Below are 55737 nucleotides of genomic sequence, written 5' to 3'. Positions count from 1 at the left end.
GCCGACGGGCTGGACGCTACCGGTCAGGGAGGTTCGCGCCTCGGTCGGCGCCGGGTTCGTCTACCCCATCTGCGGCGACATGCGCACCATGCCCGGCCTCGGCACCAACCCCGCCGCGTTCCGCGTCGACCTCGACGACGACGGCGCCATCACGGGCCTGTCCTAAGGCGGACGTCGTCGAGCTGGTCATGGGCGTGACGGGGCGACTCATAAGCCCTCGCAGTGTTAACCATGAGCAAACATTGTTTCTTCTAAGGGTTTACGCCAGCACGTCCCAGCCGTCATGATCTGAGTCACAGCCATCACCACATCACCTATTCGTCCCCGACTCCGAGCCGTCCCCACCGGCCCGTCGAAACGAAAGGAAGTGAGATGAGGAAGTTGGCAACGACCGCGTCCCGAGTCGTGGCGGTGACAGCCGCGGCTGGGGGCTTCATGATCGCGGGCACCGCGGTCGCGAGCGCGGAGCCGGTGGCACGGAGCATCGATCCGACGTGCTTGGAAGAGGGCACGGCGGCGTTCCTCGCCGATCCCCTCGGGACACTGACCGCGTCCGTGGCTGACCCCGCCGGCACGATCGAAGCCGAGATCGCCTGCGTCAAGGAGGTCATCGGCAGCTGAGACCAGGAGTCCGGGGTGCGACGGACCCCCTGGATCGCACCCCGGACTCCCCGCCACGGACCGATGGCGGCGACATCGCGACTCGCGGAAGGACTACTCGATGACAGCGACGGCACCAAGCCCGGTAGCACCGAGACTCCTGCTCCCTGGCCTCCTTCCGCCGGAGCCGGGCCTGGAGACCTACTGGGTACGCCCTGGCGGAGTGACCGCGCTCCGCCTCGACCCGGGGGACGAACTGACCGTGATCGATCGCGCGGGCAGGCAGATCGCCGAGGTCACCGCGCTCGCGCCGAGCGGCACCACCGGCGCCGCGCTCGGCATCACCGCCGACGCGCCCGCCACGACGTTGCGTTCCCTCGCGTCGAACGGCGCTGGCGGCGAGATCCTCAAGGTGCTGGCGGATGCCGGCGTCAACCCGGAGCGGACGGTCGCGGCTCGGCTGTTCGGCGAGTGGTCCCCCGCGGGTGCCCGCGAGACGTTCACCGCCACGGAACCCGCCGACGTCTTCGTCGCGGCGCCCACGCGCGTCATGACGGTCACCGACACCGAGGCCAATCCCCCGTCCGACCTGCTGCTGGAGCTCCGGCGCGCGAACCCGCGCCGCCGGTTCGAGCCCCGGCTGCCGGAGCCGCTGGCCGAGCCGATCCTCGACATGCGGGTCGACGCGGCCACCGCGCGCGGCTATGAGGTCAAGGCGGGCCAGTACATCCAGATCATCGACGTCGAGGGCAGGCAATGCTCGGACTTTCTCGCCTTCGGCGCCCGCCAGCTCGACGCGGGCGTTGAGCGGGGCCTGGACGCGACGACGACCCGGTACTTCATGGGAAACGCGTATCCGCAACCGGGCCTGTTCGGGAAGTTCTACGACCAGGACATGCAGCCGCTGGTCGAGGTCGTTCGCGACACCGTCGGCCGCCACGACACGTTTGGCCTGGCGTGCAACCCAAAGTACTACGAGGACCTCGGCTATCCCGGACACGTCAACTGCACCGAAAACTTCAACGGCCAGCTCGACCCCTACGGCATCGCGCCGCGCAAGGGCTGGCCCGCGCTGAACCTCTTCTACAACACCGCGTTCGACGACTCCAACCTGCTGGTGTTCGACGAACCGTGGTCCCGGCCGGGCGATTACGTGCTCATGCGGGCGCAGACCGACCTGGTCTGCGCGTCGTCGGCCTGTCCGGATGACATCGACCCGTCGAACGCCTGGGTGCCCACCGACATCCACGTCCGTGTCTACGATGCGAAACGGAAGTTCTCCATGGCCATCTCCCACCGCGTCACGCCAGAGTCCGAAGCCAAGCTGACCAAGGAGACCGCGTTCGGCGAGCGGACATCGAAGCTGACGCGGCAGTTCACCGAGTACCGCGGCTACTGGCTACCCACCAGCTTCGATGGGCACGGGCCGCAGGCCGAGTACTGGGCCTGCCGCGAGCGCGCCGCGGTGATGGACCTGTCACCGCTGCGCAAGTTCGAAGTCCTCGGAAATGACGCCGAAGCGCTGTTGCAGGCCTGCGTGACCCGCAACATCCGCAAGCTCTCGCACGGCCAGGTCGTGTACTCGGCCATGTGCAACGAGACCGGCGGCATGATCGACGACTGCACCGTGTTCCGGCTCGGCGACACCAACTTCCGGTTCGTCGGCGGCGACGAGTACGACGGCATCTGGCTCCGCAAGCAGGCCGAACGGCTCGGGCTGGACCAGGTGTGGGTGAAGGACTCCACCGACCAGTTGCACAACATCGCGGTGCAGGGTCCGGCAAGCCGCGACATCCTCCGCGAGCTGATCTGGACCCCGCCGACCCAGCCCGCGTTCACCGACCTCACGTGGTTCCGCTTCGCCATCGGCCGGATCGGCGACCACAACGGCATCCCGCTCGTCGTCTCCCGCACCGGCTACTCCGGTGAGCTCGGCTACGAGCTGTGGGTGCACCCCAAGGACGCCCCGGCGCTGTGGGACATCGTCTGGGAGGCGGGCCAACCGCACGGCATGCTTCCCCTCGGCCTCGACGCGCTGGACATGCTCCGCATCGAGTCGGGGCTCGTGTTCGCCGGCTACGACTTCTGCGACCAGACCGACCCGTACGAGGCGGGCATCGGGTTCACCGTGCCGCTCAAGACCAAAGAGGACGACTTCGTCGGCCGCGACGCCCTGCTGGAACGCAAGGCGCACCCGCAACGCAAACCGGTCGGGCTGGAACTGGCGGGCAACGAACCCGCTGCCCACGGCGACTGTGTCCACGTCGGACGCTCCCAGGTCGGTGTGATCACCAGCGCGACCCGCTCACCGATCCTGCGCAAGAACGTCGCGCTGTGTCGCATCGCGGTGCAGCACGCCGAGATCGGCACCGAGGTCGAGGTCGGCAAGCTCGACGGTCACCGCAAGCGCATCCCAGCCCAGGTCGTCCGCTTCCCGTTCTACGACCCGGAGAAGCTCCGCCCCCGCGCCTAACCCACGCCGTGTCCGACGTTCACGACACTGTGTCCGACGTTCACGACACTGTGTCCGACGTTCAGGACGCTGTACTAGGCACTCACGACGCCGTGTTCCGCATCCGGTCCAGCAACGGCAGCAGCGCCGCCGGGTCCTCGACGTGCGCGTTGTGACCGAGCCCGGACAACGTGACGGCGTCCGCCCGCAGCTCGTGCAGGTGATCCGGCGGCCCCATCGGGTCGTGTTCGCCCGCCGCAAGGATCACCGGCGCACGGGCGGCCGCGAGCAACCCGGGCATGTCGGGGGCGCCGACGGCGAACGCCGCCGGGTCGAGCGCGAGCGTCCACCCACCATCGGTCTGGACGACCCCGGCGTCGGCAACCCCACTGTCGACAGGCACCAGCCCCGCGAGACCCGCCACCTTCAACCCGCGCTCGACGGCGTCCTCCCGTGCGTCGTACACGCGGTTCGGCCGGGCCGCCACCTCGGCGGCCTTGGCCAGCTCGGCGTCGCTCCACCGCACCTTGATGCCCAACCCGCACGCCGCGGACACCGAGACGCCGAACCAGCCACTGGCCAGCGCGACCGCGACCGCACCACCCAACGAATGCCCCACCGCCACGACCGGACGATCCCGGTCCAGCGCGACCGCGACGGCCGCCGCGAGGCCGCCGATGGAGTACCGCGCCAACGGCGTCGACGCCCCGTGCCCAGGCAGGTCGGGCACGAACCACCGCCACCCGTCGAGCCGGTCGAGCAGGCCGTCCCAAACCCGGCCGGTCGCGCCGAGCCCGTGTAGCAACAACAGGGGTGGTCCGGCGGGGTCGCCACCGGTGCGCATCGAGATCGTCATGGGCCTGATCTTGCCCGAGTCGGTACAACAGATCCATGGCTTCTGACGCGGCGACCGTCATGGATCCCGACACCTATGTGCGCGGCGTGCCATACGAGGCGCTCGCACGCCTGCGGACGCGCGGCCCCGTGGTCTGGATGGACGAACCGGCGAGCGACGCCTGGCCCGCGGGCCCGGGGTTCTGGGCGGTGTTGCGTCACGCCGAGGTCCGCCAAGTGCTGCGCACGCCCCAGGTTTTCTCTTCGCAACTCGGCGCCACCCAGATCCGGGACCCGTCGACGCCGGACGCACTGCGCTACGTCCGACGCATGATGCTCAACATGGACCCGCCGGAGCACTCCCGCCTGCGTGGGTTGCTGACCAAGGCATTCACACCACGCGCGGTCGCGGCCATCGAGCAGCGCATCACCGGGTGGGCGCGCGACCTCGTGGCGCGGGTCGCCGACCGCGACGAGTTCGACTTCGCCGTCGACGTCGCCGCCGACCTGCCGCTGCTGACGTTGGCGGAGGTGTTCGGCGTGCCCGCCGAGGACCGCTGGCTGATGTACGACTGGAGCAACCGGGTCATCGGCTACCAGGACCCCGACTACGCGGTCAGCGCGACCGCCGACACCACCGGGTCCAGCGCCATGGCCCGAGAAGCCCTCGCACTCCGACCGACACCCGATGCGCACGGCCGGATGCCCGACCCGCGCACCCGCGAGGGCATGCCCGACCTGTACGCCTACGCCAACGCGCTGGGCGAGGCCAAACGACGCGCCCCAGGCGACGACGTGATGAGCAACCTGATGCGCCACGTCGACGACGAGCACGGCCGCGTCAGCCTGGCCGAGTTCGAGAACCTGTTCTGGCTGTTCTCCGTCGCGGGCAACGAAACGCTCCGCAATGGCATTCCGGGCGGCATGATCGCTCTCCTCACCCACCCAGACGTCTACCAGCGCCTGCGCGCCGACCGCTCCCCGCTGCCCGGCGCGGTCGAGGAGATGTTGCGCTGGTGGACGCCGGTGATGCACTTCCGGCGCACCGCGACCGAAGACGTCGACCTAGGCGGCGTCCGGATCGCGGCGGGCCAGAAGGTCGTCGTGTGGTTCTCGTCGGCCAACCGCGACGAGCGGGTGTTCGCCGACCCCGATCGGTTCGACGTCGACCGCAAACCGGGCGAGCACCTCGCGTTCGGCCACGGACCGCACTTCTGCCTCGGCGCCCACCTCGCCCGCGTCCAGATGCGCGCCATGTTCGATGCCGTTCTGGACACCTTCGAGGCGTTGGAACTCGCGGGCGAGCCCGACCGGCTGCGCTCGACGTTCCAGAACGGCGTCAAGCACCTGCCGGTCCGAGCGGCGTGACGTCTACAGCACCGAGCCGATCACCGCGGCCCGTTCCCACAGCAGGTCGACGGCGGCGCGCATGGCGTCGTCGGTGAACCGGGTCGCGGGACCCTGGACGCCGAGGATCGCGGCGAGCGCGCCCGAGCCGTCCAGCACCGGCACGCCGACACCGCTGAGCTCCGGCTCCCGCTCCCGGACGGCCGTGGCCCAGCCTTGCTCCTTGACCCGGGCGACCTCCGCGTCAAGCGCGGCCCGGTCCGTGATGGTGTGGTCGGTGTAGGCGGTCAGCTCGCCGGACGTCGTGCCGCCGTGGGCCAGGAACACCTTCCCGACGGCGGTGGCGTGCGGGACGCTGTTGCGTCCGATCGAGGCGACACTGCGCACGGAGGAGTCGCTGGCGACGAAGTCCACGGTGAACACGTCGCGCTCACCGGGTAGCGACAGCGTCGCCGTCTCACCGGTGATCGCGGTGATCTCCTCGAGATGCGGCCGGACGACGTCGCGTAGCTGGAGGTTCTCCCGCGCCACACTCGCCAGCTGCAGGATGCGGATACCCAAGCGGTACTTGCCGGTGGACGGGACGTACTGCAGCAGACCGCCGTCGACCAGCGTGGCGAGCAGCCGGGAGACGGTGCTGATGTTCACGCCTGTCTGGCGGGCGATCTCGTTGGTGCCCAAATCCGCGCCCGCCTCGGCGAGGACGTTGAGCACCGAGATCGCGCGCTGCACCGATTCGATCTGCCGGACAGCTGGTTTCCCGGTTCTCGCCACGGTAAACTCCTTGTTGGAAATACTATAGCCGTCACGGCAATACTACGGAGCGATGATGACGGACGGGCACCACCCACCCCAGACCAAGGCCGAGTGGCGCAGCGTACTGCGCGCGCAGCGCTCCAGCGTCTCCCGGTCGACGTGGGAGCAGGAAGCTCGCGCCCTCACCGAGGCTATCGGCGCGCTGCCGATGGTGCGCCCCGGGACGTCGGTCGGCTGCTACGTGCCATTCGGACCCGAGCCAGGCTCGCTCGACATGCTCGACGTCCTTCTCGATGTGGGCGCCCGGGTGCTCCTGCCGATCGTGCCGACCGAACGGGGCCCGCTGGACTGGGCACAGTACGACGGCCCCGACTCGCTCGCGTCAGGCCCGCTGCCCGGACTGCTGGAGCCGGCGGGCGATCGCCTCGGCCCTGAGGCGATCGCGGACGCGCAAGTGGTGCTGACACCCGCGGTCGGCGTCGACGAGAACGCCGTCCGGCTCGGCCGTGGCGCCGGATACTACGACCGGTCGCTGCCCTTCACAAAGCCCGGCACCGACCTGATCGCCGTCGTCAGGGACGACGAGGTCGTACAGCGGCTACCGGCCGAATCGCACGACGTGCGCATGACCGCCGCGCTCACGCCTGGCGGCGGCCTCATCCCCCTGCCGCGCTGAACCCGCACGCACGAGCACGGCCGTCCCCGGTGGCGGCCGCGGTGGCGCCTGCGCACGCTCGTGGCACACAGTTGATCAACTATGCAAGCCAGCCCAGCGCTTAGCGACCACAGCGAGACAGCCGACGCCAGGCCTAGCCTTCGCCCTCTCGCCCCGGTAGAATTTTCCGTAGTGGAGATAGTATTTCCACTACGGCAATTATCCCACCGCGTGAGGTGACGACAGATGACTCCCCAACAAGCTCGGTTCGTGATCATCGGAGCCGGGATCCACGGCCTCTCCACGGCGTGGCACCTGGCCCGGCGGCTCAAGGCCAGCGGTCAAGGCAGCGGCCAAGACGTCCTGGTCATCGACAAGAAGGGCATCGCGGCAGGCGCCTCCGGCGTGGCCTGCGGTGTCATCAGGAACAACTACTTCCAGCCCGCGATGCGTGAGCTGATGGCGCACTCGGTCGACGTCTGGGAGTCCGACCCGGAGGCCTTCTCCTACCACCCCGTCGGCTACCTGCAAATCGCTCCCGAGGTCATGCGCGCCGACGTCGGCCAGATCTACACCGAGCAGGAGGCCATCGGCTACACCTCCGAGCTGATCGACGGCCCCGAGGCGTCGAAGTCGTACCTGACCAGCTACTTCTCCGACTGGCAAGCGCCAGGAATCTCGGTGGTGCTGCACGAGAAACGCGGCGGCTACGCCAACAACGTCGCCTCCATGCGCGGACTCGCCGCCAAGGCCGCCGCCGAGGGCGTCACGATCCAGAGCGGCGTCACCGTGACCGGGCTGACGCTCGACGGCGGCGCCGTCACGGCGGTGGAGACCGACGCGGGCACCATCGCCTGCGAGCAGCTCGTCGTCGCGGCGGGCCCGTGGGTCCGCGACTTCTGGTCGATGCTCGACCTGCCCAGCCACATCTCGGTCACGACCCCGGATGGCACCACGCGCCCCGACGTTCCGATGTGGACGTACTGGGCGCTGCAGGAGGGCACCCTCGACGTCGACCCGCGCACGTTCACCGACAACCAGGGCAACCTGCCACCGGTCGTCCACGTCGACTCCGACCAGCCGCTCTACGACGACGTCGACGGCGCCCTGATCACCGACAAGATGTGGGGCATCTACTACAAGCCGGACTTCAGTTTTGGTGGCGTCCAGGGTGGCGCGTCCCCGGTCCCGATCGACCGGCCCGCCGCCGACGTCGCGGTGGATCCGTACGGACCGGACAGCCCCGAGTTCGCCGTCGGTGACGACTTCGTCCGGATGTGGACGTCCGCGCTGGCTCATTGCCAGAAGCGCTTCGAGGGCAAACGGGACGTCTACAAGCGCGAGCCGTCCGGTGGCATCGGCGCGTTCACCCCGGACAGTTTCCCGGTGTTCGACACCTTCCGGCAGAACGCCTACGTCATCGCCGACGCCAACCACGGCTACAAGATGCTCGGCATCGGTGAACTGGTCGCCGACGAACTGCTCGGCACAACGCGGTCACTGCTGGAACCGTTCCGCTTCGACCGCTACCGCACCGGAAAGCTGCACCCGACAAGCAACTCACCGTTCCCCTGGAGCTGAGATGGGAGACAACGGCACCGCTCGCGTTCTGTTCGTCCAGCATCAGGACGACTGCCCGCCGGGGCACGTCGGGGACCGGGTCAGGCAGCGCGGCGCCGAGGTCGAAGTCGTCCGGGTGCGGGCGGCTCGCCTGCCAGACCCGACGAACTTCGACCTGATCGTCCCGCTCGGCTGCTATGACTCCGCCTACGACGAGTCCCTCCCCTACCTCGGGCGGGAGTGGGATTTGCTCGCCGTCGCGGTGGCATCCGACGTGCCGGTGTTCGGGATCTGCTTCGGAGCGCAGCTGTTGTCGCGGGTGCTGGGCGGCGAGGTCCGCCCAGCACCCGACGGCCCGGAGATCGGCTGGATCGAGATAGACACCGCGGACACCGCATCGGGCGACACGACGTCGAGAACGGGGGACACGGTGGGCCCCGGCCCGTGGCTGGTGTGGCACCTCGACGTCATGACGCCGCCGCCGGACGGGCGGGAGCTGGCGTGGTCGAGCGTGGGCACCCAGGCCTTCAGCCACGGCAAACACCTCGGCGTGCAGTTCCACCCTGAGGCGACGGTGGAGTCGGCGTTGTCCTGGGCGGAGCACCACCGGGACCTGCTACCCGCGGCGGGCACGAGCTACGACGAGATCACCGCGGCCACGCGACGTCTAGCCGCCGACGCGCCACGACGCGCGTACGAGCTGACCGACCGCGTGCTCGACCGGGCGCTGCGTCGCGGCGGAGTCCCGTGACGATCAGCCCGCCGTGCCCGCCTGGCTGTCGGCGAGTCCGACCGCCGCTCGCTCCTTGTTGATCAGCCTTTGCTCCTTGAGTGACCAAGTTTCGTTCTTTTATCCGATTCGGATCGTCACCCAGGGAGCAAGGCTGATCAACTTCGGCGACTGGACCTATTTGTTGCCGAGGAACGTCGCCATCGAGTCGTCCAGCTCCTGCCACCACGGCGTGTGGTGCGCCGGTGCGACCGTTCCAGTGCAAGGCGACGAGAACGACCGGTCCCGGTAGCCGATGATCGACTCCTCCTTGTGGTGCTCCCACGTCTTGAAGTGCTCGCGGGTGAGGTCGAGGTCGAACTCCGGGTAGTCGACGTCTCGGCACAGGTCGGCGATGTAGTCGGCCTGGAAGTCGATCTCCTGGATCGGCGTCTCGCAGGCGTCGAGCTTGGCGCGCCACTCGGCGATGTCGACGGCCATCTCGTCCCGCGACGGCAAGGTGACGCGGCCGAGGATGTAGTCGCGGGCGTACCAGGCTTGGCCGTCGAACATGGTGAACGTGTAGTACTGATCCTGCATCCCCAGGTAGATCATCTTGGGGTTGTCGAGCCAGAAAACACCCTTGTACAGGTTGTCCGGGTAGAGCACGTTATTGGTGCGCAGCCTGAGGTCTTCCGCGACGAAACCGAGCGAGTGCTGGTATCCGGTGCACAGCACGATCGCGTCCACGCGGCGGGTCGTGCCGTCGATGAAGTGCGCGACGTCGCCGTCGAGGTGGGACAGCTTCGGCACCTCGTCGATACCGTCCGGCCACGGGAATCCCATGGGGTTGGTGCGGTAGGAGATGGTGACCGACTTGGCCCCGTACTTCCTGGTCTGCAGCGCGATGTCCTCCGCGGAGTAGCTGCTGCCGAGCACGAGCAGGTCCTTGCCGTCGAACTCGCGGGAGTCCCTGAAGTCGTGCGAGTGCATGATCCTGCCGGGGAACTGCTCGAAGCCGGGATACGACGGCATGTGCGGCACCGAGAAGTGACCGGTGGCGACGATGACGTAGTCGAACTCCTCGGTCCTGGTGCTGCGATCCGCCAGGTTCTCGACCGTCACCGAGAACGTCTCATCGGAGTAGGAGATCCACCGCACGGCGGTGTTGAACTCGATGAACTCCCGGACGTTGCTCTTCTTGGCCCTTCCGGTGATGTAGTCGTAGAGCACCTCCCGAGGCGGGAACGACGGGATCGGCTGGCCGAAGTGCTCGTCGAACGCGTAGTCCGCGAACTCGAGGCACTCCTTCGGACCGTTCGACCAGAGGAAGCGATACATGCTGCCGTGTACCGGCTCGCCCCACTCGTCCAAGCCGGTGCGCCAGGTGTAGTTCCACAGCCCGCCCCAGTCACTCTGCTTCTCGAAGCACACGATGTCCGGAACGTCCGCTCCTTCGGCGCGCGCCTGCTCGAATGCGTGCATCTGCGCGAGGCCGCACGGGCCCGCTCCGACGATCGCGACACGTGACGCCATCTCAGCCTCCATCCAGCGAAGTCATCGACATTGTTTTCCTACTGTGAGACATTGTTCACTACAGGTGGACAGAGTATCCCGTGGTTCTGTAGCTGTCCATACCGTGAACAGAGACGAGGGAACATGACTGCGACGATCATTGACGGCAAAGCGGTCGCGCGCCTGGTACGCGAGCGAACCGCACGGGAGGTCACGGAACTGCCGGACGCGCCGGGACTCGCGACCGTGCTCGTCGGCGACGACCCGGCATCGGCGGTCTACGTGAGCAGTAAGCGAAAGCATTGTGTCCAGGCCGGAATGCGGGACCTGCACCAGCATCTTCCCGGTGACATCAGCCAGCGCGCGCTCGCCACGACCCTGGAGGAACTCAACGCCGACCCCCGCGTCACCGGCATCCTGCTTCAGCTGCCGCTGCCGGAGCACCTCGATGCGCCGTCACTGATCGCCAGAATCGACCCGGACAAGGACGTCGACGGTCTCACCACACTCAGCGCGGGCAGGCTCGCCCAAGGCGCGCCCGGTTTGCGCCCCTGCACCCCATCCGGGGTGATCGAGCTGCTCGACGCCTACCAGATCCCGATCGAAGGCGCGCACGCCGTCGTCGTCGGCCGTTCAGAGCTCGTCGGCAAACCGTTGACACACCTGCTGTTGCGGCGCAACGCCACCGTCACCGTGTGCCACTCCCGCACCCGTGACCTCGCGTCGGTCACGAGGCAGGCGGACATCCTCATCGCGGCGGCGGGCGTACCCGGCCTGGTCGGGCCCGACGCGGTCAAACCGGGCGCCACGGTCATCGACGTCGGAATCCACCGCACCGACGACGGACTGCGTGGCGACGTCGACTTCGCGACCGTCGCCGACGTCGCCGGTGCGATCACCCCCGTGCCCGGCGGGGTCGGGCCGATGACGATCGCGATGCTGCTGCAGAACACGGTGACCGCCGCGGCGGCGCGCTGTGCCGCCGGACGGTTCGCCAGCGGCGTCGCGTCGTAAGTCCCTCGCCCGCGATGGAGAGCACGACGCCATCGACACGGCCTTCGGCTTGGCGCCGCGGGGGCACCGTCTCCCGCGACGCGTTCGCGCACCGTTCCGGACCACGAGTGACTGAAGTAGGTACGCCGGTGGGGATTCCTCCCCTGCCGACGCCGGGAACAGAGGGGAACACTTGCCGACGTGGACGAGTACTTCATGGTCGACTGGGTCCTGCCCCCGACCCAGCTGGTGGACTTACAGACGGCACAACACGCGATCGACGCGGCCAGTCGCAGGCTGACCGAGGAAGGTCATCGGGTGCGCTGCCTGCACAGCACCTACGTACCGGCACAGCGCCGGTGGGTCTGCGTCTTCATGGCCACGAGCGCCGAGGCGATACGCAAGATCCACGAGATCGCGCAGCTCCCGGTGCCGCGCGTCGAGAGCGCGCTCGATCTCACCCTGGTCGACCGTCTCGCCAGCTGACACGCCTGCTTGCCTGGTCATGGGCCCGGCCGTAGGATCTGGGGATCATGTCCGCCTCGAAGTCCGCTGGCCGAGCGGGCAATCTACCGGCCGAGCTGACGAGCTTCATCGGACGTCGCCACGAGATCGCCGAGATCAAGCGGCTCCTTTCGGCGTCGCGTCTGGTGACCCTCACCGGCGTCGGTGGTGCGGGCAAGACCCGGTTGTCCCTCCGCGCGGCCGCTGACCTGCAACGGGCGTTCAGCGACGGCGTGTGGTTGGTCGAGCTGGCCGCCCTCGAGGACCAGGCGCTGCTCAGCCAAACCATCGCCAGCACACTCGGGCTGCACGACCGCACCGCGCGGTGGCCGGTCCCCGCGCTCGCGGAGTACCTGTCGGACAAGCGCCTGCTGCTGGTGCTGGACAACTGCGAGCACCTGCGTGACGCCTGTGCCGTGCTGGTCGACACGGTGCTGCACGCCGCACCCGACGTCCACATCCTCGCCACGAGCAGACAAGCGCTGGGCCTCACCGGCGAGCACATCTTCCAGGTGCCGACGATGTCCATGCCGGAACCGGACCGGCCAACCCCGCACGACGCGCTTGGCCAGTACGAGGCGGTCAACCTGTTCGTGGACCGCGCGGTCGCGGTGCGACCCGACTTCGAGGTAACGACCGAGAACGCCGACACCATCGTGCGCGTCTGCCAGCGACTCGACGGCATCCCGCTGGCGATCGAGCTCACCGCCGTTCGGCTGCGCGCGCTCGATCTCGGTGACCTCCTCGATCGCCTCGAGGACCGCTTCCGACTGCTCACCGCGGGAAGCCCCGGTGTGCTGCCACGCCACCAGACGCTGCGGGCGCTGATCGACTGGAGCAACGCGCTGTGCTCGGAACGCGAAAGCATCGTGTGGGCTCGGCTGTCGGTGTTCTCCGGCGGGTTCGACCTCACCGCCGCCGAAGCGGTCTGCTCGGACGAGACGATCCCCGAGGAGGACGTCGTCGGGCTGCTCGCGGCGCTGGTGGACAAGTCGATCGTCATCGCCGAGCACCACAATGGACGGCTGCGGTACCGCCTGCTCGAGACGATCCGGCAGTACGGGCTGGAGCGGCTGGCCGCCAACGGCGACGAGACGGCGGTGCGAGCACGCCACCGCGACTACTTCGTCGGCCTCGTGGAGCGGGCGTTCACCGAGTGGCTCGGTCCGGACCAGGAGACGTGGCTGACCACGCTGCTGCGGGAGCACAACAATCTCCGCGCCGCCTTCGAGTTCTGCCTCACCTCGCGCGACCACGCCGCCACCGGCGTACAGATGGCCGGTGCGCTGTGGTTCTTCTGGATCGCGACCGGGCTGACCAACGAGGGACGTCGCTGGCTGGAACGCGGTCTCGACGTCAGCGGCGAGGCGAGCCCGGTACGCGCGAGGGCGCTGTGGGTGTGCGGCTACCTGTGCACGATCCAGGAGGACCTCACCGCGGCGCGGCCCATGATCGAGGAGTGCCGCTCGCTTGGCGAACAACTCGACGACGTCGATGCCGCGGCGTGGGCGGTGCAGCTGACCGGCATGATGGCGATGTCGGCCGGGGAGCTGGCGGACACCCGCGACGCGCTCTCCGAAGCGCTGGAGCGCCATCGCACCAACGACAACCCACTCGGGATCCTGGACACCAGCTTCTACCTGGTGGTCGTGACCGCCTTACTCGGCGAACTCCAGGACGCGGTCCGCATCGCCGAGGACGCCATCGCGCTGTGTGACTCACGGGGGGAACGGTGGCTGAAGTCGTACATGTTGTGGGACCTCAGCCTGGTCGCGTGGCAGCAGAGCGACTACGACAAGGCAGCGGCGTCGGCGATGGCCGGTCTCCGGCTCGCGCGTGAGTTCAACGAGCAGTGGGTGATCGCGTTCTGCTTCGAGATCCTGGCATGGACCGCGCACGGGGAACGCACGCTGCCTCGGGCGGCTCGGCTGTTCGGTGCCGCCGACCGGCTCTGGCGGCGGATCGGCGCGCCCTTGTTCGGGATGCGGCACCTGGTGACCTTCCATGAACAGCAGCAGGAGCAGGCGCGCGAGGCGCTCGGTGGCAGGCGCTTCGACGCCGATTTCCGCGACGGCACCCTCATGAGCACTGACGACTCGATCGCGTTCGCGCTCGACGAGCGGGAGCTGACGCGGGAGACCACCGCCGCGTCCCGGCACGACACGACGCTGACCCGCCGCGAACGCGAGGTCGCCAACCTGATCGCGGACGGTCTCAGCAACAAGGAGATCGCCACCAAGCTCGTGATCGCGCGCCGCACCGCGGAAGCCCACGTCGAGCACATTCTGGGCAAGCTCGGGTTCTCGTCGCGTTCGCAGGTCGCGGCGTGGGTGGCCGAGCAGCGCGGCACCGAGCTGAGCGCCCACGAGCACCACTAGTGACCGCGAGTGGGGATGTTTAGGTACGGGCCTACGTAATTGCCCCATGCCCTCCGTGAGGTGATCCGGACCACACTGGCCCTACCAGTCCGCACTAGGGCCCGCAGCCAGATCTCGCAGGAGGGATACCGTGCTCGCCGACACGCACACGCTGGCATCACCCGTATCGACCACCGACGTCTACGACTTCGACGAGCAGTCCGCGGAATCGTGGCAGGTTCCCCACGACTTCAGACACGGCATCCGCAGCCTCACCCGTGGTGTCACCGTGCTTACGACCAGCGATAACCAGGGTGAGCGATACGGCGTCACGACGACGGGGGTGTGCGCGCTCAGCATGGACCCACCGACCCTCGTCGTCTGCGTGCGCAGGCGGTCGACGCTGGGGGCACAGCTTCCCCGCACGAGGCGGTTCTGCGTGAACGTGCTGTCGTGGCGCCAGCGCGACATCGCCGAGGTGTTCGCCGGGCAACGGGGCGTCGCCGTGGACCGCTTCAAGCACGGCGAGTGGACGACGGGCGTCCACGGGTCACCGGTGCTGACCGACGCGCTCGCCTCGTTCGAGTGCGAAGTCGACCTGCTCTACGGGTACCCGAACCACCTGATCGTCGTCGGCAGTGTCCGGCAGGTCGAGGAGGCGCGGGAGCAGGACGACCCGCTGGTGTACGCGTCGGGTCAGCTCTCGTCGCTGGTGCCATCGGGCGCGTTGGGCCCGATGGACACCGCCATGGCGACACCTGCTTGACCACGCACCCCGACCACCCGGAGGGGCCATGACGCTTACCCAGTTGCGGACGTTCCTCGCCGTCGCCGACGCGGGGTCGGTGCACGCCGCCGCCCAACAGCTGTATGTCACGCAGTCGGCGGTGTCGGCGTCGCTGACCGCGCTGCAACGCTCGCTCGGCACGCGCCTCATCCAGCGCGACGGTCGCGGCCTGCGCCTGACGGAGGCCGGTGCCGTCTACGCCGACTACATCCGGCGGGTGCTCGGCCTGCTGGATGAGGCGAGCGCCGCGGCCGCGGCCGAGGACGACCCGGAACGCGGCGTGTTGCGGATGGCCGCGGTAACGACGGCGGGCGAGCAGATCCTGCCGAGACTGCTCGCGAGCTTCCGCAAGCGGCATCCGCAGATCGGCATCCAGCTGGAGGTCGGCAACCGCGAACGGGTGCGCGCGCTCCTCGACCGCAGGGAGGTGGACCTACTGCTCGGCGGCAGGACCACCGCCCGCAGGGACGTCTCCGTGCTCGGCGTCCGCCCCCACGAGCTGATCATCGTGGCGCCGGGCGACGGCTTCCGCCTCACCGACCAGAACGACCTGATCGGCTGGGCGGAGCGGCAGACATGGCTGCTCCGCGAGAAGGGCTCGGGCACGCGGGAGACCACGGAGCGATTCCTGGACGACTTGAACCTGCCGAGCGCGCCGCGCAGCCTGACCGTCGGGTCCAACGCGGCCATCAGGGAGGCGGTGATCGCCGGGCTCGGCGTCACGTTGATCTCCCGGGACGCGGTCCAGCGGGAGCTCGCCGACGGCACGCTCATCGAGGTGCCGCTGCCCGGGACACCGCTCCCCCGCGACTGGCACCTCGCCGCCCATCCGGGCACGCTCCCGGCGACGGCGACCGCCCTGGTAGCCCACGTGCTCATGACCGGCGAGTTCCGTCGGCCGCACCAGCACCAGCCGGACACCGAACCGCACGTGCCCGAGCACCCGAGCAGAGCGGAGTCGCACCACAGCGCGGACACGGGATAGCGGCTGGCCCACGTCACGATCGCGCCCTCGCGGCTCAACGCAGGTCCGCCGCCAGCACCTCGCTCTGCTTGAGCACGGCGAGGATCAGCGCCGCAGCGACGTGGCGACCGCCCGGAGCTGACCAGGCAGCTCGCTATGCGCCCGCTGTGTCAAGAAAATGTCTGATTCATCCGGTCTCTGTTGACACAGCGGGCGTCAAGCGAGATCAGCTCGCAGCCGGAGCCACGCTGACTGTCGACTCACGCGTGCTTAGGTAGTGCGCTACTATGTAGATAAGATCTACATAGATTCAATCTACATGGAGCGGCGCATGTCTGGGTTCGTGGGACGATTTGCAGAGCTTGCGGCACTGCGCAAACGTTTGAGCCGCGTTTCGGAGACGGCTACGGGAACAGCAGTAGCCATTCGAGGTCGTCGTCAGGTCGGCAAATCACGCCTCGTCCAGGAGTTCTGCGATTCAGCTGGTGTTCCTTACTTCTTCTTCACGGCGACAAAAGGTGTCTCGCCAGTGGAAGCCATCGCGTCGTTTCTCGTCGAACTGAAGGAATCCGGCCTACCTGTCGACCCCGAACTTGTTCCCGAGTCCGCGCCGGGCGGCTGGCCCGACGCGTTCCGGGCGCTTGCGAATGTGCTTCCGCAGGCTCCGGCTATCGTCGTCCTCGACGAACTGCCGTGGCTTTCCGAGCAGGACGAATCGTTCGACGGAGTCTTGCAGACAGCGTGGGACAGACTGTTATCCCGCCATCCGCTTCTGCTGCTGCTATTGGGTAGCGACATCCACATGATGGAGCGGCTCACAGCATACGACCGGCCCTTCTACGGACGCGCCGACAACTTCGTGCTCGCTCCGCTAAATCCCAGCGAGGTCGGCCAGGCCCTCGATCTTGACGCCGCGGACACCATTGACGCCCACCTCATCACCGGCGGCTTGCCTGGCATTTTGCGTAGCTGGCCGCAACGCACCGCTCCACTGGAGTTCATCCACCAAGAGTGTGCTGATCCCGCAGCACCAGTGTTTGGCATTCCGGAAGCGACATTGTTGGCCGAGTTCCCGACGCCGGACCAGGCGCGGCGAGTGATCGAGGCTGTGGGCAGCGGAGAGCGCACACACGCCACCATCGCGGCCTCAGCAGGCGGAACAGCAGGCACCGTCCCGTCGGGCTCGCTGTCACCATTACTACGACGGCTTAGCCAAGAGAAGCATGTCATCGCCGCAGACCAGCCGCTGTCCACTCGTCCAGGCAAGCCCACGCTCTACCGAGTGGCCGATAGCAACCTGCGGCTCTACCTCGCTGTACTGCGCGCGGTGCACGATCTCGCACGCCGCGGACGTCCCAAGCAGGCCTACGATCTTTTCGTTCGGCGCTGGACGTCCTGGCGCGGCAAGGCCGTAGAACCGTTGATCCGTGATGCTCTAGAACTCGCCGCCGCGTCAGGGACCGTGCCATGGCCGAATGCTGAGGTCGTCGGCGGCTGGTGGAACCGCCAGTTCAACCCCGAGATCGACCTCGTCGGCGCCGACCGCTCTCCCGTGGCAAGTCAGATCTACTTCGCAGGCTCGATCAAGTGGTTGAACTCCCCGTTCGACCGTCACGACCTCAAAGCGCTGCTCGCCAGCGTCCGGCATCTTCCCGGCTTCGAACCTGGCGAATCCGGACTCGCCATCGTCTCACTGAGCGGAGCGGGCGCCGATCTCGACACCGCCGACGTCGATCTGATCTGGGGCCCAGCGGAGGTTCTCTCCACGTGGGGCTAACGCCTCCTCACGACCAGGCGGCTCGCTATGCGCCCGCTGCGTCAAGAAAATGTCGGATTCATCCGGTCTCGGTTGACACAGCGGGCGTCAAGCGAGGCCCGCTCGCGGCCGGAGCCGCGCTGACTGTCGGTGCGACCCGATACCGTGTGGTCCATGTCACACGACCGGCTCGCTGCGGTGCGGGCCAGCACTGGGGGTCCGTTCACGGCGGCGCAGGCGCGCGGCGCCGGGTTCAGCACGACCGAGATACGGCGGCTACTGCGCCACGGGTTCTGGACGCTGCTTCGACGCGGCGTGTACGTCGACACCGAGCTGCTGGAACGCGTCGCCGCACATCCGGAACGACGTCACGCACTCGACGTCGCCGCGCTGCTCCTGACCCTGCGGTACGACGCCGTCGGAGGCGGCAGCTCCGCCGCACAGGTATGGGGGCTGGACTCCCTCCGCGAGTACTCCTCGGGGCTCGTCGTGATCACGGACGACGAGGACGTCCACACCCGGCACCGGCGGGACGTCCTCGTCCGCCGAGCGACGCTCCCCGCGCATCACCGTCACGAACGGTTCGGCGCGAGGGTCACGTCGGCCGCGCGAACGGCGGTCGACCTCGCTCGGGACGCGAGGTTCGCCGAGGGCGTGGTGCTCGTCGACTCCGCGCTACGAAAAGAACGGACGTCGTTATCGCAGCTCTACCGCGTGTTGAACGATTGCGACGGCTGGCCGCACATCGACCGTGCCCGTCGTGCGGTGCTATTCGCCGACCCGAAAGCGGAGTCGGCGCTGGAGTCGGTGTCCCGTGTGGCGATGCACCAGGAAGGCGTCCCCGCGCCGCGCACCCAGGTGGTGCTCGGCGACGAGCGGGGAATCCTCGCGCGGGTCGATTTCCTGTGGGACGGCGTCAAGGTCATCGGCGAAGCGGACGGCCTGGCCAAATACCGGCCGGACGATCGATGTTCCACATTGGACGTCGTGCGCGCGGAAAAGCGCCGCGAGGAGATGCTGATCGACGCCGGATACGAGATCGTGCGCTGGGGTTGGCGGGAGGCGAACGACCCACCGCGCCTCAAGCGCAAGCTGCTCGCGGCGTTGGCGCGCGGCGCGCAGCGGCAACAGGGACGCGCGGGGTGAGTGTCGCACGCTGGATTCGCCGTGCCACACCGCGCGTGGACCCGCTACACGCCCGCCGTGTCAACCGAGGACGGACGAATCCGACATTTTCTTGACACACCGGGCGTGTAGCGGAACCGGCCCGGGACGCCGAGCGCGCGGCAGCCGACCGCCTAGACGTCGAGACCGCGCTACGCGCGCTCCTCATACCGGAACCGCACGGTGCCGAGCGAACGGCCGTCGGCGGTGATCTCCACCTCCGCCACCGATCCCCGCGCGAGCGAGACCATCGGCCCCAGCGCGCCGGAGAGGATCACCTGCCCAGCCCGCAGCGGCTCGCCGAACTCCCGCGCGGTGCGCGCCAGCCACGCCAGGGCGTTGAGCGGGTCCCCGAGGCAGGCGGCACCGCTGCCGGTGGAGACGACCTCGCCGTCGATCCACATCGTCATCGCGACGTCGCGTGGTGAGAACTCGGACAGGCTCAGCCGCTGAGTACCCAGCACGTACATGCCGCTCGACGCGTTGTCGGCGACGGTGTCACCGAACGAGATGTCCCAGTTGGCGATGCGGCTGTCGACGATCTCCAGCGCCGGGGTCGCGTACTCGACCGCGTCGCGGGCGAGGGCGACGTCGACGTCCTCGACGTCGAGGTCGGCGCCGAGCACGAACGCCAGCTCGGCCTCCGCCTTCGGCTGTAACAACCATCCTGGCGGGACGCGCCCGTCCTCGCCGACCTCCATGTCGTCGAACAGCACCCCGAAGTCGGGCTGGTGCACGCCGAGCTGCTGCTGCACCGCTTCCGACGTGAGACCGATCTTGCGGCCGACCACCGTCGCACCCGCCGCGAGACGACGTTCGGTGCCGATCCGCTGCACGGTGTAGGCCAGCGCGATGTCATCGCGCCCGATCAGGTCCCGGACCGGCGCGCACGGCACCGCCGTCGCGGCCGCGGTCTCCAGCCGTGCCGCGGCCCGCTGTGCGCTATCGGTCATCACGTCGGCGTTCGCGTTCATGTCGGCCAGCATGCCGGATCGACCGGCCAAACGCCGAGGGCGGTGTTCCGGTCACCGGAACATCAGCGCTTCGCGCGGCGGCCTGTCGGCTGGAACTGCCGCACCATGTCCACCATGCGGTCGGCGACCTCGTCGAACGGGATGTAGCCCATGCCGGAAAGCACCAGGCCACCGACGAACGCCATCGTCACCGAGTTCACCGCCTCGGGCGGCAACGACCCGAGCGCGCGCGACAGCGACTTGGCCATCTCGGTGCCTATCTCGTCCCTGAGCCGCGTGACCTCGGGGTCGTCGCCGAGCAACGCGGTGGTGCATGCCCGGCTGAGTTCCGGTTCGTCCGCGAAGACGTCGGTGATGCGCCGAACCATGTCGTGCAGGTCGGTGTCGTCGGTGAACGACGACGTGACGTCTTGGATCCGCCGCCACACCACCGAGCTGATGAGGTGGTCCTTCGACGAGAAGTAGGTATAGGCGGTCGCGGGCGAGACGTCGGCCCGCCGCGCGACCGAGCGCACCGACAACTCCCCGTACTCGACGGCGCGGATTTCCTCGAGTGCGGCGTCGAGCAGTCGCTGGACGGTGTCCGCCCTGCGACCGCCGACGATTCGGCGAACCGGCTCCATGCCATTGATCGTAACCGCGCGTGCGCGGGACGCCGCCGCGACGCGCGCCGGTGACGGGGCGCCGTGCCCGCACGGCGTCAGCGCGCCTGGCTGAACAGGGCAGGGAAGATCCGCATCGCCTGCTCGCGGCTGAGCGTGCGGAACCGTGCCTCCGCCTCGACCAGCGCGGACTCCGGGTCCGACATCGTGGCGATGGCGCCCGTGGCGAGGGCGTGACCGTCCTCGACGCTGACGACCCTCGCCCAGATCCGCAGCGGCACATCCAGCGGTACCGGTTTGCGGTACCGCACCGTCAGGTCCGTCGTGGGGCCCGCGTTGCCCGCCGCGGCGGCCGCGTGTCCGAGGATCTGGTCCAGGAGGAGCGCGCTGATCCCGCCGTGCGTGGACATCGGCGGCCCCTCGTGCGTCAGCCCGAGCGTGCAGCGGCCCTCGACCCGCTCGCCGTCGGTGAAGTACTCCACCGGCGGCGCGCTGGGATGTCCCTCGCCGATGACCGGGTTGAACATCCGCTTCCCGCCGATGAGGTCGTCGACGGACGCGGGCTGCTGCGGCTTACGTTGCCGTTCGCGCAGCGTCGCCGTCACGGATTCGACGTCGATAGCGGCCTGTTCCAGGACGTCGACCGGTACCTCGGTGCGGATCGACGTCTCGGTCAGCTCTCGTAGCCGCGCGCCAAGGGCGGCGACGGCCTCCCGGCGGCGCCGAAGTTCGGGGGTGTCCTCGGGTGCGGTGAAGCCCGCCTCGCGCGCACCCGGCACGCCACGGTGCGACTCGCGGCCCGCTGGCTCAGCCACGGGCCCTCCCCGCGGCGTGGCGTCCAGCGCGCCTGCCGAAGAACGACCCCTCACCCAGCTGGAGGCCGGAGCAGTAGCCCTGACCGTCCTGGGCGATGTTCGACGCGCAGGCGCCCGCCGCGTAGAGCCCGCCGATGACGGACCCGTCGCCGCGGCGCACCTGTCCGTCGGCGGTCACGCTCATCCCGCCGAGCGTGAACCCGGCGTACAGCGCGGTGCCCAGGCTCAGGTTGTAGGCGGCCCACGGGCCGACGTCCTGCGGCGCCAGCCAGTCGGGGTGCTTGTGGAAGTCCGGGTCCTCGCCCCGCGCGGCATGGTCGTTGTAGCGCGCCAGGGTCGCCGCCAGCGCGCCGTCCGGCAGCCCGAGCCCGCGCTCCATCTCCTCGACGGTCTCCCAGCCGTCGATGAACGGCACCAGGGACATCGACGGATGATCGGCGTGTTCGCTGTCCACGATGAGATACGCCGTCGCGTCGGGCTGGTGCATCACGTGGTACGACGTGCGCGCGTGGTAGCTGTCCTCGGCGACGAACCGACGTCCTTCCTTGTTCACGATCAGCCCGGTCACCAGCGTCGCTGGCGGGTAGAACGGAGCGGTGATGAACGGCTCGGCCATGTGCTCCAACTCGGCGCCCACGGACATCCCAAGGCGAATGCCGAGCCCGTCGTCGTACGTCGAGCCGAGCGTGAACAGCTTCGACCCGAGCGCGGGCGTGTGCTCGGCGACCATGTCCGGGTTCATCACGAATCCCCCGGCCGCGATCACCGCGGCCGGTGTCCGCACGACACCGGTCTCCTGGAACGACCGCCACGCCAGCCCGGCCACCTCGCCAGCGGCGTCCGTGATCAGGTTGGTCGCGCCGGTCTCGTACCAGACGTCGACGCCCGCCTCGTCCATCCGGTCGCGCAGCAGGTCCACCACGAGCTTGGCGCCGTCGGTGTCGCCGGGCACCGGCACCTTGTGCCCGCGTGGCGCGGGTGTCGCCGCGTCCAGATACGGCCAGACCTTCTCGTTGCCGGTGTACATCAGCCCTTCCGTACCCGGCTGGATGACGGCCTTCTCGGCGAAATAGGAGCGTTCGAACTCGAAGCCCAGCGCCTCAAGCCAGTCGAAGTGCTCCACCGAGCCTTCGCAGTAGGCGCGGATCTTGTCGTGGTCGGGGTCGAGCGAATTCGCGACCAGGTACCGGTACATCTCTTCTGGCGAGTCGTCGTGCCCGGTCGCCTTCTGCACGGCGGTGCCGCCGCCGAGGTAGAAGTGCCCGCCCGCCATGGCCGTCGTACCGCCATGCGCGGCGGCCCGTTCCAGCACCAGCACCCGCGCGCCCGCCCGTGCCGCCTCGAGCGCCGCGCAGCCGCCGGCGATGCCGAAGCCGACGACCACGACGTCGTAGGACTCGGTGTCGGCGGTCAGCACCGAGGTGTCGAGGACGTCGGGCACCGCCGTGCCGGAGGGCCGCTCGGTCATTCGTTGTCTCCTTCAGCGGTCAGTTCGAGCTTGCCTGCCAGTCTGTCCAGATAGGACACGACGTCGGCCTCGGATTTGTCGGGCACGCCCCAGATCAGCTCGTCGACACCCAACTCGTGCCAGGTCGCGAGCTGCTCCGGCGTCGGCTTCGCGGCGACCAACACGTGTACCTGGGGGCGCCCGGAGCGTCCCGCGTCCGCCCACGCCTCGCGAAGCGCGTCGACCTTCGGGGTGATGTCCTGCTCGTACGGGGTCGTCATCCAGCCGTCGGCGTTACGTGCGATCCAGCGGAACGTCTTCGGCCCGCCTCCCGCGCCGATGACCAGCGGGATGTGCGGCTGCACCGGCTTCGGGTACGCCCACGACGGGCCGAACGACACGTACTCCCCGGCGTAGGAGGCTTCCTCCTGCGTCCACAGCGCCCGCATCGCCTCGACGTACTCGCGCAGCACGGTGCGACGTCGATCCGCTGGCACGTGGTGGTCTGCGAGTTCGTCGGTGTTCCAGCCGAACCCGGCACCGAGCGTCACGCGGCCACCGGAAAGGTGGTCGAGCGTGGCGATGGACTTGGCCAGCGTGATCGGGTCGGACTCCACCGGCAGCGCCACCGCCGTGGCGAGCCGGATCCGGCTGGTGACAGCGGCCGCGGTCGCCAGCGACACCCAGGGGTCGAGGGTGCGCAGGTAGCGGTCGTCGGGCAGCGTCGCGTCGCCGGTGCCGGGGTGGACGGCTTCCCGCTTCACGGGGATGTGGGTGTGCTCGGGCACGTAGATCGTGTCGAAGCCGCGTGCCTCGGCCGCGGCGGCGAGCGCGGCGGGCGTGATGCCGCGATCCGATGTGAACAGGACGACGCCGTGGCGCATGGCACTATCCTCGCTCAGGGTCGCTGGGGTTTGACAGGGCTGCGTGCTGGTCATGCGCCGGACTTCCGTGCGGCCTTCCCGATGGCGTCCTCGACGACGGTGTTGAGCCGGGCGCCGTTCTGCCACCCCGTGTAGTGGCTGAGGAAGATCACGATCTCGCGCAGTTCGACGTCGGACAGCTCACCGTTGGCGTGCGCCGCGGGCACCTGGATGCCGAGGACGTCGGCGGCACCGGTCGCGGTGAGCACCCCGATCAGCAGCAGTCGCCGGTCGCGATCGGAGAGCCCCGGCCGGTTCCAGATGTCGGCGAAGAGATGGTCGACGGTGTAGCGGAAGAAGTCGCCGTCGCCGTCGGACATCTCGAAGCCGTACACCTGCTCCATCCGCCGCAGTCCGCGACGCCGGGTCTCGGGCAACTCGTCGAATTCGCTCACGCGTCCTCCCGCGTTGGTAGTCCCAGCCCTGCCGCCAGCCGGTCGAGCGCGTGACGCGCCAGCGGCACGTCGACACCGAGGTCGTCGGCCAGCCCGATCGCGAACCGCAGGTCCTTCTCCCCCAGCGCCCGCACATGGTCGAACACCCCGTACCAGAAGTCGTCCGGGTCGAGCGGTGCCGTGGTCGGGCGGTGCATGATCGAGCCGGGCCCGCCGGTGATCGTGTCGGTGTGCCGGACGACGCTGCCCAGCTCCAGCAGGTCGAGCCCGGCGGCCTCGGCGAGCCGTTGGGCCTCGGTGGCCGCGGTGAAGGCGATGAAGTGCAACAGGTTGCGGGCCAGCTTCATCCTGGTGCCCGCCCCGATCGGCCCAGCGTGCACGACCTTGCCCGCCATCGCGTCGAATACCGGGCGACACGCGTCGACGGCGTCCTCGCTACCCCCGGCCATGATCGCCAGCGTGCCGTCCGCCGCGCCCATGGCGCCGCCGCTGACCGGCGCGTCCACGACCCGCACGCCGTGGCGGGCCGCGGTGTCGGCCAGCGCGTCTGGGGTGTCCGGTGCGACCGTGGAGTGGATCGCGACGGTCAGCCCGTCCCGCGCACCGCCGATGGCCTCGCCAAGCACGTCGCGCACCTGGTCGTCGTCGCGCACCATCACGCACAGGACGTCGACCCGGCCCGCGAGCTCCGCGACACTCCCAGCGGTCTCGGCACCCGCGCCGACCAGCTCGGTGACCGGTTCGGCCACGACGTCGAACACCACCACGTCCAGCTCCGATGCCGCCAGCCGCAGCGCCATCGGCTTGCCGATGGCGCCGAGCCCGACGAAACCGACGACTGGCGTCACGGCCGGAACACCTGGCCGCCGTCGACCGCGAGGATCTGCCCCGTCACCCAGGCCGCGTCGTCCGAGAGCAGGTACAGGCACGCGCCGACCATGTCCTCCGGCTGACCCATCCGCTTGATCGCCAGGCCGTTGACGAGATCCGTGGCGGCGTCACCGACCTGGGACCTGGTCGCGGCGGTGTCGGTGGGGCCGGGGGCGATGGCGTTGACCCTGATCCCCATCCCGCCCAGCTCGTGCGCCAGCTGCTGGGTGAGGCCGTTGATGCCCGCCTTCGCGAGGCCGTAGAAGCCGGAGTACAGGTAGGCGGCGGTGGAGCTCTGGTTGACGATCGCTCCCCCGCCGCGCTGCCGCATGTGCGGGTACACCGCTCTGGTGACGACCAGCGCGCCGTCCATGTTCACCGACATGAACTTGCGGTAGTAGTCCCAGTCAACGGTGATCAGCAGGTCGAACGCCATGTCGCCGTAGATCGCGGCGTTGTTGACCAGCAGGTCGATGCCGCCGTACGCCTCGACCGTCTCGGCCGCCATCGCCGCCGCCGACTCCGGCGAGGAGACGTCGCAGCGCACGAACCGCGCGGTGCCGCCGGCCGTCTCGATGTCCTTGACGACGACGTCGCCCGCGTCCTCTTTGACGTCGGCGACCACGACCGACGCGCCCTCGGCGGCCAGCGCCGTCGCGTACGCCGCGCCGATGCCCTGTGCCGCGCCGGTGACGACCGCGACCTTGTCGGCGAACCTGCCCTGTGCGCCCACGTCGTTCCTCTCGCTCATCAGCAGCCCTCGGCGAGGACCTTGGTCTCGAGGTACTCCTCGAACCCGGCGACACCCATCTCGCGGCCGATGCCGGACTGCTTGTAGCCGCCGAACGGCGCGTCGGCGCAGAACCACACCCCACCGTTGACCGAGAGCGTGCCGGTGCGGACGCGCGCGGCGACCGCCTTCGCGCGTTCCGGCGAGCCGGAGTTGACCGCACCCGAGAGCCCGTACGGCGAGTCGTTGGCGATCCGCACCGCGTCGTCGTCGCCGTCGTGCGGAATCACGACCAGCACCGGGCCGAAGATCTCCTCCCGCGCCACTCGCGCGGAGTTGTCGAGGCCGGTGATGACGGTGGGCTGGATCCAGTAGCCGCCCGCGAGCTCGCCGTCCTTGTGGTCGACGTCGCCGCCGGTCGCGAACCGGCCGCCTTCAGTGCGTGCGAGGTCCAGGTACTCCGCGACACGGTCGCGCTGGACCGCCGAGATGACCGGACCGCACACGGTGGCGGGATCGGCGGGGTCCCCGGTGCCGATCGAGGACATCGTGGCCGCCGCGATCTCCACCGCCTCGTCGTAGCGGTCGCGGGGCACGAGCAGCCGGGTGGTGAGCGCGCAGCCCTGTCCCGCGTGGACACACACGCTGAACGCGGCGGTGCCGACCGCGGTGTCGAAGTCCGCGTCGTCGAGCACGATCGCCGCCGACTTGCCGCCCAGCTCCAGAAACGTCCGCTTCAACGTCGGCGCGGTGGCGGCCATGATCGCCCGTCCGGTCGCCGTTGATCCGGTGAACGACACCAGATCCACGCGTGGATCCGTGGTGAGCAGGGTGGCGACGTCGTTATCGCTCGGTGTGACGACGTTGACCACGCCGGGCGGCATGTCGGTGTGCTCGGCGATCAGTCGCCCGAGTTCGCCGCCGAGCCACGGGGTGTCCGGTGCTGGCTTGAGCACCACGGTGTTGCCGGTCGCGAGCGCGGGCCCGAGCTTGGCCAGGTTGAGCTGGTTCGGGAAGTTCCACGGCGTGATCGCCGCGACGACACCCGTCGGTTCCCGCCGCACGGTGCGGCGGGTGCGGATGCCCATCGGCTCGGCGACGCCGAGGTCGGTCTCCCACTCGTAGGTCTCGGCGAGGTCGACCATCCAGCGGAAGTACTCGACCGGCATGTCGTACTGCGGGCCGGTGGTGAACGCCGAGGGCGCCCCAGCCTCGGCGGTGGTCAGCGCCCGCATCGCGTCGGCGTTGTCGAGCAGCGCCTGGTGCAGTTGGCGCAGGCACCGCAGGCGGAGGTCGACGTCGGTGGACCAGTCCGTCTCGTCGAAGGCGCGGCGGGCGGCGGCGATCGCGCTCTCGACGTCGGCGGCGGTGGCATCGGGTGCCTGCCCGATCTCCCGCCCCGTGGCCGGGTTACGGATCGCGTAGCTTCCTCGGTCGCTTGCCGCGCCGAGCTTGCCGTCGATCAGCAGCTGCGGCGGCGGGTTCGTCGGTGTCCTCGGTGTGCTCACGGTGCCTCCTGGGTGACGAACTCGCCCGCCTCGACCGGCGGCGGCCACACCGTCGACGGCAGATCGGCGAGCCGGTAGTGGCCTGGCTGGTCCATGCTGTTCTGCGACATCCGGTCCCGCAGCGCTCGCGGGGCCTTGCCCGCCTGCAGGATCGCCATGAAGGTGTGCGCGGTCGAACCGAGGTCGAACCAGTCCCGCTGCCACGCGAAGCACAGCTGACCGTCATCGTCGCGGCCGATGCCGAACCAGCTGCCGCCGATGCCGGTGATCTGGTACTCCTCGCCGTGCTCGTCGAGGACGCCGCTCTTCTGCTTCCAGAAGCCGATGACCATGTCGTTGACGTCGTCGGTGACCGTGGCGACGTAGTCGTAATGCCAGCCGTCGAGGCCCGCCATCTCGGTGCCGAGCGCGTAGTCGCGGATCTCGTCCCTGCCGACCGCCATGAAGTGCTCGTCCGGGGTGTACATCCAGCCGTAGGTGGCGTCGGCGGCGTAGAACTCGGCCAGCTGGCCCCAGTTCCCGTCCCGTTCCGCGACGCGGTTCGCCTCCAGCCAGCGCGCCCAGAACTCGTCCAGCTCGGCGCGGGTTGCCACAGCCATCAACGCATCCTCTCGATTAGTCCTCGATGGCGAGCGCCATCGTGGGGCAGTACTTCACCGCGGCCGCCACCTCGGGCCGCCGCGACTCGTCGGGATGGGAGTCGAGGATCCGGACCTGGTTGGTGTCCTTGTCATAGGCGAACACCTCGGGAGCCTCGACCTCGCACATCGCGTGCCCCTGGCAGAGGTCGTAGTCGGCACTGACACGCATCACCGCTCACCTCCCCGCACGCCGCCGGTAGCGCACCCGGCAGGGTTGTTCGAGTTGGATGACCATCTTCGAGCAGTCGTCGCGATAGGACTCGGACGGCTGCGACATCTCGAATTCGTAGTCCCGCAGCAGCACCGAGAAGATCGCCTTCAGCTGCATCATGGCGAACGCCGATCCGACGCAGCGGTGCCGTCCGGCGCCGAACGGGATCCATGTCCACCGGTTCAGCAGGTCCTCCTGCCTCGGGTCGACATAACGACCCGGGTCGAACGCCTCGGGGTCCGGGAAGTCGTCCGCGATCCGGTTCGACACCCTCGGTGTCGCGCCGACCATCGCGCCCGCCGGGATGAGGTGGTCGCCGAACCGCACGTCCTGTTTGGCCACCCGCAGCAGCAGGATCAACGGCGGGTGCAGCCGCAGTGTCTCCTTGATCACCGACTCCAGCCGGGGAATCGACCGCAACGCCTGGAAGGACACCTCGGCGCCGTCGGCGTAGATCTCGTCCAGTTCCGCGACGACATCGGTCATCGTGTCCGGGTGGCGCATCAGCTCGATCAACGCCCATGCCGCGGTGCCAGAGCTGGTGTGGTGCCCGGCGAACATCATCGAGATGAACATGCCGGTGATCTCGTCGGCGGAGAACTGCGGCTCGCCGTCGTCGCCGCGCAGCGAGATCAGCACGTCGAGCAGGTCGCGCTCCTCCTTCGGCACGGAGCCGCGGGCGGAACGCCGGTCCATGATGTCCTGGACAAGCCCCACCAACGCCAGCCTCGCCTCGTCGCGCCTGCGGAAGCTGTCGATGTCGGCGTAGGGGTCGACGAACGCGAGCGCGTCCGTCCCGCGCTCCAGCTCGTGGTAGTGGTGCGCGAACCGGGAGTCCAGCTCCTCCCGGAACGACGCGCCGATCAGGCAGGACGACGTCGTGTAGATGGTCAGCTCGGCGAAGAAGTCCAGCAGGTCGATCTCGCCCTCGTCGCCCCAGTCGGCGACCATCCGGTTGACCTCGCGCTCGATGGTCGCGGCGTGGCCCTTCATCTGCTCGCCCCGGAGGGACTGGTTCTTCAGCATCTCCTTGCGCCGCTCCGGTGAGGCGTCGAAGACGACACCCTTGCCGAAGATCGGCGTCATGAACGGGTACGCCTCGCCCTGGTCCAACACCTCGTCCGGCGCGCGGAAGAACGTCTCGTTCAGCTCGGCGCCACTGACCAGCGCCACATCCTTGTCCGCGAGCCGGAACCGACCGAGGTCGCCGCACTCGTCGCGCACCCGGTGCAGCAGCGCGATCGGGTCGGTGCGCAGTTCCCGCAGGTGACCGTGCGGGTCATCGGGGAAGAGCCGGGACACCTCGGGGACGTCGTCGAGCGACGCGCTCGGGCTCCCCGCGACGGAGTCCACCGAGTCCACGCTGTCGATGCTGCTCACTTCTCCTCCACGACCATGGTCGAACGTCCGACTGGACACGTGTCCAGATTAGAACATGTTCTGATTTTTAGCAAGGAGCGCTGCCGCGCGAGATCGAGCCGCGCTCGCCGGCCCAGCGTCACCCGATCAGCCCGCTTGACGCCCGTTAGGACAACATTTCCGCCGGATATGTCCGTTTCCCTTGTCCTAACGGGCGTGAAGCGCTCCCCAGTGGCCTACGGCTGGCACACCCGGCACGGCGTCAGGTCGGCCGCGTGCTCCCCCGCCGGGTGCAGGTCGTCGCGGTGCGCGATGAGCGCGCAGTCGCGGCGGTGCAGCGTGGTGCCGTCCCCCGCGGTGACCGCCACCCCGGCGTCGTCCGCGACGGTCGCGGCACGCGACGTCACGTCGGCCAGCACGAGCAGCGTGTCCGCGAGCCGCCGGGACGACTCGCGGCCGTCGTCGGCAATGCGGGCCAGCCACGCACCGAAGTAGAGGAAGCCACCGCAGAACGTCAATCCGAGCCCGAACAGCCCGCCGGAGACCAGATACGAGATCTGGTCGTACTGGTACGGCGTGTTGGCAGCGCCGTACCAACCGAGCGCGATCACGACCAGCCCGAGCGGCAACAGGATCGCACCCGCCCAGAACAGCACCACCTGCAACAGCCGGTAGTGGCTGTTCCGCAACGGGGCGGCGCCCGAGCGACTGGCCGCGCGGGGCAGCGCCATGGTCGCGGTGCTCCCGGACGTCGAATGCGTGGCATTCGTGGAAACCGTCGATGTCATGGCTCAGACCTTTCTGAGATCGGGCAGTCCACTGCGGAGGCCGTGCGGGCAGGTGGCGCCGCCACCCAGTGCGAGCGCGCCGAGTTTGCGCAGATACGCACCAGCGAGCGCGGCCAGCGCGAGGGCGCCGAACAGCAGCGCCCCGGGAATCGAGAACAGCGGCGGCAATCCGGCGGATGCCCGCTGGGGTTCGGCGTTGGCGACGGCCGGCGCGGGCGGCCCACTGGCCGACGCGGGCGCGGACGCGCTAGCCGTGTCCGAGCCCGCGGCGGGTGGGGTGCCGCCAGCGGTGCCGACGTCCGCGGGTGGCTCCGCGGCGGGCGGCCCACCGACGTCGGGGCTGGGCAGCGCGATGTCGATGCCCTGGACGGTGTCGACCGCGCTTGCGGCCGTCCCGAGATGGATGACGAACCGGGGCGCGAGCTTCAGCGCCGCGCCCAGCAGGCTCTTCAGCTCGCCCGCTTCGTCGGGCAGTTGGTTGATGAGCTCGGCCAGCAGGTCGAGTGGCAGCGCGTCGAGCCGGTCGCGTAACGCCGCGGTGTCGACGTCGACGATCAGCCCCTCCGAGACGCTGGACGCCTTGTCGCCGCTGACGTTCCTGTCCGGTTTCGGCGCCGTGATCGCCACCCCGAGCTCCTCCAGCAGCTTGCCGGGATCGTCGGGCAGCCCCGGGAGGCGCACCCGCTTGCCCGCCGCGGTGACGCCGTCGGGACCGACCGTGAACTCCTGACCCAGAACGCGTAGCGTGCCGTAGCTGGCGCGACCGGACGACCTGCCCTTGTCGCCGTCGCTGCCGCTGGCGGCGGTGGCGGTGACGCCCGACAGCGTGATGAGGCCGCCCAGCAGCCGCGTGTCGCTGAGCTGCGCCCGCGACGTGGTGACGACGTCGCCGCCGGACCGCGTCGTCTCGCTGGTGGCGATGTAGCCGCCGACGTCCACAAGCGCCTCCAACCGCGGCGGGATCTGGCACTCACCTGCCTCGTCGCCCTGCTCGGGTTCCGCCGACGTCCGCTCCTTGAGCTTCGGCAACCCGGGCTCGCCAGGAAGCCCCGGCAGCTCCGGACGCTGGTCGTCGTCACCCGAGCCCCGCGGCTCGACCTCGCAGTTGGAGGAGTACCCCGCCCGCGCGACCGTGCGGTCAGCGGTGGCGCTGGTGCGCATCACCGTGCCGGGCATCGGTTCGTCCGACTCGCGCCTCGGCCCCGACGGGTGGCTCGAGTTCACCTGCAACGGATACCCGTCGCCGGCGATCGGCTCGGCCAGCTCCGGCGGGATCCCGAAGTTCTCGATGACGGTGCGGAAGCCCTCCCCCATGAAGTCACCGGGCCACAGGAAACTGGCACGACCCCGCGAGATCGAGCTGTCCGCTTCCACGGTGGCGTAGCCGAGCATCAACCGCAGCTGCGGGGTGGCCGGCACCGGGATCGTCGGCTCGTAGACGTCGATCTGGACCGGGCTGGCCGAAGCCGTGGCGCTGTATCCGCTGAAGCCGGGCTCGTCGGCGCGCGCGGGCAGCATTCCGCCCGCCAGGCCCAGGGCGAGTATGACTAAAGACGTCTTCAGCACGGGTCGTCTCACGCCGCACCTCCCAGGATGACGTCGACCATCGTGTCGCGGATCTCGTCGGGTTCCCCGGTGGCGATCACGCGGCCGCCGGACATGACGGCGACGTAGTCGGCCACTCGCAGCGCGATGGTGGCGAACTGCTCGATGCACAGGATCGAGACACCGCTCGCGGCGATCGCGGCGACGATCTCGTACAGCTCGTCGACGACGAGCGGAGCGAGGCCCATCGACAGCTCGTCGAGCAGCAGCAGCGCGGGATCCGACGCGAGTGCGCGGGACATCGCCAGCATCTGCTGTTCCCCGCCGGAGAGGGTGCCCGCCAGCTGCGATCGACGTTCGCGCAGCCGGGGGAAATGGTCGTAGGCGACGTCGAGCACGGCGTCGGTGGCGACCCCGGCGTAGGAGACGAGTCGCAGATTCTCCTCGACGGTCAGGTTCGGAAACACCGCACGGCCTTCCGGGATCGTGCAGAGCCCGAGCCGCGCGAGCTCCTCCGGTCCCGCGTTGGCCACGTGCACGCCGCCGAGGTGCAGGTCGCCCCGCGTCGGTCGTTTCTGCCCGCTGACGCACTTGATGAGCGTGGACTTGCCCGCGCCGTTCGGGCCGAGCAATGCGACGACGGCGCCCTTCGGCACCCGCAGGTCGACCCCCCGCAGCACCTCGATCCGCCCGTACGCCGCGTGCAGGTCGATGACCTCGAGCATCGGGACGTCCATGTCACATCACCCGCTCCGTGTCGGCGTCACCGAGGTAGGCCCGCCGAACGGCGGGATCGTCCCGGATCTCGGCGGGCGTGCCCGTCGCGATGACTCGGCCGAAGTCGAGCGCGTGGATCTCGTCGCACACCGACATGACCAGCGCCATGTCGTGCTCGACCATGAGCACGCCCCGTCCTTCGGCGGCGAGCTCACGCAGCAGCGCGCCGAACGCGGTCGTCTCGGTCTCGTTCAGTCCCGACGACGGTTCGTCGAGCAGCAGCAGTCTCGGGTCGGCCGCGAGGCAGCGCGCCAGTTCCAGCAGCCGCGCCGTCCCGGTGGGGATGGCGTCCGCGCGCTCGTCTGCGTAATGGGCGAGGCCGACGCGGTCCAGCAGCGCGTCGACCCGCGCCTCCCGCGACCGGCGCCACGGGGTGAGCAGCCCGCTCAGGCCGTGGTGGATGTCCACGGCGGCGCGCACATTGTCGGCGACGGACAGCGATCCGAACGCCTCCAGCCGCTGGAAGGTACGGCCCATGCCGCGCTTGGCGCGTCGATGCACCGGGGTGGACGTGACGTCGCGGCCACGGAACCGGACCCTGCCCGAGGTGGGCCGTTGCAACCCGCTGATGACGTTGAAGCACGTCGTCTTGCCCGCCCCGTTCGGCCCGATCAGCCCGATGACGCGTCCGGCGCTCGCGGTGAAGCTGGCGTGGTCCACCGCGGTCACGCCACCGAACCGGACGACGACGTCGTCGACCTCAAGAAGTGACATGCGCGGGCACCTCCCCCGTGGCATCGGCGTCCCGTGTGGCCTCGGCGTCCCGTGTGGCTTCGACGTCCACATCGGACTCGCGCGTCGCGACGGCGCGTACCGCCCTGCCCAGGGCGAACAGCCGGTTGGCAAGCCCGTTGGGGTCGCGGCCGAGCGCGACCGCGCCGAAGCCGACCAGCGCGAAGATCAGACCGGCGAGCGACGGGTTGCCGCTTTGCAGCACCGGCAGCAACATCAGCCCGACACCGCCGAGCACCGCACCGGTCACCGACGTCACGCCGAAGACGACCGCGAGCAGCAGCAACGGCAGGCTCGCCAGCACCTGGAAGTCGGACGCGCCGATGGTGCCACGCAGCCCCGCGAACAGCCCGCCCGCGAGCCCGGCCATCCCCGCCGACAGCGCGAACAACCCGACCCGGAACCAGCGGGTGTCGAGCCCGAGCGTGCCGCAGGCGGCGGGGCTGTCCCGCATGGCGATGAGCAGCCTGCCGATGGCGCCGCGCCGCAGCGCGAGCAGGGCGAGCGCCATGAGCACCAGGAAGATCGTCATGACGAGGACGTAACGGCCGAGCGAGGAGAACGACGTCCCGAGGATGGTCAGGCGCTCGGCGTCGAGCGAGCCGTTGGTGCCGAACGCGATTCCGGTCTGGAACACCATCTTGTCCATGAGCAGGCCGAACGCCAGCGTCGACAGCGCGAGGTAGAGCCCGGTCAGCCGCAGCACCGGGACGGCGACGGCGGCGCCGACCAGCGCGGCGACCAGCGCCGACACCGCCAGCCCTGACAGCGTCGGCTCGTCGAGCTTGGCGTAGACGAGGGCCCCGATACCGGCGAAGGTGAACTGCGCCAGCGACACGTGGCCGCCGTAGCCGGTGAGCAGCACGAGCGAGAGCATGACCATGGCGTAGGTCGCGGCCATGCCGACCAGCAGCAGGCTGCTGTCGGACAGCACCGTCACCAGCAGCGCGACCATCACGAGGAGCCCGAGCGCCGCGCCGAGTTGCCTCCTTCGGGACGGCAGTGGGGCCGACACGATGCCCTTGACCTGCCCGACCCGCAGCTGCGCCTGCGGCATGAGCACGATGACCGCGAACAGGAACAGCGCGGGCATCGCCGAGCGAACACCCGACAGCAGACCGTCGGACGGCAGGTACGCGACCGCGTACGACTGCAGGACGCCGAGCCCCATCGCCCCGACGAGGGTCAGCGGCAGACTCCGCAACCTGCCGAGCATCGCGGCGGCGTAGGCGTTGATGACGAGCAGTGTCAAGTCGTAATAGGACAGTCCGACGACCGGTGTCAGCAGGATGCCACCGAGCGCGGCCAGCGACGTGCCGATGGCCCACGACAGGCCAGCCACGCGGTCGGGCTTGCCTCCGAAGTACTTGAGGAGTTCGGGGTTGTCGACGGCGGCGCGCATGGCGGTGCCGATCCTGGTCTTGGTCAGCAGCCCATACAGCAGCAGCGCGACCACACCCGCGAGCACGACCGTGATCGACTGGTGCGCGGTGACGTAGGTGCTGCCCACCTGGAAGCCGCTGTCGCTGAAGAACGGGGGCAGCGTCCGCGTCGCGGGCGGCCACACCTGCGTGGCCAGACCGATGCAGCCGACGAGCAGCCCGACCGTCACGACCAACGACACGCTGACCGGTCCCTCGCCGAGGCCGCGCGTCACGAACCGCTGGATCGCCCACCCGGTCGCGGGTGCGACGACACCGAGCACCAGCACGAGCGCCAGCCACGTCGGCAGGCCCTGCCGCTGGCTGAAGTCCCAGAAGATGAAGGCCATGACCATCCCGAGCGCGCCGTGCGCGAGGTTGAACACCCGAGTCGTCGTGTAGGTCAGCACCAACCCGCTCGCGGCGATGGCGTAGGCCGCTCCGGTGAACAGCCCGAGGATGGTGAACGAGACGACGCTGTCCATGCTCAGGCTCCACTACCCGCGGCGAGGGACCACTTCGGCGGACGCGTCATGTGTGCTCACTCCGATCGGATCGCCCCATTGCCAGATCCAAACCTGGACAGGTGTCTGATCATATGGCTAGATTATCGTCGTGTCGAGTATCACAGTGAACTTTCGATGAGAGCGCAGCCCGTGTCCCCACCGTGAGGAGTCACCATTGTCTGGGTTGTCCGGCGCCACGCGCGTCCCCCGCAGGCTGGTCCCACCTCGGCGCAGGCTGATCGCCGCCATCGGCGGCGTGATGCTGCTGCTCGCCGCGGCGTGTGGCTCCCAGCTCGATCCCGCCACCGTCGCCCGCGCCAACGGCACCGCTCTCGACGGCCAGGCCGCCGCACCAGGCGATCCAGCGGACGTCGGTGGCGGGCCGACGGACGTCGGCACGGGCACCGGCACCGGCGGCGGAGACGCGTCGGACAACGCTGCGGCAGGCGCCACCGGGACCAACGGTTCCGCCCCCACGACCGGTGACCTCGCCGGGTCGGGCGAGAACGCGGCGACCGGATCGGGGTCGGCGGCGAGCTGTGACGGCTTCACGAACCAGACCGGCATCACCGACGACACGATCACCGTCGCCAACGTCGCCGACATCTCGGGCCCGGTCCCTGGGCTGTTCGAATCCGCGCAGCAGTCGGCACGCGCCTACGCCGCGTACTTCAACGCCAGCAACCCGAAAGGCATCTGCGGGCGCGAGCTGAATGTGCTGACGATGGACGGCCGGACGGAGACCGCGGGCGATCAGCAGGCCTACACCCGTGCCTGCGACGAGGCGTTCGCCGCGGTCGGTTCGATGGTGGCCGACGACTCCGGCGGCGCGAAGGCCGCGGCGTCCTGCGGGCTGCCCGACATGCGGTCGCTGACGACGTCACCCGCGCGCCGGGCCTGCCAGACCTGCTTCAGCGCCTACTCGATCGCACCGAACCTGGTGCCGGCGGCGATCCCGAACTTCATCGAGAAGAAGGAACCAGGCGTCACCGATCACGCCGCCGTGCTGTACGTGACGGTGCGGTCGGCCGAGGTCAACGCCCGGTCGTACAAGACGGCGTACGAGAAGAGCGGGTTCACCGTCGACTACTTCCAGGGCATCGACCCGTCCGAGTTCAATTACGCGCCGTATGTCCAGCAGATGAAGGACAAGGGCATCAGGATGGTGCAGTACTTCGGCCCGTACCAGTACACCGTGCGGTTGCAGCAGGCAATGCGCCAGCAGGACTACAAGCCCGACATCTTCCTGCAGGACCCCACCATCTACACCGACAAATACGTCGAGCAAGCGGGCGACGACGGCAACGGCTCCATCGTCTATACGACGAACGACTTGTTCAGCAACATGAACAACAAGGAGATGAAGCTCTACCGTGCCTGGCTGAATCAGGTCGACCCCAACGCGGAACCGGACTACTTCGGCCTCTACGCGTGGTCAGCGACCCGACTGTTCGTGGAGAAAGCGGTCGCCCTCGGCGGGAAGCTGAACCGGAAGTCGATGGTGCGGGCACTGTCGAAGGTCAAGGACTGGACCAGCAACGGACTGCACACCGGCATGGCGGTCGGCCCCAAGCGGACGTCGCCGTGCGCGGCCTTCATCCAGCTGAACAACCGCAAGTGGCGCAAGATCTCCCCGAAGGACTACCTCTGCGGCCCGCTGATTAACACCGGCGTCGGGGGCTAACCCCGCCCCCGACGCCGTGTCCCCCCGCTCTCGATGCCGTGTTCCTCACACCCGACGTCGAGACCGGTGGATGATCTCGAGGACGGCCACCGCGATCGCACCTGCCAGCACGTGCATCAGCCCGAGCGAGACGAGGGTCGCGGTGTCGGTCTCGGCCATAGCCGGCCCCGCGATGGTGAGCAGTGCCAGCACGGCGGCGACCACCTGCGCCACCCGCAGCACCGGTCGCCACCAGCGCGACACCAGAACCGCCAGTGCGGTACCGATGGCCAGCGGCGCCGCCGCAGAGATGATGACATCGACCGCGGCGATCTGGGTGGGATTCCCGTTGTCGATGAGCAGGAACGATGCCCCCGCGGCCTTGCCGACGAGATACACGACGAGGTTGGCCACGACCGACACGATCACACCCGCGGCGATCGCCTGCCACCAGGTCATGCGCTCGGCAAGAGGGGACTGACTTGACGCTGTCGCTGTATTAACCATGATCACAGCGTTCAACTTCAAGTAAGGTCGAGGTCAATGCGACAGTAGCGTGGATCACACGCGGGTCCACCTCACCCGATCGGACAGCTACACGCCCGGTAGAACCAAATTCCCGCCCGATATGCCCGGTCCTGTTGACACACCGGGCGTGAAGCGAGTCCCAGACCCGGCCCCCGACCTGGCGTCGTCCCGACTGAGATATTCCATATTCAAATATGGCATGACGACGCGGTGCGCTTCGCACCGTGGACTACTGGAGAAAATCACCGCGAGCCAAGCATTTCCGCACGATGTTGCGCGCCCGCATGGAGTCGCTCAACCTCACCGAAACGACACTCGCCGACCGACTCGGCACCTCGCAAACCGCCGTTTCGAACGCGCTGACGGGGCAGACACGTTTCGACGTCTTTAGGACCGAGAGGTACTGCGACGCTCTGGAGTGGCCCGTCGAGGAGTTCCTGCACGAGTACGAGACGACGGCCCCGGGTGTGGCGGGGCCAATCGCCAGCGACGACGAGCCCGCGTCCGACCAGCATGACGCTCCGGAGACAGACTGGGCGTACACGGATCCGGAGGAGAGCCGACGAGCCGAGCAGCTCGGCAAGATCCTGCGACGACTACGCGAGCACGCCGGTCCCGATGGAGGCTCGCTGCGTCAGCAAGTTCTCGCCGATGCCCTCGGCAGGAGCCAGTCCGCCATCACCAAGGCCGAACACGCCACCCGCGCGCTGACCATCGTGGAACTCGAGGCGTTCGCGTGGCACCTCGGCTCGAGCCTCACCGCCGTGTATCGCCAGCTGCGGCGCGAAGCACCCCGGTCGACACGAGACGGCAGCTGAGGGCCGCACGATGCCGAAGTCCAGCGAGACACCGGAATATCAGCGGCTATGCGACCTCCTCAGCCAGCTGCGCAAGGAGGCCGGGGTGACACAAGCCCAACTGGCGAAGCGACTGGGCGTGCCACAGTCCCACGTCAGCAAGTACGAGCACGGGATCCGTCGCCTCGACATGATCGAGGTGCGCCAGGTCATCGACGCCCTCGACGTCAAACCCGGTGCCTTCCTCGCACGCCTCGACCCGAGCTGGCTCGAGACCGAGTAGGCATCCCGGGAACACCTAGACGACCGAAAATAGGTACCCCTTTAGGCATGTTCGGGGATTCGGCATGGGAAGGAATCGACGACCGTGGAGTCATGTTCGACCAGCACCAGAAGCTCCGGGTGGGCCGGGCGAGCATGGCCGACCCCCGGCACACCCGGTTTCCACCTTCGTCCATGACGACGTAAAGGAGGATGGCATGAACACCGTCCGTCGATTTCCCGTCCGCGCCGACCACCTGCACCGCCTGATCGAGCAGGCCCTCGCGGACCTCAGAGACGCGCGCCAGTCCGACGACACCACGACGGCGAAGCTCGCCGTACGCCGGATGAACGCCCTGCTCGACCAGCTGTCCAGGCGGGCGACACCGGCGGACGCCCCGATCGGCGCCTAACGACGCTGCACCGAGTTCACTGGCACTACGTCGTCCATCAGAGGTCGAACACGACGCGAAGGGCGTCATCGACCTCGGACATCTCATGCAGGGCGAGTCGGCCGGCGAACTCGCCCAGCCGCCGCGGGTCGACGGCTCGCGTCTGTTCCACCAGAACACGCGTTGTCTTTCCGTTGATCTCGATCTCCGGCCGGAAGCTCGCTGGGCGCGCACTGGTCGATGTTGGCGCGACAAGCCAGGTAGACAGCAACATCACGTCGGCCTGCACGACAATCGCGTATCGACTTCCCTTCTGCTCGTGCCCCTTCGCATCGCGCGGTGGCTTCAGCCAATACACGTCACCACGCACTGATCTCGTCCATCTCCGATGCGACGGCACGCAGCTCGGCCTGATCATCCGGATCGGCAGCGATATCGGCCGATTCCGCGCGCAACTGTTCGGCACGCAGCTCCCGCCATGCATAGTCGATCGCAGCGGTCACCGCAGCGGATCTGCTGGAGAACCGTTTCGACAGCTCATCAAGCTTGTGCTGCGTCTCGTCGTTAAGACGAATCGTCATAGACTGCGACATACACAAAGTATAACGCCATGTAATACACGACGCACGCTCGCAGTGCCGCAGCCCACCTCACCACGGCACGACGCCGTGCCGGTCGAAGAACGCCCCTGGCAGCTGTTCCGCCGTACACGCGCGCACGATCGCCTCGGCTCCCTCGGCCACGGTCTGCGTGCCGCTGTGGCCGTTGAAGTCGGTCGCGGTGTAGCCCGGATCGACCGCGCACACCTCGACGTCGGGCAGCGCCTTGGCGTACTGGCTGGTCACCATGTTCAACGCCGCTTTGGACGACGGGTAGTGCAGCCCGTGCAGCGTCGACTCGATCCGCGCCGGATCGGTCGTGATGCCGAACGAGCCCATCCCGCTCGACACCATCACCACCCGCGGCGTCTCCGCCTTGCGCAGCAACGGCAGGAAGGCATTGGTGACCCGCATCGGGCCGAGCAGATTCACCCCGAACACGGGCAGGAAGTCCGCGGGCGCCGTCTCCTCGGGTCCGACGAACCGCCCAGCGGTGCCCGCGTTGTTCACCACGACGTCGAGGCGCCCGGATTCCTCGGCAATGCGCCCAGAAGCGGCCGTGACCGACTCGTCCGAGGTGACGTCGAGCGCGACGAGCCGGACGTCGGCGTCCGGCAGCGACTCACCGAGCCGCGCCAGCGCTAGACGCCCGCGTCCCGCATCGCGCGCACCCAGCCACACCGTCCATCCGAGCCCGGCGAGCTGCCGGGTCGTCTCGAATCCCAGTCCCTTGTTGGCCCCGGTCACCAGGGCGATCTTCGCTGTCGTCATGACGTCGAGGCTGCCCACCGCCGCACTGTCGTGGCAGGACCAGCAGACCATGGGACCGCCACTCCTACCCACCCGCGCACGACACCCGGCATCCTGGACAGCGTGAACCGAACGGAGCTGGCCGCGGTCCTGCGCAGGGCGCGGAGCCAGGTGACGCCCGAGCAGGCAGGCCTGCCCGCGGGCCGCCACCGCAGGGTCGCGGGACTGCGCCGCGAAGAAGTCGCGCTGCTGGCGGGCATCAGCGTCGACTACGTCGTCCGGCTCGAACAAGGCCGCAGCAGCAGACCGTCCGACCAGGTGTTGACGTCGCTGGCTCGCGCGCTCCGCCTCTCCCCCGACGAACGCGACGAGCTGTTCCACCTCGCCGGAACGCCGCCACCAGCACCCGGCCGCATCGACATGCACGTCCGCCCAAGCGTGTTGCGGCTCATCGACCGCTTCACCGACCTGCCAACCATCGTGCTCAGCGCGAAAGGCGACGTCCTCGCCTGGAACCCGATGGCCTCCGCGCTCCACGGCGACTGGTCCGCGCTCCCACCAGACCGCCGCAACATCAACCGGCTGCGCTTCCTCCCCGACGCCAACGACCCCGAACGCAGCGCCGTCGCCCAGACACCCGAGGAACGGGCCAGCACCGCCGCCCACGCCGTCCAGGCACTGCGCGCCGCGGCCGCCCGCTACCCCGACGACCCCGAGCTACGGCGACTGCTCGCGGAGCTCCGCGCGGGCAGCGCCGAGTTCGCCCAACTGTGGGAGAAGCGCGGCGCCGCGACCTGGCGCAACCACCGCAAGACAATCGAACACCCCCACGTTGGCGCGCTTACCCTGGACTGCGACACCCTGCACGTTCCGGACGCCGACCAGGCCGTCGTCGTCTACTCCGCCGCACCCGGCACACCGGAGCACGAGAAACTCGCGCTGCTCGGAGTGATCGGCACCCAGGACCTCTCCCCCACGCGGTGATCCGCTCGACCGCATCTGAACGACAGCCACGGACGCTAGACTCCGCACGGTCAACGCATAGCAAGGGGGCAGCACGTGACAAGGCCGACCGCGAACCGGCCCCAGGCCACGACGCGTGAGCTGCGGATCGCAGCGCGTCGACGTCCAGAGGCGTCACCCGATCGGACAGCTATGCGCCCGCTACGTCAACATCTGAGCCAGATATGTCCGATTCTGTTGACATAACGGGCGTCAAGCGAGTCCTGACGGCGCGCGTGCGGCTGCCCGATCCACGCCCGGTGCGGCCCACCTGAATGAACGTCGCCCGGCGATGTCTGACATCGTTGTAGAATGTCAGACATGGCGGACGACATGCCTAACAAGCACATCACTATCCGCGAGTTGCAGCGCAATGCAGCGGATGTATTCGACCGCGCGCGCCATGGAGAAGCGTTCATCGTGACGAGGCGTGGAGAGATCGTGGGTCGGATCATGCCGCCCGACCCAGAAGAGGAAGCCGTCGAGCAAGCTATCGCCGTTGGCGTCTTAGACGCCGCCGTCGTCGACGCGTTGCCGACCACGGCTGAGCTCCCGCGCATGCGTGAGCCGTCCCCAGCCGGGACCCGCCTGGGATCTGAAGCCATCATCTCCCTACGGGAGGACGAACAGGGGTGAAGTTCGTTTACCTCGACAGCTGCGCGGCGATCAAACTGTTTAAGGACGAAGTCGAATCGGACGCATTGGAAGACTGGCTGGTCGAACAAGTTCCGGCGAGACAGATCACGAGCTATCTGACGCGCACCGAACTTCCTCGCGGCTTACACGCTGTCGAGGCAAGTGCCCAAACGCATGAGCGTGCTCTGCATTGGTTACGGCGCTGCGCCCATGTCGCCCTCCCGGCATCACTATGTGAACGCGCCGGATCACTGTCTCCCGGCACGCGACTGCGCTCACTAGATGCCATCCATATTGCCGCCGCACAGAACCTTGGGGCTGCGCTGGTGGCCTTCGTCTCTTACGACAAGCGGCTTATCGCGGCAGCGAGTGAACACGGCCTGCCGGTCGTATCGCCGTCATAGTGCGTTACGCGCCGTCAGCACGTTCGAATTCGCCGCTGAGCCACCGCAGGTCCGCTTCATCCCGACGCCGGTCCTGTGCTTCCCGCTCGAAGAGCGCCTGGGTCTTGACCAAGACGAGGGTATACGGGCGACCCGTCCGCCGGGTCTGGTGGCGAACCGGCAGTTCGGAGGCGTCGATTCGGTCATGGACGTGCCGTCGGCGCTGCTTGGCCAGTGGCCACTCATAAGTCCGCCGTGTCGGGTCGTTCAGGAACGTGCCGAGTGTGTCGCACAACTCGCATCCGCAGCCGTCTGGCAGCGGTATCGACCAATCGTCGTCCGCGCGCGGTGGAGTGGCCAGCCGTTGCTTGAGCCGTATGGCACAGTCAGCGGCCAGAGTGTCGAAGCCGCCGTCTCGCCGCGTCTCAGCCGGCTGCGCTCCGGCGGACCGCAGCGCCGACATCATGCAGACGATCACCTCGTCGCCCTGATGGCATACGAATTCGACAACCTGGTCGCGTAGGTCGGCCGCCCCGATTTTCGCGGCGGCCATCAGGACAGCGGCGAGCGACTCCCCCACGTCGGAGAGTTCCTTGTCGCGGTAGCGGAGTGACTGGGTCGCGAGTGCTTGCTGAATGGTGTTGCCGAGCCATCCCCACGCGAGGTCCACCAAATGGCGGGAGGTCGCCGCACCCGAGTTCCCGTTGGAGTGCAGCGCCGCACACAGACCAGGCAGCGACGCGATCCACTCCGACCGCGCTTGCTTAGAGCCGTACAGCCACGACTTCCCGTCGCCGAACCACGTCGACACCAGTTCCCCCAACCACTGCTCGCCGAAGTGTCCCGCGAGCATGACCAGTGACGCCACGTGGGAAAGACTCAGGCATTCGATGCGGAACGGACGCAACAGCATCTCCGCGATCTCGACATCGTCCAAGGCAGTCGCGGTTCGCAGCGCCGTACCGAAGAATCCCGCCTGACCGTTGGCACGCACGGCGGCGTCCCAGAACGGCCTCACCGTCGCCGCCGCGGCACACGCACCTGCCTGGTCTCCGGCGCGGACGCGTGCGATGAGTTCGTCCAGCGCCCAGTCGGGCGAGGCCTCGGCCCGGTTCGCGAAGTCTCGGTCGCGTGGCCACACCACGATTGCCGCTCGCCGGTACCAACGGTCCATCGTGTTGCCGTAGTTGCCCATGTAGCCCTCGTACTCCGAGGCATAGGCCTTCAGGTCGACCGAGCGAGTACTCGCACACACCTCGGCGTCAGCGACGGCGAGCGAGATGCCCTCCGCCCGGGATCCAATAGTCCAGCGGGTCAGCTTGATGGACGACTCGATCAGCTCTTGGAGTTCGCATTCGTCAGGGTCGCTCTCGTCGTCCCAGCCATCATCGAGGTCGCCATCAAAGTAGCGATACCCGTAGTCCGGTCCGGACTCAAACGCGCTCCACGTCTCCTGGACGTCGGTCAGCGCCAACACGGCCTCGCAGCCGCCCTTGTCAGCAGCCGACCGCAGTAACGACGCTCGGCCCGCGTCTGCTCCCTTGAGCCGGGACCACGCCAGACCCCTGGCCGTGTACTCATGATCCAGCAGGTACACCAACCGACCGGGCGGGTTCGCTTCGCCTCGGCCGTACGGAACGGTGACGGGCGTGGTGAAGTGCTCGTCGAGGCACCGCGCGAGTTCGCTAAGCAGCGCGTCATCGGCCGTGATAGCTCCGCTGTTGTCCTCGGTCAGGAGCAGGTTGTACGTGAACGTGATCCGATAGCCCGACGTCACGGGCAGCACCTCGTGACGGCAGTCGGAATAGAAGGCGACCAGCGAGAGCGCGGAATCTGTTCCCGAGTAGGCGATGTCCTCACCGTTGTGCTCAACGACAAGCTCACCACCCGTGTGCACGGACGGCAACGTCACGACCAAAGTCCCGATCATCGCGTCGTCCTTCTCGGAATCCTGGTGCGTGACGAAGAACTGACCCTCTTCATAGACCAGCATCGAATGGAACTCCGCCGTCAGATCGCAGCCGGGCTGGATCCCAAGTCCGTCACACACGGCGTCGAGAACCGGAACGAAGTCGCCATCCCACTCGATGCTCACGAGGTTCTTCGGAACCTCCCACGTATCGCGAATCCTCGAGTCGGTCAGTGTCTCCTCACCACGCCCGAACCGCGCAGGCTGGCCGATTCGACAGAGCTCGCGAGCCTGCTCCTCTGGCACCGGAAATTCAACGCGCCCAATGCCGTCTACCTCCAGGCGCAGCGCGTCGGCGCTAGCTTTCAACTGCACGCTGGACGCGGCGGGCGGCTCCGCACCGCCAAGCACGTCAGCCAACCGGTCGCGCGCCGCCGCGAACACCATGATCCGTCCCTTCCGATCGCGAAGAACAATAATGAACCCGCGAACCCATTGAACGCGACCCGAGTCATAGAGCAGCGGAAACCGCCTGTATTTTGACAACCTTGCCGCTGGCTGACGACCTGTCTATGGCGGCCCAGATGGACCAGGAGGCGAGCCATGGACACCGCAACGCCAGCCTGGATCACGCTTCCGTGGCGGAATCAGCCACTCAAATCCGTCACTCACATCGGCAACGGCAAGCACCACGAACTGAGCATCGAGTTCGCCGACGTTAGACGGATCGACCTCGCGACTCGCACAGCCCGCATCGAGGCCAGCCACGGCATCGTCGCGGAGACCTCGCCCTGGGGCGATACGAAACTCCAGATTCGATATAGCGGCGCGAGCCTAGCCCTGAGCGGTGGCCGGATCGGCTTCGACCGAGAGTCGGCCCCCACCTTCCCCAGCGATGCTCAGGCATGGTTTGAGGCGGGCTGTCACGACAGGTTGCTCTATACCGTGGACGTCGAGCTGCAGCTCACGTCCACGCGCACGTCAGCCCCATGACAGCAAGGCCTTCCGCAAGGCACGCGTGCCGAAGATCAGGCGTATTCACCGCGCTGTCGACCCGAGTCACAAAACGGAGTGCCGTCCAATTCTGATGCGCAAAGGTGCATCAGTCGTCGCCCGCGAGTGCCGTGATCGCGTCCCGGACCAACCGCATGGCCTCCTCCCGGGCGATGTCGGCATCCTCGGTGTACCCGACGCCCCGCAACGCCTCCGCGGCTTGGAACAGCCACGCCGCCCGGACCGAGCACCACGCGTTGCGGCTCGGCCGAGTGATGAGTACGGCCACCAAGTCCGCGTAGTTAGGCACACCGTCACCCCACTCGATGAAACGGCGCCCCACCGTGCCGCGACGAGTCATGACATCCCCTTCGTTGCTGTCGTAGCGGGAGTTCACTGTCTACTCGCTCCTGCGGCCGCACGATCCCGAGCGACGGCCCACAACCAAGCGTAATCGAATACGCGTTCGACAGACGTCCGACACGCCGCCACCTAGCAACGCCGCAAGGTCTCCGACGGAGCTTCTCCGTAGCGGTTCCGGTAGTCCCTGGCGAACCGTCCGAAATGGGTGAACCCGCAACTCGCGGCGATTGCGCTCACGGTGGCGGCTGTACGCGGCCGCGCCACCGTGAGTTTCTCCCTGGCGAGCCGCATTCGCCGCTCCTTAAGGAAGCGCTTCGGCGACGGCTTCCCGGTGGACCGGAACGCCTCCTGAAGCGCACGCACGGAGTAGTTGACCTGCGCGGCGAGATCGCTCACGGTCAGCGGCAGATCCGGGTAGGCCTCGATGTACTCTTCGACGGTTCGCACGATCGAATCCGCGCCAGTGCGACAGTCAGCCCTCGCCAACTTCTCGCTGTAGTTGTGCGGCTGCGTCAGCAGCAGCGAGGTAATCACCTTGCACTCCGCGGCACGTGACGCCTCGCCGTGCGCGAGGATCATACTGTCAGGACTGTCCAGATCGTCGATGTCGGCGAGCACTTCGTCGCGCCACCGCGCCGCACGTCCGCCGTTGACGTCCATCGCGGGCATGAACGTCAACGGCATGGTAAGCGGCTCACCCAGCATGTCTGTCGCGTACCGTTCCAGCGCCCGCCTGCCGACGCAGACGACCAGCAGTGCACCGTCGCCCGATAGCTCGACTTGCATCGGCACACTCGCGGACGCCACAGCCGCAGCCCCGCTGCGAAGACTGACCTCGTGGTTCCCGGAACGCAGCCTCCCGCCGCCCCTGAGCGGGATCACGATCGGATAGAACGTCTCGGTTCGACCCGGGATCACTCGCGACGCGAGGCCGTATCCCATGACGCTGTAGACAACGTCGCGCGCGCTCGCCACGTTCATCCACGCGTCAAGCTGCCCCCGCTCCAGCAGCGACATCTCGTGCCCGCAGAACCTGCTAGCGACCAGACCCTTCGTCTGATCCAGATCGTGGATCGCCGAGAAATAGGAATGTCGCCGAAGTAGCGACGATTCCTTCGACCTCAACCGATGACGTCTCATGTGACCCATGGCACTCCCCCTAACCATGCGGCAAACCCTCTCTACCCAGACGCAACCCGATCGAAGCAGCCATTTCTATAAATGAAACTCTGCCGACCAGGATATTGCGTACCGCCGCATCCACAAAGCGCGAAAATCGCGACAGTCGCGTCTATCGCGAATATCAAGATAATCGCGACGCAAGAATGCAAACCGGCATGCGGACTGGAACAGTGGAATCGTGCCCAGGAATCGCGACAATCACGAAGAGTCAGACGAGCCGGAACTGGTGCCCAGCGGAACGCTCGCCAAAAGGGTGGGGGTGACGGCCAGGACGATAGCGCGTTATGTCGAAGACGGAAGCTTGAAGCCGACGGAATGGACGGCTGGCGGGCATAGCCGGTGGGATCTGGAGGACGGCATCCGCCAGTGGCGAGAAGTCAGCGCCGAGAAGCGACGCGCCAAGAAGCAGCAGCACGCCAAGAAGCGGGAAGAACGCTCCCAGAAGTGAGCGCCGTCTTGGCGCGTTCGGAATCGGGCTACCGCGATGAAGAAGTCACGGCACACGGCGGACTATCAGCGGATGTGCCGTCTGCTCGCTCAGTTGCGAGACGAAGCCGGGCTGACCCAAGCTCAGGTCGCCAATCAGCTCGGAGTCCCGCAATCGTTCGTGAGCAAGTACGAGTCAGGAACACGGCGACTGGACATCGTCGAGCTACGCCGGATCATCGACGTCCTCGGCGTCATGCCGGGCACCTTCCTACACCAGCTCGATCCGAGCTGGCTTCAGAGCGAATAGACCAGTCACACGTCGACGACCGCCGCGCGCATGCCCGGCACCGTGCGCCAACGCGCCGGAGTCACCTATGCGCGGGCGCGACCGACGAGCCAGTCTTTGAGCGCCACCTTGAACCGGGTCAGCGTCTCGTCCAGTTCGGCCATGCCGTGCGCCGCCGAGACGAACCAGATGCCCCGCTTCGCCACCCATACTCCGTGTCGCACCAAGACGTCCGCCAAGTCGGCGTAGCGATCGAGGTCGAGCTGCCGCAGGCTGCGGTAGTCGGTCACGTCGCCCTCGCCGAACGACACGTGGAACGCCGCGGGCAACCCCTCGACGCGCAACGGCTCGCCAACCGACTCGCCGATCTCGCGAAGACCCGCCATGAGCTTGGCGCCATAATCGGCGATCGAGGCGTACGGCGGGTTATCCCGTAGATGCTCGAGCGTGGCCACCACCGCCGCCATACCGGGCGCCCAGGCGTTGAACGTGCCGGAATGATTGACCTCGCCGGTGCCGATCCGGCGCATCAAGTCGACCCGCCCTGCCAACGCTGACACGGGTACGCCACCCGCGATCGCCTTCCCGTACAGCGCGAGGTCCGGTGTCACGCCGTAGCGGCGCACCGCGCCCCCGGTGCCCAACCGGAACCCAGAGATCACCTCGTCGAAGATCAGCACGATGCCGTACCGCGCGCACATTCTGCGTACTCGTTCGAGATACGCCGGTCCCGGTTCGATCACACCGGAGTTGATCATGATCGGTTCCATGATGATCGCCGCGATCTGCTCACCATCCCGTGCGAGGACGTCGGCGAGGAGATCCGCGTCGTTCCACGGCAGCACCAGGAAGTCGTCGAGGTGAGACGCCAACTGCCCAGCGCTCGCCGCCTCCCAGGCACCGTCGCGATCGGTGATCAACACGTTGTCCAGCCAGCCGTGATAGTGCCCCTCGAAGCGGATCACTCGCCTGCGACCAGTGACCGCGCGGGCCAGCCGCAACGCGGCCTGCACCATCTCGGTGCCGGAGAGACCGAACCGCACCATGTCCGCCCAATCCAGCGTGGCGCACAATAGCTCGGCCGCACGAACCTCCCGTTCCGTCTGGCCGCCGACGATCATCCCGTTCCGAATCGCATCGCAGACCGGTTCCGTCAGAAAGTCGGGCGAATGGCCGAGAAAAGCGGGCCCCTGCCCCAGCAGGTGATCGATGTAGTCGGTGCCGTCGACGCTGTAGAGGTGCGCGCCCTTAGCGCTGTCGATGATGTCGTCCGGGCCGATGAGCCGGACATTGGAATGCACGCCCCCTGGAACACAGGCAGCCGCTCTGCGCCGTAGCTCACTGGCATGAGTCATGAAATCGGTACGTCCGGACTTGCCGTTGTCATTGCCCTGCACAAAATCCTCCCGAGAACACGGGCTGGCACTCGTAGCTGCCGTGGCGAAAATGGCGGGTGCGTGCCTCCCCGACACCCGATCAATAAATAAAACGCTAAAATCGTTATATGAAACAACCTACGACGGTCGCGATTTTCAGTCAAGGGGCCAGTACTGAGAGCAACAATTCGAGACGACTACCTTCGAGCGGGATATCCTAAAATCGGATCACAACGCGCGAGCAGAATCTGGTGACGACCTATTTCGGGGTCCGCCCACCAGCGCGAGCAGCCCGCGGGTACGCGACGTGTCGCAGTCCGATTCCGTGGACGGGTGGAGCGGCGGCTACGAGGCTGCTTCCATCGGCAGGTCGCTGCCGCGCCAGGTGGCCGCCAATTCCTGCACCGGCACGTTGAGCGCCTCACCGAGGCAGATGATCGTGCCGAATCCGGGAGACGGGAGCCGTCCGGTCTCGATCTTGCGCAGGGTTTCCGGCGAGATGCCAGCCGCATGCGCGACGTCCGCGAGGTCGCGTCCCGCTCGCGCGTGGCGCAGCAGCGCGCCGAGGCGCCTGCCAGCTTCGATTTGCTCAGGTGTGAGCGGCGAGCGAACCATACATCCAGAATACGACTGGTATTTCTATACCAGCAAGCGCTAGAGTGCCGGTATAGAAATACCACCATCTGGACGCGAGGTAATCGTGATTGAGCTGAAGACGCCCGTGGAGATCCAACACATGCACGTGGCCGGCCGGTTCGTCGCCGAGGTCCTCTCCGAGGTTGGCCGGCTCGCTGACGTGGGAGTCAACCTGCTGGACCTCGAGCATCACGTGCGCGACATGATCAAACGTCGCGGGGCGGAGTCGTGCTACTGGGACTACGCTCCGTCCTTCGGCAAAGGCCCGTTTCGCAACGTGATCTGCCTGTCGGTCAACGACGCCGTCCTGCACGGCTTGCCCCACGACTACACGCTGCGCGACGGGGACGTCCTCACCGCGGACCTCGCGGTCAGCATCGATGGCTGGGTGGCCGACTCGGCGCGCACAGTCGCCGTTGGGACCGCCGACGAGGAAGACCTGCGGATCATCCGTGCCACGGAGGAAGCGTTGGAGGCGGCGATCGAGGTGGCACGTCCGGGCAACCGGCTGGGCGATATCTCTGCGGCCATCGAGGCGGTAGCCCACGACCACGGTTACCCGGTCAACGCCGAGTTCGGCGGTCACGGCATTGGCCGCACCATGCACGAGCGACCGCATGTGTCGAACAACGGCCGGGCAGGCCGCGGCCTGACACTCCAGCCGGGCCTGACTCTCGCGCTCGAACCCTGGTTCGCCCGCACGACCGACCAGGTCGTTTACGACGCCGACGGTTGGACCATCCGGTCGGCCGACGGCTCACGCACGGCCCACTCCGAGCACACGATCGCCATCACCGAGGACGCCCCCTTGGTGCTCACCCGGCGTGAACCAGAGGCACATAACGAGAGGTGATTCCACCTCCCGTCCAAGCCGGCCCACGTGGCGCACTCGTGATCTCTGTAGTAGTGTCTGGACATATGTCTAGCGATGTGGTCGTCGAGCCGACCCGGCGACGGCTGAGCAAGCGGCAGGCCGACACCGTGCGACGGTTGACCGAGGCCGCGGTCGAGGAACTTCGCGACGTCGGCTACACCGGCCTGACCATGCGCAACGTGGCCACCAGGAGTGGCGTCGCCGCCGCGACCGCCTACACCTACTTCTCCTCGAAGAACCACCTGATCACGGAGGTGTTCTGGCGCCAGCTCCGGGAGCTACCGGAAGTGCCAGCCGGCCACGGGGACGTCACGGAGCGGGTGGTGCGGGTACTGCGCGACATCGCGCTGCTGGTCGCGGGCGAACCCGAACTGGCCGCCGCCTGCACCGCCGCCCTGCTCGGCGATGACCCCGACGTCGCACACCTGCGGGAACGCATCGGCGCCGAGTGGCACCGGCGCCTCGACGCCGCCCTCGGCGACGCGTCGGACCAGGACGTCCTCAACGCCCTCGAGATCGCACTCGGCGGCGCCCTGATCCACGCCGGGCTCGGTTACTGCTCCTACGAGCGAATGGCGGACCTGCTCGAATCCTCGTCGCGCCTGATCCTCAACGGCAGCCAGTGAGTCACCCCACGCCAGCAGCAGCCTCCCGCACGGCGTACTCCCTACCCCGCTCCGCACGGATCCACAGTGGATCTTCGACGTCGACGCCCTGCCGTCGCAGCTCTCGCTTCAGCACCTTGTTCGTCGCGGTGCTGGGCAACTCCCCCGCGATGCGCACGTAGCGCGGCCACGCCTTCGGCGACAGGTCCGGCTGCGCCGCGAGAAACTCCGCGAACCCCGACGGCGTCAACTCCCCACCACTGACCAGCACGATCGCGGCCATCAGTTGGTCGCCGACGTCGACATCCGGCACCCCATACACGGCGACCTGGCTGATCGCGGGATGGCGCAGCAGGATCTGCTCGATCGGCGCCGCCGCGAGGTTCTCGCCGTCCACCCGGAGCCAGTCGCCAGCACGGCCCGCCAGATACACGAACCCATCCGCGTCGCGGTAGGCGAGATCACCCGACCAGTACATGCCACCGTCGAGCCGCTCCGCGGTGGCTTCGTCGTCGTTGTAGTAGCCGCTGAACATCCCCGCGCCTTGGGTGTTCACCAACTCACCGACAGCGGAGTCCAGATTGGTCACGACACCACGGGAATCGAACACCGCACGCGGACACTCGGTCCGGGTCTCCCGGTCGTAGACGGCGACGCCCTCCCACGGCTGCCCGATCGAGCCAGGCGGCGTGTCCTCGGTGCGGCTGATGATGACGGCGTTCTCCGTCGAGCCGAACCCGTCGTAGACCTCACAGCCGAACCGCCTGCCGAATTCCGCGATGTCGCGATCTGATGCCTCGTTGCCGAACGCGATCCGCAGCGGGTTGTCGGCGTCGTCCGGCTTCGGCGGGGTCGCGAGTGCGTACGCGAGTGGCTTGCCGACGTAGTTCATATACGTCGCGCCGAACCGGCGGACGTCGTCGAGGAAGCCGCTGGCGCTGAACTTACGCGCCAGCGCCAGCGTCGCCCCGGAGGCGACGGCGGGCCCGAACCCGGCGACGACCGCGTTGGAGTGGAACAGCGGCATGGACACGTAACAGACATCGTCAGCGGTAAGACCGAAGCGGGTGACCAAATGGCTCCCGGACATGGTCACCATGAAATTGCCGACCCGTACCGCCTTCGGTTCACCGCTGGTGCCGGAGGTGAAGATCAGCATGAACGTGTCCATCGGGTCGACCGTGCGGAACTCCCGATCGCGGATCCCGCTCGCCACCAGCCGGTCCCACTCGGCACAATCGGTGTCGATCACCCGCACCCCGTCCAGCGCCAGTCCGTCCAGCAGCGGCAGGTGTCGCGAGTCGGTCAGCAGGAACTGGCAATCGGCCTTGCGGACGTCGCGAGCCAGCGCCTCTCCCCTGCGCGTCGCGTTGATGCCCACCGTGACGTAGCCACCGAGGGCACCGGCCGCGAGCGCCATCGCCATCTCCGGGGTGTTCTCCAGCAACACCCCGACGTGCAGCGGCCGATCCGGGTCCGCCTCCGCGCTGATCGCGTGGGCGCGTGCCAGGCTCTCGGCGATGTACTCGCACCACGTCCAGGACTGGTCCTCGAATCGCAGGCCGGGCTCGTCGCAGTCAGCGTGGGCGAGCAGCATCTGCTGAACCGTGTCGGCCATGGCGCACCACTCCTCACGAACGCAGGCGAGGCTCGAGGATCACGACGGGGATCTCGCGCTCGGTCCACGACTGGTAGCTGGCGAAGTCCGCATACAGCTCGACGAGCCGGGGCCAGAGCGTCTCCCGTTCCCGCTGGGTCGCGACGCGGGCGCGCACCGGTCGCACCTCGGCCTTGATGCGCACGTGGGTGTCTGGATTGGCGAGCAGGTTCCGGTACCACTGCGGATGATGCGGGAGTCCGCCTTGCGAGGCGACCACGACGACGTTGTCGCCGTCGGCCAGATACAGCAACGGAACCGTGTAGACGGTGCCCGACTTCCGTCCCGTGTGGTCGAGCAGCAGCGTGTCGACGGGTTTGCGGAATGCGGCGCCGATGCGCCATTTACTGCCAAGACGCCCGTTGGTGCGCCGATACACCCACGTCTGCGCCTTGCTCGCGTACTTGATGATCCTGGGCACGATCGGCGAGTCGAGCCCCTTGGGGCGCGGCTTGATACTGACCATGGGCTATCCAACCGGGGTGATGGGTAGGGAACGGCGTGGTTCGAACTGGAACGTCGAGCCGGTGCTGATCCGGGTGACGGCGACCTCGTCGAACTCCGCGGCGGGCTCGGCGCGTTCGACGGCGTGACAGCGCCACTCCCCCGCGTTGCCGGTGACGTCGACGTCGAGGCACGGGTCAACCGCGCGCACGATCGCCTGTAGTGGCGCGATGGTGTCGGGCCCGCACAGCGCGATCCAGGCGTCGTCGGCGTGGGCGGGCGAGCGGCGCACGGTGCAGCCGTCGGCGGTGAACTCCGCGGTGACGTAGGCAGCGGGGTTGAGTAGCGGATGCAGTCGCAGCACGGCAACCGCACCCTCGATGCCGCCCGGCAGCCCCAGCGCATGGTGGATGCGTTCAGCACCGACCCCTGCGATGCCGATCAGCTGCTTGACGCACAGCTCCCGTGCGGCGTCCGCGTCGAGCCTGGCGGTGACGGCGCGGCGGAATCCGAGGTAGAGCAGGTGCATCTGCACGCAGACTTCGTCGGCGATGCGGGCCAGCGCGGACGCGGAGAACTCGGCGAAGTCCAGATCGGACAGCAGCGGTCCGGAGTAGTCGGCCTTGCCGTCGTCGCCGGGGTCGATCGGGTCCAGCGTGAGCGACGCGGCATGGGTCTGGCGAGTCGCGGTGCAGCCCGCCGACTCGGCGACCGGCGGGTGGGAGTCGTCGATGGTGACCGTCCAGGCGCAGTGCGGCTGCCGGTCGGCGGGCTTACGCGGCGGCCGGTGCACCGGCCGCACCTGCGCTTTCGGGTTGGTGGCCACGGCGGTGGCGTCGAACGTGGGATCCTCGATGTCGTGACACATGCCGGTGACGTAATCGTCGCCCATCGGTTCGACGTCCATCAGCGCGCCGCAGTGGTCGAGGTGGAAGGTGCCGTGGTGGGCGTCGGTGACGTGGTAGCGGAAGTCCATGAACTGCGGGGGCGCGCCGATGTCGAGCTGTAGCCCTTTGAAGATGGTCGGGACGTCGGTGCCGTCGAAGTTCAGTGCCCGCTGCATCCGCTTGGTGTAGATCGGGCTGGCCGCCATCCACTCCTCGATCGCGATCTGGAGCATCTCCTCGCGGCCGAGTTCCTGGATGCACCACGCCATGCCGGAGCGGTCGATCAGCTGCCCGATCAGCAGCAGCTCGGGCACGAGCGTCGCGAGGTCGCCTCGTGGCAGCTCGCGGTACCTGCTGACCATGCCATCAGAATAGAACATGTTATAGCTTCTGTGAAGACACTTGTCCATCCAGTTGTCTAACTACGGAGGACGCCACCCTGGGAGCGAGCTCAGCGACCGTACCGACAGGTTCGCTAGATGGTTGAGCTTCGGAGGCCACTGAAGTGGACTGGGTGTTGTCGCTGCCAGCGTAGTCAACTTCGCCCCAGATTAGCGAGCACCGAATCCCAACGCACGGTCTGTAAGCCAAGCCGGAGAAGCGCGACTAGCCATCGGAACACGCTCGCCAATTGGTCACGCCGTGATGACGAGCTTTGACTCGCGACGGCAATAGCCCCCTAGGGATAACGGATGATCGTTTCTAGAGTTGCTCTCATCGCCGTGCGAAGTCGAATTTGAGCACTGAGCAATAAATTATTCGGCCCGGTGGGTACTTCTTAGAATTAGCCGTAGATTTAAAAGGTTGGGATGCTTGTGAATACGGCCATCTTAGGGACCGGGTCCTATCTGCCTGAGAAGGTTCTGACCAGCGCTGAGCTGGGAAAACGACTGGGTGTCGACGAGCACTGGATCCTTAGCAGAACAGGCATCAAGGAACGGAGGATCGCCGCACACGACGAGGCTACTTCAGATCTCGCTGCGCGGGCTGCAGAAACCGCTCTCCACGCGGCTTCTATTGGCGCCGAAGACGTTGACCTGATTGTGCTAGCTACCGCGACGAAGGACAAACCTATCCCGGCCACAGCGTCAATCGTGCAGGCTAAGATCGGAGCTACACGAGCGGGAGCGTTCGACATCGACGCCGCTTGCACTGGCTTTATCTACGGCTTGACCGCAGCGCATTCGATGCTCATGGCGAACCCCAACCACCAGACGGCGCTCGTTATCGGAGCCGAGCTATACTCGCGGTTTTTGGATTACGAGGACAGGCGGACGTGCGTGCTGCTCGGTGACGGCGCCGGCGCAATCGTGCTAGCCAAGACGGAGGACGGCGAAGGCCTGCTATCCACGACACTTGTTTCCGAAGGAACCCAAGCTGACCTCGTTCAAATCCCGGCAGGCGGCAGCCAGAAACCGGCAAGCACGGAATCAGTCGATAGCAAAGAACACTTCCTCACCATGCGAGGGCGCGAAGTGCGCAATCTCGCCGCCAAGGTGATGCCCGATCTGATCGGCGGCCTACTGAAATCTGCCGAACTTGAACTTGAAGACGTTCGACTCATTGTTCCACATCAAGCCAATGGCATCATGCTGACCGAGTGGGCAGGTGCACTGCACTTACCCCCGGGACAAATGCATACCACCGTCCGAAACTACGGCAACACGGGCGCCGCGTCTGTGCCGATCACTCTCGACGACGGTGTACGTAACCACCGAATTGTCAAAGGCGACGCTGTGCTTCTGGTGGCGTTCGGTGGTGGCATGACGTGGGGCGGAGCGACCATGAGGTGGACAATGGATGGCACTCGATAGTGCGGCCACCACGCACGACGAAGCCGAAACTACTCCGCCAGTGGCGCCTCGGGCTCCACCTCGACGAGCGTCAT

The 55737-nt window shown here is 67.9% G+C and carries 60 protein-coding genes (2 of these 60 running past the window's edge); 27 read left to right on the top strand and 33 right to left on the bottom strand.

The features are described from left to right. The 3 genes from ACFQGD_RS13240 to ACFQGD_RS13230 all read left to right on the top strand — a co-directional run. Positions 1–166: the final stretch of a formate--tetrahydrofolate ligase gene (locus ACFQGD_RS13240; protein ID WP_345404661.1), read on the top strand. Its footprint begins 1532 nt before the window's first position; the window shows 166 of its 1698 coding nt (coding positions 1533–1698); its start codon lies beyond the left edge, outside the window; its stop codon occupies positions 164–166. A 206-nt stretch (positions 167–372) separates the two neighbouring features. Continuing rightward, a complete protein-coding gene (locus ACFQGD_RS13235) occupies positions 373–621 on the top strand; it encodes a hypothetical protein (protein WP_345404658.1) in 249 nt (82 codons plus the stop codon). Positions 622–721: 100 nt separating this feature from the next. After that, positions 722–3073: a DUF1989 domain-containing protein gene (locus ACFQGD_RS13230; RefSeq protein WP_345404655.1), complete on the top strand. Its 2352-nt coding sequence runs from the start codon at positions 722–724 to the stop codon at positions 3071–3073. An 82-nt stretch (positions 3074–3155) separates the two neighbouring features. Here the strand turns inward: ACFQGD_RS13230 and ACFQGD_RS13225 are convergent, their stop codons facing one another. Beyond that, positions 3156–3908, bottom strand: a complete 753-nt coding sequence (locus ACFQGD_RS13225) for an alpha/beta fold hydrolase (RefSeq protein WP_345404653.1) — start codon at positions 3906–3908, stop codon at positions 3156–3158. A 35-nt stretch (positions 3909–3943) separates the two neighbouring features. Between ACFQGD_RS13225 and ACFQGD_RS13220 the strand changes: the two genes are divergently transcribed. Continuing rightward, positions 3944–5254 carry a cytochrome P450 gene (locus ACFQGD_RS13220; protein WP_345404649.1) on the top strand — a complete coding sequence of 437 codons (1311 nt, stop codon included), beginning with the start codon at positions 3944–3946 and terminating at the stop codon, positions 5252–5254. 3 nt (positions 5255–5257) lie between these two features. Here the strand turns inward: ACFQGD_RS13220 and ACFQGD_RS13215 are convergent, their stop codons facing one another. Then, complete coding sequence (locus tag ACFQGD_RS13215; RefSeq protein WP_345404646.1) at positions 5258–6007, bottom strand: IclR family transcriptional regulator; 750 nt, start codon at positions 6005–6007, stop codon at positions 5258–5260. Between the two features lie 55 nt (positions 6008–6062). Here ACFQGD_RS13215 and ACFQGD_RS13210 point away from each other — a divergent pair, with 55 nt between their 5' ends. The 3 genes from ACFQGD_RS13210 (at position 6063) to ACFQGD_RS13200 (ending at position 8955) form a co-directional block, all read left to right on the top strand. After that, entirely contained in the window at positions 6063–6665 is a 603-nt protein-coding gene (locus ACFQGD_RS13210; protein WP_345404643.1) for a 5-formyltetrahydrofolate cyclo-ligase, read from the top strand. 225 nt (positions 6666–6890) lie between these two features. Further along, positions 6891–8225 carry an NAD(P)/FAD-dependent oxidoreductase gene (locus ACFQGD_RS13205; protein ID WP_345404640.1) on the top strand — a complete coding sequence of 445 codons (1335 nt, stop codon included), beginning with the start codon at positions 6891–6893 and terminating at the stop codon, positions 8223–8225. A gap of 1 nt (position 8226) precedes the next feature. Beyond that, positions 8227–8955 (top strand): type 1 glutamine amidotransferase, encoded by a 729-nt coding sequence (locus ACFQGD_RS13200; protein WP_345404638.1) that lies wholly within the window; start codon positions 8227–8229, stop codon positions 8953–8955. Between the two features lie 156 nt (positions 8956–9111). Here the strand turns inward: ACFQGD_RS13200 and ACFQGD_RS13195 are convergent, their stop codons facing one another. Beyond that, a complete protein-coding gene (locus ACFQGD_RS13195; RefSeq protein ID WP_345404636.1) occupies positions 9112–10449 on the bottom strand; it encodes an NAD(P)/FAD-dependent oxidoreductase in 1338 nt (445 codons plus the stop codon). 123 nt (positions 10450–10572) lie between these two features. On the opposite strand from ACFQGD_RS13195, the gene folD reads away from it, so the two are divergent. From folD to ACFQGD_RS13160, 7 genes are all read left to right on the top strand, one after another. Then, positions 10573–11442, top strand: a complete 870-nt coding sequence (gene folD, locus ACFQGD_RS13190; protein ID WP_345404634.1) for a bifunctional methylenetetrahydrofolate dehydrogenase/methenyltetrahydrofolate cyclohydrolase FolD — start codon at positions 10573–10575, stop codon at positions 11440–11442. A 180-nt stretch (positions 11443–11622) separates the two neighbouring features. Then, positions 11623–11907, top strand: a complete 285-nt coding sequence (locus ACFQGD_RS13185) for a nickel-binding protein (RefSeq protein ID WP_345404631.1) — start codon at positions 11623–11625, stop codon at positions 11905–11907. 47 nt (positions 11908–11954) lie between these two features. Then, a complete protein-coding gene (locus ACFQGD_RS13180) occupies positions 11955–14303 on the top strand; it encodes an ATP-binding protein (RefSeq protein ID WP_345404628.1) in 2349 nt (782 codons plus the stop codon). Between the two features lie 130 nt (positions 14304–14433). Beyond that, complete coding sequence (locus ACFQGD_RS13175) at positions 14434–15048, top strand: flavin reductase family protein (protein ID WP_345404625.1); 615 nt, start codon at positions 14434–14436, stop codon at positions 15046–15048. Between the two features lie 28 nt (positions 15049–15076). Further along, positions 15077–16054 (top strand): LysR family transcriptional regulator, encoded by a 978-nt coding sequence (locus ACFQGD_RS13170; protein WP_345404622.1) that lies wholly within the window; start codon positions 15077–15079, stop codon positions 16052–16054. A 256-nt stretch (positions 16055–16310) separates the two neighbouring features. Further along, complete coding sequence (locus ACFQGD_RS13165; protein ID WP_345404619.1) at positions 16311–17810, top strand: ATP-binding protein; 1500 nt, start codon at positions 16311–16313, stop codon at positions 17808–17810. Between the two features lie 153 nt (positions 17811–17963). Continuing rightward, positions 17964–18935 (top strand): type IV toxin-antitoxin system AbiEi family antitoxin domain-containing protein, encoded by a 972-nt coding sequence (locus tag ACFQGD_RS13160; protein ID WP_345404616.1) that lies wholly within the window; start codon positions 17964–17966, stop codon positions 18933–18935. 170 nt (positions 18936–19105) lie between these two features. Here ACFQGD_RS13160 and ACFQGD_RS13155 read toward each other — a convergent pair whose 3' ends face one another. The 17 genes from ACFQGD_RS13155 to ACFQGD_RS13075 form a co-directional block, all read right to left on the bottom strand. Continuing rightward, positions 19106–19927: a 2-keto-4-pentenoate hydratase gene (locus tag ACFQGD_RS13155; protein WP_345404613.1), complete on the bottom strand. Its 822-nt coding sequence runs from the start codon at positions 19925–19927 to the stop codon at positions 19106–19108. 62 nt (positions 19928–19989) lie between these two features. Further along, positions 19990–20550 carry a TetR/AcrR family transcriptional regulator gene (locus ACFQGD_RS13150; RefSeq protein ID WP_345404610.1) on the bottom strand — a complete coding sequence of 187 codons (561 nt, stop codon included), beginning with the start codon at positions 20548–20550 and terminating at the stop codon, positions 19990–19992. A gap of 77 nt (positions 20551–20627) precedes the next feature. Then, positions 20628–21344, bottom strand: a complete 717-nt coding sequence (locus ACFQGD_RS13145) for a hotdog domain-containing protein (RefSeq protein ID WP_345404607.1) — start codon at positions 21342–21344, stop codon at positions 20628–20630. Further along, complete coding sequence (locus ACFQGD_RS13140) at positions 21337–22812, bottom strand: FAD-binding protein (RefSeq protein WP_345404604.1); 1476 nt, start codon at positions 22810–22812, stop codon at positions 21337–21339. Before ACFQGD_RS13140 ends, ACFQGD_RS13145 begins: the two co-directional genes overlap by 8 nt. Further along, entirely contained in the window at positions 22809–23675 is an 867-nt protein-coding gene (locus ACFQGD_RS13135) for an LLM class F420-dependent oxidoreductase (protein ID WP_345404601.1), read from the bottom strand. Before ACFQGD_RS13135 ends, ACFQGD_RS13140 begins: the two co-directional genes overlap by 4 nt. A gap of 50 nt (positions 23676–23725) precedes the next feature. Beyond that, positions 23726–24109 (bottom strand): carboxymuconolactone decarboxylase family protein, encoded by a 384-nt coding sequence (locus tag ACFQGD_RS13130; RefSeq protein WP_345404598.1) that lies wholly within the window; start codon positions 24107–24109, stop codon positions 23726–23728. Further along, positions 24106–24957: an NAD(P)-dependent oxidoreductase gene (locus tag ACFQGD_RS13125; RefSeq protein WP_345404595.1), complete on the bottom strand. Its 852-nt coding sequence runs from the start codon at positions 24955–24957 to the stop codon at positions 24106–24108. The genes ACFQGD_RS13130 and ACFQGD_RS13125 overlap by 4 nt, the downstream gene beginning before the upstream one ends. After that, positions 24954–25730 (bottom strand): SDR family oxidoreductase, encoded by a 777-nt coding sequence (locus ACFQGD_RS13120; protein WP_345404592.1) that lies wholly within the window; start codon positions 25728–25730, stop codon positions 24954–24956. Before ACFQGD_RS13120 ends, ACFQGD_RS13125 begins: the two co-directional genes overlap by 4 nt. After that, positions 25730–27217, bottom strand: coding sequence for an aldehyde dehydrogenase (locus tag ACFQGD_RS13115; protein WP_345404589.1), 1488 nt, complete (start codon positions 27215–27217; stop codon positions 25730–25732). The genes ACFQGD_RS13120 and ACFQGD_RS13115 overlap by 1 nt, the downstream gene beginning before the upstream one ends. Then, the gene (locus ACFQGD_RS13110; RefSeq protein WP_345404586.1) at positions 27214–27816 is read right to left on the bottom strand and encodes a nuclear transport factor 2 family protein; all 603 of its coding nucleotides are present in this window, start codon (positions 27814–27816) and stop codon (positions 27214–27216) included. Before ACFQGD_RS13110 ends, ACFQGD_RS13115 begins: the two co-directional genes overlap by 4 nt. Before the next feature lie 16 nt (positions 27817–27832). Continuing rightward, complete coding sequence (locus ACFQGD_RS13105; RefSeq protein ID WP_345404583.1) at positions 27833–28027, bottom strand: ferredoxin; 195 nt, start codon at positions 28025–28027, stop codon at positions 27833–27835. A gap of 6 nt (positions 28028–28033) precedes the next feature. Continuing rightward, complete coding sequence (locus tag ACFQGD_RS13100; protein WP_345404580.1) at positions 28034–29449, bottom strand: cytochrome P450; 1416 nt, start codon at positions 29447–29449, stop codon at positions 28034–28036. Between the two features lie 215 nt (positions 29450–29664). Beyond that, the gene (locus ACFQGD_RS13095) at positions 29665–30216 is read right to left on the bottom strand and encodes a DUF1700 domain-containing protein (protein ID WP_345404577.1); all 552 of its coding nucleotides are present in this window, start codon (positions 30214–30216) and stop codon (positions 29665–29667) included. Between the two features lie 3 nt (positions 30217–30219). Beyond that, complete coding sequence (locus tag ACFQGD_RS13090; RefSeq protein WP_345404574.1) at positions 30220–31794, bottom strand: choice-of-anchor P family protein; 1575 nt, start codon at positions 31792–31794, stop codon at positions 30220–30222. Continuing rightward, a complete protein-coding gene (locus ACFQGD_RS13085; RefSeq protein WP_345404571.1) occupies positions 31791–32498 on the bottom strand; it encodes an ABC transporter ATP-binding protein in 708 nt (235 codons plus the stop codon). Before ACFQGD_RS13085 ends, ACFQGD_RS13090 begins: the two co-directional genes overlap by 4 nt. A gap of 1 nt (position 32499) precedes the next feature. After that, positions 32500–33252: an ABC transporter ATP-binding protein gene (locus ACFQGD_RS13080; protein ID WP_345404568.1), complete on the bottom strand. Its 753-nt coding sequence runs from the start codon at positions 33250–33252 to the stop codon at positions 32500–32502. Then, positions 33239–35176 (bottom strand): branched-chain amino acid ABC transporter permease, encoded by a 1938-nt coding sequence (locus ACFQGD_RS13075; protein ID WP_345404565.1) that lies wholly within the window; start codon positions 35174–35176, stop codon positions 33239–33241. Before ACFQGD_RS13075 ends, ACFQGD_RS13080 begins: the two co-directional genes overlap by 14 nt. A 196-nt stretch (positions 35177–35372) precedes the next feature. Between ACFQGD_RS13075 and ACFQGD_RS13070 the strand changes: the two genes are divergently transcribed. Continuing rightward, the gene (locus ACFQGD_RS13070) at positions 35373–36881 is read left to right on the top strand and encodes an ABC transporter substrate-binding protein (protein WP_345404562.1); all 1509 of its coding nucleotides are present in this window, start codon (positions 35373–35375) and stop codon (positions 36879–36881) included. 45 nt (positions 36882–36926) lie between these two features. Here ACFQGD_RS13070 and ACFQGD_RS13065 read toward each other — a convergent pair whose 3' ends face one another. Beyond that, positions 36927–37319: a DUF6069 family protein gene (locus ACFQGD_RS13065; RefSeq protein ID WP_390221054.1), complete on the bottom strand. Its 393-nt coding sequence runs from the start codon at positions 37317–37319 to the stop codon at positions 36927–36929. Between the two features lie 293 nt (positions 37320–37612). Between ACFQGD_RS13065 and ACFQGD_RS13060 the strand changes: the two genes are divergently transcribed. The 3 genes from ACFQGD_RS13060 (at position 37613) to ACFQGD_RS13050 (ending at position 38859) form a co-directional block, all read left to right on the top strand. Continuing rightward, the gene (locus ACFQGD_RS13060) at positions 37613–38206 is read left to right on the top strand and encodes a helix-turn-helix domain-containing protein (RefSeq protein WP_345404556.1); all 594 of its coding nucleotides are present in this window, start codon (positions 37613–37615) and stop codon (positions 38204–38206) included. Between the two features lie 10 nt (positions 38207–38216). Then, a complete protein-coding gene (locus ACFQGD_RS13055; protein WP_345404553.1) occupies positions 38217–38468 on the top strand; it encodes a helix-turn-helix domain-containing protein in 252 nt (83 codons plus the stop codon). 196 nt (positions 38469–38664) lie between these two features. Further along, positions 38665–38859: a hypothetical protein gene (locus ACFQGD_RS13050; RefSeq protein ID WP_345404550.1), complete on the top strand. Its 195-nt coding sequence runs from the start codon at positions 38665–38667 to the stop codon at positions 38857–38859. A 37-nt stretch (positions 38860–38896) separates the two neighbouring features. Here ACFQGD_RS13050 and ACFQGD_RS13045 read toward each other — a convergent pair whose 3' ends face one another. The 3 genes from ACFQGD_RS13045 to ACFQGD_RS13035 all read right to left on the bottom strand — a co-directional run bounded on the left by ACFQGD_RS13045 (position 38897) and on the right by ACFQGD_RS13035 (position 40208). Further along, positions 38897–39208: a type II toxin-antitoxin system PemK/MazF family toxin gene (locus ACFQGD_RS13045; RefSeq protein ID WP_345404547.1), complete on the bottom strand. Its 312-nt coding sequence runs from the start codon at positions 39206–39208 to the stop codon at positions 38897–38899. After that, on the bottom strand, positions 39198–39419 hold the full coding sequence (locus ACFQGD_RS13040) for a ribbon-helix-helix domain-containing protein (protein ID WP_345404544.1): 222 nt from the start codon (positions 39417–39419) through the stop codon (positions 39198–39200). The genes ACFQGD_RS13045 and ACFQGD_RS13040 overlap by 11 nt, the downstream gene beginning before the upstream one ends. A 69-nt stretch (positions 39420–39488) precedes the next feature. After that, entirely contained in the window at positions 39489–40208 is a 720-nt protein-coding gene (locus tag ACFQGD_RS13035; RefSeq protein WP_345404541.1) for an SDR family NAD(P)-dependent oxidoreductase, read from the bottom strand. A 102-nt stretch (positions 40209–40310) separates the two neighbouring features. On the opposite strand from ACFQGD_RS13035, the gene ACFQGD_RS13030 reads away from it, so the two are divergent. From ACFQGD_RS13030 to ACFQGD_RS13020, 3 genes are all read left to right on the top strand, one after another. Beyond that, positions 40311–41171 (top strand): helix-turn-helix transcriptional regulator, encoded by an 861-nt coding sequence (locus ACFQGD_RS13030; RefSeq protein ID WP_345404538.1) that lies wholly within the window; start codon positions 40311–40313, stop codon positions 41169–41171. Positions 41172–41510: 339 nt separating this feature from the next. After that, complete coding sequence (locus ACFQGD_RS13025) at positions 41511–41825, top strand: type II toxin-antitoxin system Phd/YefM family antitoxin (RefSeq protein WP_345404535.1); 315 nt, start codon at positions 41511–41513, stop codon at positions 41823–41825. Then, entirely contained in the window at positions 41822–42229 is a 408-nt protein-coding gene (locus ACFQGD_RS13020) for a type II toxin-antitoxin system VapC family toxin (protein ID WP_345404532.1), read from the top strand. The genes ACFQGD_RS13025 and ACFQGD_RS13020 overlap by 4 nt, the downstream gene beginning before the upstream one ends. 4 nt (positions 42230–42233) lie before the next feature. Here the strand turns inward: ACFQGD_RS13020 and ACFQGD_RS13015 are convergent, their stop codons facing one another. Then, positions 42234–44564 (bottom strand): 2OG-Fe(II) oxygenase, encoded by a 2331-nt coding sequence (locus ACFQGD_RS13015; RefSeq protein ID WP_345404529.1) that lies wholly within the window; start codon positions 44562–44564, stop codon positions 42234–42236. Positions 44565–44720: 156 nt separating this feature from the next. Between ACFQGD_RS13015 and ACFQGD_RS13010 the strand changes: the two genes are divergently transcribed. Beyond that, the gene (locus ACFQGD_RS13010; RefSeq protein ID WP_345404526.1) at positions 44721–45110 is read left to right on the top strand and encodes a hypothetical protein; all 390 of its coding nucleotides are present in this window, start codon (positions 44721–44723) and stop codon (positions 45108–45110) included. 109 nt (positions 45111–45219) lie between these two features. Here ACFQGD_RS13010 and ACFQGD_RS13005 read toward each other — a convergent pair whose 3' ends face one another. Both ACFQGD_RS13005 and ACFQGD_RS13000 read right to left on the bottom strand, forming a co-directional pair. Beyond that, positions 45220–45471, bottom strand: a complete 252-nt coding sequence (locus ACFQGD_RS13005; RefSeq protein WP_345404523.1) for a hypothetical protein — start codon at positions 45469–45471, stop codon at positions 45220–45222. 131 nt (positions 45472–45602) lie between these two features. Further along, complete coding sequence (locus tag ACFQGD_RS13000) at positions 45603–46613, bottom strand: AraC family transcriptional regulator (protein ID WP_345404521.1); 1011 nt, start codon at positions 46611–46613, stop codon at positions 45603–45605. A gap of 220 nt (positions 46614–46833) precedes the next feature. Between ACFQGD_RS13000 and ACFQGD_RS12995 the strand changes: the two genes are divergently transcribed. After that, entirely contained in the window at positions 46834–47103 is a 270-nt protein-coding gene (locus ACFQGD_RS12995) for a MerR family transcriptional regulator (RefSeq protein ID WP_345404518.1), read from the top strand. A 36-nt stretch (positions 47104–47139) separates the two neighbouring features. Beyond that, positions 47140–47391 (top strand): helix-turn-helix domain-containing protein, encoded by a 252-nt coding sequence (locus tag ACFQGD_RS12990; RefSeq protein ID WP_345404515.1) that lies wholly within the window; start codon positions 47140–47142, stop codon positions 47389–47391. Between the two features lie 65 nt (positions 47392–47456). On the opposite strand, the gene ACFQGD_RS12985 is transcribed toward ACFQGD_RS12990, so the two are convergent. Together ACFQGD_RS12985 and ACFQGD_RS12980 are read right to left on the bottom strand one after the other, a co-directional pair. Then, a complete protein-coding gene (locus ACFQGD_RS12985; protein WP_345404512.1) occupies positions 47457–48767 on the bottom strand; it encodes an aspartate aminotransferase family protein in 1311 nt (436 codons plus the stop codon). Between the two features lie 324 nt (positions 48768–49091). Continuing rightward, a complete protein-coding gene (locus ACFQGD_RS12980) occupies positions 49092–49361 on the bottom strand; it encodes a helix-turn-helix domain-containing protein (protein WP_345404509.1) in 270 nt (89 codons plus the stop codon). Positions 49362–49446: 85 nt separating this feature from the next. Between ACFQGD_RS12980 and map the strand changes: the two genes are divergently transcribed. Next, positions 49447–50235 carry a type I methionyl aminopeptidase gene (gene map, locus ACFQGD_RS12975; protein ID WP_345404506.1) on the top strand — a complete coding sequence of 263 codons (789 nt, stop codon included), beginning with the start codon at positions 49447–49449 and terminating at the stop codon, positions 50233–50235. 65 nt (positions 50236–50300) lie between these two features. Further along, the gene (locus ACFQGD_RS12970) at positions 50301–50882 is read left to right on the top strand and encodes a TetR/AcrR family transcriptional regulator (protein WP_345404503.1); all 582 of its coding nucleotides are present in this window, start codon (positions 50301–50303) and stop codon (positions 50880–50882) included. Position 50883: 1 nt separating this feature from the next. On the opposite strand, the gene fadD1 is transcribed toward ACFQGD_RS12970, so the two are convergent. From fadD1 to ACFQGD_RS12955, 3 genes are read right to left on the bottom strand one after another with little or no spacing between them, the layout of a single operon-like run. Beyond that, the gene (gene fadD1, locus ACFQGD_RS12965; protein WP_345404500.1) at positions 50884–52479 is read right to left on the bottom strand and encodes a fatty-acid--CoA ligase FadD1; all 1596 of its coding nucleotides are present in this window, start codon (positions 52477–52479) and stop codon (positions 50884–50886) included. Between the two features lie 13 nt (positions 52480–52492). Then, positions 52493–52984, bottom strand: a complete 492-nt coding sequence (locus tag ACFQGD_RS12960; protein WP_345404497.1) for a nitroreductase family deazaflavin-dependent oxidoreductase — start codon at positions 52982–52984, stop codon at positions 52493–52495. A gap of 3 nt (positions 52985–52987) precedes the next feature. Continuing rightward, positions 52988–54211 (bottom strand): hypothetical protein, encoded by a 1224-nt coding sequence (locus ACFQGD_RS12955; RefSeq protein ID WP_345404494.1) that lies wholly within the window; start codon positions 54209–54211, stop codon positions 52988–52990. 447 nt (positions 54212–54658) lie between these two features. Here ACFQGD_RS12955 and ACFQGD_RS12950 point away from each other — a divergent pair, with 447 nt between their 5' ends. Beyond that, positions 54659–55663 carry a 3-oxoacyl-ACP synthase III family protein gene (locus ACFQGD_RS12950; protein ID WP_345404491.1) on the top strand — a complete coding sequence of 335 codons (1005 nt, stop codon included), beginning with the start codon at positions 54659–54661 and terminating at the stop codon, positions 55661–55663. Positions 55664–55692: 29 nt separating this feature from the next. On the opposite strand, the gene ACFQGD_RS12945 is transcribed toward ACFQGD_RS12950, so the two are convergent. Then, positions 55693–55737 carry the 3' end of an SDR family oxidoreductase gene (locus ACFQGD_RS12945; RefSeq protein ID WP_345404488.1) on the bottom strand. Its footprint extends 732 nt past the window's final position, so 45 of the gene's 777 nt are visible here — the last part of the coding sequence; its start codon lies off the right edge, out of view; its stop codon occupies positions 55693–55695.

The sequence above is a fragment of the Haloechinothrix salitolerans genome (genome assembly GCF_042662605.1).
GTDB classification, from domain to species: Bacteria; Actinomycetota; Actinomycetes; order Mycobacteriales; family Pseudonocardiaceae; genus Haloechinothrix_A; species Haloechinothrix_A salitolerans.
Note: the sequence above shows the minus strand (reverse complement) of the source record. Positions and strands in the feature narration are given on the sequence as shown.

Coding starts and splice junctions, on each gene's coding strand:
- ACFQGD_RS13235 (WP_345404658.1), top strand. CDS start 373: ATGAGGAAGTTGGCAACGACCGCGTCCCGAGTCGTGGCGGTGACAGCC.
- ACFQGD_RS13230 (WP_345404655.1), top strand. CDS start 722: ATGACAGCGACGGCACCAAGCCCGGTAGCACCGAGACTCCTGCTCCCT.
- ACFQGD_RS13225 (WP_345404653.1), bottom strand. CDS start 3,908: ATGACGATCTCGATGCGCACCGGTGGCGACCCCGCCGGACCACCCCTG.
- ACFQGD_RS13220 (WP_345404649.1), top strand. CDS start 3,944: ATGGCTTCTGACGCGGCGACCGTCATGGATCCCGACACCTATGTGCGC.
- ACFQGD_RS13210 (WP_345404643.1), top strand. CDS start 6,063: ATGACGGACGGGCACCACCCACCCCAGACCAAGGCCGAGTGGCGCAGC.
- ACFQGD_RS13205 (WP_345404640.1), top strand. CDS start 6,891: ATGACTCCCCAACAAGCTCGGTTCGTGATCATCGGAGCCGGGATCCAC.
- ACFQGD_RS13200 (WP_345404638.1), top strand. CDS start 8,227: ATGGGAGACAACGGCACCGCTCGCGTTCTGTTCGTCCAGCATCAGGAC.
- ACFQGD_RS13195 (WP_345404636.1), bottom strand. CDS start 10,449: ATGGCGTCACGTGTCGCGATCGTCGGAGCGGGCCCGTGCGGCCTCGCG.
- folD (WP_345404634.1), top strand. CDS start 10,573: ATGACTGCGACGATCATTGACGGCAAAGCGGTCGCGCGCCTGGTACGC.
- ACFQGD_RS13180 (WP_345404628.1), top strand. CDS start 11,955: ATGTCCGCCTCGAAGTCCGCTGGCCGAGCGGGCAATCTACCGGCCGAG.
- ACFQGD_RS13170 (WP_345404622.1), top strand. CDS start 15,077: ATGACGCTTACCCAGTTGCGGACGTTCCTCGCCGTCGCCGACGCGGGG.
- ACFQGD_RS13160 (WP_345404616.1), top strand. CDS start 17,964: ATGTCACACGACCGGCTCGCTGCGGTGCGGGCCAGCACTGGGGGTCCG.
- ACFQGD_RS13155 (WP_345404613.1), bottom strand. CDS start 19,927: ATGAACGCGAACGCCGACGTGATGACCGATAGCGCACAGCGGGCCGCG.
- ACFQGD_RS13150 (WP_345404610.1), bottom strand. CDS start 20,550: ATGGAGCCGGTTCGCCGAATCGTCGGCGGTCGCAGGGCGGACACCGTC.
- ACFQGD_RS13140 (WP_345404604.1), bottom strand. CDS start 22,812: ATGACCGAGCGGCCCTCCGGCACGGCGGTGCCCGACGTCCTCGACACC.
- ACFQGD_RS13135 (WP_345404601.1), bottom strand. CDS start 23,675: ATGCGCCACGGCGTCGTCCTGTTCACATCGGATCGCGGCATCACGCCC.
- ACFQGD_RS13120 (WP_345404592.1), bottom strand. CDS start 25,730: ATGAGCGAGAGGAACGACGTGGGCGCACAGGGCAGGTTCGCCGACAAG.
- ACFQGD_RS13110 (WP_345404586.1), bottom strand. CDS start 27,816: ATGGCTGTGGCAACCCGCGCCGAGCTGGACGAGTTCTGGGCGCGCTGG.
- ACFQGD_RS13105 (WP_345404583.1), bottom strand. CDS start 28,027: ATGCGTGTCAGTGCCGACTACGACCTCTGCCAGGGGCACGCGATGTGC.
- ACFQGD_RS13095 (WP_345404577.1), bottom strand. CDS start 30,216: ATGACATCGACGGTTTCCACGAATGCCACGCATTCGACGTCCGGGAGC.
- ACFQGD_RS13085 (WP_345404571.1), bottom strand. CDS start 32,498: ATGGACGTCCCGATGCTCGAGGTCATCGACCTGCACGCGGCGTACGGG.
- ACFQGD_RS13080 (WP_345404568.1), bottom strand. CDS start 33,252: ATGTCACTTCTTGAGGTCGACGACGTCGTCGTCCGGTTCGGTGGCGTG.
- ACFQGD_RS13075 (WP_345404565.1), bottom strand. CDS start 35,176: ATGGACAGCGTCGTCTCGTTCACCATCCTCGGGCTGTTCACCGGAGCG.
- ACFQGD_RS13065 (WP_390221054.1), bottom strand. CDS start 37,319: ATGACCTGGTGGCAGGCGATCGCCGCGGGTGTGATCGTGTCGGTCGTG.
- ACFQGD_RS13055 (WP_345404553.1), top strand. CDS start 38,217: ATGCCGAAGTCCAGCGAGACACCGGAATATCAGCGGCTATGCGACCTC.
- ACFQGD_RS13050 (WP_345404550.1), top strand. CDS start 38,665: ATGAACACCGTCCGTCGATTTCCCGTCCGCGCCGACCACCTGCACCGC.
- ACFQGD_RS13040 (WP_345404544.1), bottom strand. CDS start 39,419: ATGACGATTCGTCTTAACGACGAGACGCAGCACAAGCTTGATGAGCTG.
- ACFQGD_RS13035 (WP_345404541.1), bottom strand. CDS start 40,208: ATGACGACAGCGAAGATCGCCCTGGTGACCGGGGCCAACAAGGGACTG.
- ACFQGD_RS13025 (WP_345404535.1), top strand. CDS start 41,511: ATGGCGGACGACATGCCTAACAAGCACATCACTATCCGCGAGTTGCAG.
- ACFQGD_RS13015 (WP_345404529.1), bottom strand. CDS start 44,564: ATGGTGTTCGCGGCGGCGCGCGACCGGTTGGCTGACGTGCTTGGCGGT.
- ACFQGD_RS13010 (WP_345404526.1), top strand. CDS start 44,721: ATGGACACCGCAACGCCAGCCTGGATCACGCTTCCGTGGCGGAATCAG.
- ACFQGD_RS13005 (WP_345404523.1), bottom strand. CDS start 45,471: ATGACTCGTCGCGGCACGGTGGGGCGCCGTTTCATCGAGTGGGGTGAC.
- ACFQGD_RS13000 (WP_345404521.1), bottom strand. CDS start 46,613: ATGAGACGTCATCGGTTGAGGTCGAAGGAATCGTCGCTACTTCGGCGA.
- ACFQGD_RS12990 (WP_345404515.1), top strand. CDS start 47,140: ATGAAGAAGTCACGGCACACGGCGGACTATCAGCGGATGTGCCGTCTG.
- ACFQGD_RS12980 (WP_345404509.1), bottom strand. CDS start 49,361: ATGGTTCGCTCGCCGCTCACACCTGAGCAAATCGAAGCTGGCAGGCGC.
- ACFQGD_RS12970 (WP_345404503.1), top strand. CDS start 50,301: ATGTCTAGCGATGTGGTCGTCGAGCCGACCCGGCGACGGCTGAGCAAG.
- fadD1 (WP_345404500.1), bottom strand. CDS start 52,479: ATGGCCGACACGGTTCAGCAGATGCTGCTCGCCCACGCTGACTGCGAC.
- ACFQGD_RS12960 (WP_345404497.1), bottom strand. CDS start 52,984: ATGGTCAGTATCAAGCCGCGCCCCAAGGGGCTCGACTCGCCGATCGTG.
- ACFQGD_RS12955 (WP_345404494.1), bottom strand. CDS start 54,211: ATGGTCAGCAGGTACCGCGAGCTGCCACGAGGCGACCTCGCGACGCTC.
- ACFQGD_RS12950 (WP_345404491.1), top strand. CDS start 54,659: ATGCTTGTGAATACGGCCATCTTAGGGACCGGGTCCTATCTGCCTGAG.